The following is a 56,062-nucleotide window of genomic DNA, read 5'->3' as shown; positions in this document are numbered from 1 at the left end:
CCCCACTGGGCGTGTCCGTCGCCCAGAAGCCGACGCCGCTGAAGATTGCGCTTCCTGGGTCTGTCATCGAACTCCCCCCATTCCGTTGAGCGTCGCGTACAGCACGTCGGTCAGCGCCGCGCGGGTGCCTGGCTGGAAGCTGACCATTCGCTCACGCCCTGGGAACGCGTACGTCAGCACCCGCCCGAATCCCACCGCGTCGACCGCCGTGATCGGCGCGCTTCGCGTGCCTCGGTTGACCGCGTAGCACTGGTGCAGCCCCGTCCGTTTCGCCGCCATCAGGCGACGGGCCCACGGCAGCGGGTCGCGGGTGCCGTCGTCGGCTGTGTGGTCGGTTTGGTCGTACGACTCTTCCTGACCAGTGAACCGCGCCTGAGGGATCGCCACCCGGTCGATGCGGGCCGGTGGGACCGGCGGCAGGACGTCCACCAGGGATTCGGCTAGCCGGGACGGCTCCACCGCGTCGATCCGGACCGTGTCCTCCTTGCGGATCAGCCGGTACGCGTCCGGGCCGTCGGCCGAGACGAGGACCGTGCCCGACTCGTCCGCCTCGATGTCGCCCAGCCACGCCGTGAACTGCCGCGATCCACGCGCCAGGACGCGCAGAATGTCGCGGAAGTCGCGGGTCAACGTGCCGCCGGCGGCGAGCCGGAGGGACGCGAGGACGTCCAGCACCTTCTCGTCGAGCCGTTTGCGGGTCTCGTCGCCGAGCCAGAGGTTGTCCGGGCCGAGGACTGCCGGGGGTGGGCCGTGCCGCTCCCACTCCCAGGCCGTGAGCAGCGCGGACTTGGGCAGGTAGAGCACCGTCACAGCCCGATCACCGGCGGCACAGTCCTCTCGTCGGACCCGCCGAAGACGCTCTCCGGATCCGCCTCCACCAGGTACGACGGACGCTGGTGCTCTTCGTCCTCGGTCTTGCCGCCCTTGGCGCCCTGGCCCATGCCGCCCATGCCCGGCGAGCCCGGTTTGCCCGCCGCGCCGCCGCGGATTCCGCCGGCCGCGCCCGGACGTCCTTCGCCGGGAAGGCCCACCCCGGTGGACGCGCCGGGGCCGCGGGCGCCGGTGGAGCTGCCCGTCCCCGATGATGACCCGGACGAGCCCGAGCCCGGACCAAAGCCGCCACCGGGTCCGAAGCCGCCGCCCGGGCCGAAACCACCGCCGGGACCGAAACCGCCGCCAGGGCCGAACCCGCTTCCGGGCGAATAAGGCGAACTGCCGGGCGGCTGGTAGCCCGGCGGGAACTGCGTCGACGGCGGGACGTAACCCTGCGCCCGGACGCTGTCGTCCACACCCGGGACCTGCGTGTGCGAACCCGGCGGCGGCGTGACCTGGCCCGGCGGCGGCGTGACCTGGCCCGGCGGCGTGACGTGGCCCGGGGGCGGCGGCTGCACGACCGGCGGATGGACCGCCGGCGGTGGCTGCACCTGCGCCCCGATCGAGTGGTCGTGGTCGCTGCGTACCTGGGTGCGTTCCTTCTTCCCCGGTGGCTCGACCGGGTCCTTCACCTCGAAGTCGCCGCCGTCGTACGCGCCGAGCTGGCCGTAGTCGATCGTGCGGCCCGCGGTGTTCGTGCTGGACTGCTGCGAGTACGCCGTGTACCGCTCGACGTTCTCCTGCGCCTTCTGGTTGTACTGGTTGATCTGGTCTTCGGTGTCGGTGTCCCACGGCGTCGCGACGTCCCAGGCGCTGCGGGTCGGCGGCTGGTCCGTGACGTCCGGGTGCAGCGCGTTCTTCATCTGGTGGAACTGGTCGATCTGCGTCTGGGACAGTGTCGAGTTGCGGTCCAGGGTCGCCGACGCCGAGGTCGCCGACGCGGTCAGCGGCTGGAGCCGCGCCCGGGCCGCGTCCGAGGCGCCACCGGTCCACGCCGACTCGAGGCCGGCCGTCAGCTCGCGCGTTCCCTGCTCCAGCTGTCGTTGATAAGTCGACTGGTCGACGCCGGCCTTGTGCACTTCCTGCAGCGAGCCGGTGCCAGGCCCGGTCATCACGGTCCGCACCAGCTGGCCCGGCGACAACCCCGAAGCCTGGGGATTGTTCGCCCCGGTGCCCGTTTGTGACGCGATGTAGCCGCCCGCGATCGCGCCGAGCGGGCCGCCCGCGAGCATGCCGATGCCGGCCCCGTTCAGTACCTTGCCGAGCCCATCCGCCCCCGACTCGACGGTGTGCGCGATCTCCGACCCGACGTGCTTGGCAGCGTCGAGCATGTCGCCGAACAACCCCACCGAACTGCGCTCCCCTCGCGTTCGATCTCCCCTCTTGCGTTACGCACAATAGCGCACCGGTTACACCTGGTGGGAGGAAACAACCTGGTAGGGGATCCGCGGCGGCGTTCGTCACAATGAGCGGAACTCCCCGCGACTGTCGGTGCCGTATGCCACACTCGGTCGCCGTACGGCTACTGACGTGAACGGGGAGGTTCGCGTGACGAACCCTGAGCAACTTTTCGCGACCTTCGAGGCCAAGATGGCGGAGGCGCAGCAGAAGGCTGACCGGATGCGCGCCGAGATGGAGACCGTGTCGGTCGCCGAGCGCAGCAAGGACGGCCAGATCGCCGTCAAGGTCAACCACCTCGGCAACCTCGTCGGCCTCGAGATCGGCCACGCGGTCCGCGACAAGCCCGATTTGGCCGCTGAGATCCTCCGGACCGTGCAGGTCGCACAGAGCAGGCTCGCCGCCGCGGTCGAGTCCGGTGTGCCTTCGATTGCGGGGACCGACACGATGAACGAGCTGGTCGGTCAGCTGCACCGCGAATATCCGGAACCCGAGCCTGGTGGTTTCGTCGAAGGCGGCGGCGGTTACGGAGCTCGCGCCGACGACGGTTCCCGGTTCATCGCCGAAGAGGAACCTCCGAAGCCGGAGAGCCCGAGGCCCGCCCCGCCGACGCCTCGCGCGGCCCGCCCGCCGTCGAACGACGGCACGGACGACGACTACTTCGGCGATGGCGACTATCTGCGCTGAGCCACTGAACAGGGGAGGATGACGTGGCTGGACAGACTGGCCCGGGGTTCGACGAGAACCCCGATGCGATCGACGCACACGCCAAACAGATCGAGGCGACGTTCGGCGTGCTGAAGGAAGCATCCGAGCTGAGCAAGAACGATCCCATCGATTCCGGCGCTTTCGGTCTGATCGGTCAACTGTGCTTCCTGGACCAATGGTGCGCCAACGTGGCCGGGCAGGCTCGGGAAACGTTGGAGTCGGCCGTCAAGGGCGCTGAATACCACGTGCAGGCGGTCCAGACCTGGGCCAAGGCGCGTCGCGTCGACGAAGCGTCCGCCTCAGCGCTGGTGAACCGCGCGTCGGAGGTCCGAGGTGGCTGAGAAATCCATGCTCGACCAGGCGAAGGCCGACACGGATTCCGAGAAGTACGTGGTGGACAGCGCGCTCGAAGGCGCCGGCGGACTCCAGGATCTCGTCGGTGGGGTCGAGAAGATGGCCCACGGTGACTGGACCGAAGGCCTCTTCAGCCTCGCGAACGCGGGTTTCGGCATCAAGGACGTCATCAAGGATCCGTTCGAGACGCTGCTGAGCTGGGGTTTCGGCTGGCTGATCGAACACGTCGACTTCCTGAAGGAACCGCTGGACTGGGTCGCCGGTGACCAGGACGCCCTCGACCTCGAGGGCAAGAAGTGGGAGACGATCGGCGAGCGCGTCCAGAAGGCCGCCGAGGAACTCACCGCCGAAGTCCGGAAGAACTGCCTCGACTGGCGGGGCAAGGTCGCCGACCAGTACCGCGTCTACGTGCAGGAGCAGCTCGACGCGTATGCGGCTCTGTCGGACGCCGCGACACAGGTCGCGAGCATCATCGGGATCTGCAAGACGATCCTCGACGTGGTCCGCACGCTGATCCGCGACCTCATCACGGACACTCTCGCCAAGATCGTCAAGATCCTCATGCGTTACCCGCCGCCCGCGTACCCGGCGGCGCTGGCCGCGGAGGGAATTCCGTACGCCGTCCAGCAGGGCAGCGAGATGGTCGAGGAGACCAGCAAGCTGGCCAGGGCCTTCGCCAAGGCGAGAGAGTTCTTGCGGACGATTTGCGACGCCCTGGCTCCGATCGCGCAGAAGGTGCTGGGCCGCCTCGGTCAGCTACCCAAGGCTGCGGGCGAAGCAGCCGGCGAAATGTTCGAGGGCTTCGGAAAGGCTGCCGGGCAAGAAGCCCTTATGAAGGCTTTCGAGCAGCTGGCGACCGGACCCGGGCAGACCGCCGGAGAGTCCCAGCACGACCGCGACGAGACTTCGATCGTTCCGGAAGACCATTCGACGAACTACCCGGTCGACAAGGTCCCCCGTTCCGGACCGGTGACCGCGGACGACGGACAGCCCTTTTCCGGCCGACCTGGCGCCCAGCGGATTTCCGGGTCGCTGGAGTGAACCGATGACGTCGACACCGTTGCTGGATGGCTACGAGTCGGTTCCGGTCGTCCGGCGGGCGCGGTGGTCGAGGATCGTGGTGGCCGCTCTGGTCGTCGGTCTCTCGTTCCTCGGTGTGTGGACGGCGGTCGCGCGCGCCGTTGCTCTGCACGGTCCCGATCGGTCCTCTTCCGCCGTTGCGTGGGTGACGTCGTGCGATCGGATCGGGCCGCTCAGCCGCGGTGGGGTCGGGTTCTACTGGTTGTGCACCGCGGATGTGGTGACGAGCTCCGGCCGGACGGACTCGGTGCGGTTCGGGCTGAACCAGCTGACGCCGCAGGACATCGGCCGGCCCGTGCCGGTGGTCGCCAACCTGAAGAACCCACGGCGGTCGACGGAAAAGGCGCCGGTGCCCTGGTGGTCGGTCGCGCCCGGGATCGGGTTCTTCGTCGGCATCGGGGCCTGGTCGGGGTTGCGCCGGCGCAACCGCCTGCGGCACCGGACGACCCCGTGGTGCCCCACCGTGCGGCTCGTCTCGTCGACGTGTGTTCTCGCCCCTGCCGACACGTCCGGCACCGGCCACGGGAGCCGCAAGATCGCGCCCGGTGAGTGGTCGGCGCAGCGCTACTGGCGGCTGGCCGGTTCGGTCATGGTGGTCGGTGCGGTGTGTGCGACGGTCGGTGCTGTCGTGAGTTCCGCGGACGCGCGGGAGATCTTGCTGGCGCTGGGCGGCTTCGGTCTCGCCGCGCCGATCTGGGTCTACTCGTTCACCCCGCGCTGGTACCGCACGAACAGCGCCTCCACCGCATTGACGGTCTCGGCCGACGGGATCGGCTGGTATCGCCGTGGTCAGACGAGCTTCGAACTCGACTGGGCCGAGGTCGCCGAGGTCAGGCTGACCACGATCGAGCACGGCGGCCTCACGCTTCGGGTGATCGACCTCTTCCTCGCGAAGGACGCGGGCGAGCTACGAGGGCTGTGGCAGCTCGGTGCCGAACTGCAGAACGATCGGCTGCCGGGTGAGGAGGGTGCTTGTCGCATTCCGGAGGCGTTCAGCGACGCCGCAGCCCGTCAGGTGCGGGAAGCGATGGCCGTCTACCGGCCGGATCGGTACCGGGAGTTCACAGCTGAAGTCGGTGACATGACGGTCGCCGCATAACTACGGGGGCGCCGCCGACGCCGATCACTCGGGGGGCTACGTGATCGGCGCCGGCGACCCGATGCCCTGTCCGGCTTGCGGCCGGTCGGGCAACGTCATCCCGTTTCCGCGATGACGCACCAAGAGAGCGGAGCCGGTCTTCGAAGTGACGTCCGGGGGACATGCATCCCCCGAACGAGTGACGGACATCCGCTGCTCGCATGATTGTCGCACTCAGCCCCGGATAAGTTACAAAAACCTTCACTTTCTTCGGGGCCACCCCTGATGACCAGGTCGGACCGTGATTCGTGGCAAAGTACGGACATGAACTCCGACGTACTCGTTGTGGGATCCGCCAACGCCGACCTCGTGGTCGCGGTGGATCGGCGGCCGGGTGGGGGTGAGACCGTGCTGGGCGGGGACACCGTGCTCTCCCCCGGTGGCAAGGGCGCCAACACGGCGGTCGCGGCGGGGCGGCTCGGGGCCGACGTCGCGCTGCTCGGCGCCGTTGGTGACGACGTCTACGGCCGGTTGCTGCTCGATTCGCTCCGCGCGGCCGGTGTCGACACCGGGCTGGTCCGGACCAGCGACCGGCCGACCGGCATCGCCTACATCACCGTCACGCCCGACGGCGAGAACTCGATCCTCGTCTCGCCCGGTGCCAACTCGAGCCTCGAGCCCGCCGACGTCGACGCCGTCTTCGACGGGGTGCAGGTCATGGTCGCCTCGCTCGAGGTGCCGTTGCCGGCCGTTGAGCACGCCGTCGCGAAGGCCGCCGAAAAGGGCGTCAAGGTGCTGCTGAACCTGTCGCCGGCGGCGGAGCTCTCCGCCGAGACGCTGGCCAAGCTGGACGTCCTCCTGGTCAACGAGCACGAAGCCGCCTGGCTGGCCGGGCCCGGCGCGGACTTCCGGAAGCTGCTCGACCTCGGGCCGCGCTCGGCCGTCGTCACGCTCGGTGCGGCCGGTGCGGTGGTCGTCGAAGCCGGAAAAGTCACCGAAGTCGCGTCGCCGAAGGTCGAAGCCGTCGACAGCACCGGGGCCGGGGACGCCTTCGCCGGCGCGCTCGCGGCCTCCCTCGCCGACGGCGCCGACCTGGTCTCCGCGGCGAAGCACGCGGTGCGGGTCGCGGCGTTCAGCGTGACCCGGCACGGCGCGCAGCCGTCCTACCCGTCGGTCGCTGACCTGAGCTATGGTCTAGACCATGTCGTCTGAGCTTCTGTCCGGGGTCGCCGTCAGCCCCGGCCGCGCGAGTGGTCCCGTCGTCCGCGTCGCGGAGCCGCTGGGTGAGCCCGCCGCCACTCCCGCCCCGGCCGATCCGGCCGCCGAGGCCGCCCGGATCGCGCCCGCCGCCGAGGCCGTGGCCGGGCGCCTGGAGAAACAGGCCGAGACCGCGACCGGTGAAGCGGCGACGATCCTGATCACGACCGCCGCGATGGCCGCCGACCCGGCGCTCGCCTCGCAGGCGGAACAGCTGGTCAAGACCCAGGGCCTGCCCGCCGCGCGTGCCGTCTACCAGTCCGCCGAGGGCTTCGCCGAAGCGCTGGCCGCCGCGGGCGGGTACATGGCGGAACGCGTCCGCGACGTCCGCGACGTGCGTGACCGGCTGATCGCCGAGCTGCTCGGCATCGCGCCGCCGGGGGTGCCCGAGCTGGCGTCGCCGAGCGTGCTGGTCGCCCGCGACCTCGCGCCGGCCGACACCGCGAGCCTCGACCCGGCGAAGGTGCTCGCCCTGGTCACCGAAGAGGGCGGCCCGACGAGCCACACCGCGATCCTGGCGCGCGCGCTCGGCATCCCGGCCGTCGTCGCGGTCCGCGGGCTGCTGGCGCTGGACGCGCAAGCGCTTGCGGTCGACGGTGACACCGGTGTCGTCGAGCTCGCCGACCCGGCCGCCCCGGTCGTCACCGCGACGGTGGCGCAGCTGGCCGAGTGGAACGGCACCGGCGCGACGTCCGACGGTCACCGCGTGAAGGTCTACGGCAACGTCGGCTCCCCGGCCGACGCGCAGGCCGCGGCGGACGCCGGTGCCGAGGGCGTCGGCCTGTTCCGCACCGAGTTCTGTTACCTGGACGCCGCCGACGAGCCGTCGGTGGCCGACCAGCGTGCGGCCTACACCGCGGTGCTCTCACCGTTCCGCGGCAAGCCCGTGATCGTCCGGACGCTGGACGCGGGCGCCGACAAGCCGCTGGCGTTCCTCTCGCCGGAGGCCGAGCCGAACCCGGCGCTCGGCGTGCGCGGGCTGCGCGTGGCGTTCGACCGGCCGGAGGTCGTGGACCGCCAGCTCGAAGCCATCGCGGGGGCCGCGGCGGACTCCGGCGCCGACGTCTCGGTGATGGCCCCGATGGTCGCGACGGTCGAGGAAGCCGCCTGGTTCGCCGACCGCGTCCGCGCGGCGGGGATCGCCAGGGCCGGCGTGATGATCGAGATCCCGGCCGCGGCGCTGAGCGCCCGCGAGATCCTCGAGGTCGTCGACTTCGTCTCGGTCGGCACCAACGACCTGGCGCAGTACACGTTCGCGGCGGACCGCCAGCTGGGCGCGGTCGCGAAGCTGAACGACCCGTGGCAGCCCGCGCTGCTGCGCCTGCTCAAGCTGATCGGCGACGCGGCCAAGGCCACCGGCAAGCCGGCGGGTGTCTGCGGTGAGGCGGCGGCCGACCCGCGGCTGGCGCTGATCCTGACCGGCCTCGGCCTGACCAGCCTGTCGATGAACGCCCCGGCGGTCCGCTCGGTGGGCGCCAGCCTGGCGAGCGTGACGCTGGCGGAGTGCGAGGCACTGGCGGAAGCGGCCCTGGCGACGTCGGACCCGACGGCCGCCCGCGCCGCCGCGCGCCCCTGACTTCTCCAAAACTTTCCGGAAGGTGTCGATCTGAGCCCGGCCCGCTCGACGCAGGGGTAAGAACCCGAGTCGAGAGGACACGCCATGAGCACCACCACAGGAACCCGGGCCGGGCGGCGGGAGTGGGTCGGGCTGGCCGTGCTGGCGCTGCCCACCCTGCTCGTCTCGCTCGACGTCTTCGTCCTGCTCCTGGCGCTGCCGAAGCTCGCCGTCAGCCTGCACGCCGACGGCACCGAGCAGCTCTGGATCATGGACGTCTACGGCTTCATGGTCGCCGGGTTCATGGTCACCATGGGCACCCTCGGGGACCGGATCGGGCGGCGGAAGCTGCTGCTCATCGGGGCCACGGCCTTCGGGCTCGCCTCGGTCGTCGCCGCCTTCTCCACCAGCGCCCTGATGCTCATCGCCGCGCGGGCGGTGCTCGGGATCGCCGGGGCGACGCTCGCTCCCTCGACCCTCGCGCTCATCGGGACGATGTTCACCGACTCGCGGCAGCGGGCGTCCGCGATCGGCATCTGGGCCGGGTGCTTCTCCGTCGGCGCGATCATCGGCCCGATGGTCGGCGGGTTCCTGCTGGAGCACTTCTGGTGGGGCTCGGTCTTCCTGCTCGGCGTCCCGGCCATGGTCCTGCTCCTGGTCATCGGCCCGAAGCTGCTGCCCGAGTACCGCGACGAGACCGCCGGCCGGCTCGACCTGCCCAGCGTCGCGCTGTCGCTCGCCGCGATCATGCCCGCCGTCTACGGCGTCAAGGAGCTCGCTCGCGTCGGTGTCCACCCGCTGCCGGTCGCCGCTCTCGTCACCGGGATCGCCTTCGGGTACGTCTTCGTGAAACGGCAGCGGGCGCTCGACGAACCGCTGCTCGACCTGGGCCTCTTCGCCGGGAAGGCGTTCCGGACCGCGCTCGGCGGGATGCTCCTGTTCAGCATGCTCGGCGGCACCACGATGCTGTTCGTCGCGCAGTTCCTCCAGCTCTCGCTGCACCTGTCGCCCGTCGCCGCGGCGCTCGGCCTGATGCCCGGGATGGCCACCTCCACCCTCAGCTTCCTGGTCGCTCCCGTGCTGGCCCGGCGCCTCCCGACCGGCGCGCTGATCGCGGGCGGGGTCGTCACCGCGGCCCTCGGGATGGTCGTGCTGGCCTTCGCCGACGGCAGTCCCGTGTGGCCCGCGATCGGGTTCGCCGTGACGTCCGCGGGGGTCGGGCCGATGGTGGCGCTCGGTACCGGCCTCGTCATCGGGTCCGTGCCGCCGCGCAAGGCCGGCGCCGCCGCGTCGCTCGCCCAGACCGCCAACGAGTTCGGGTACGCGCTCGGCATGGCGACCGTCGGCACGCTGGGCAACGCCGTCGTCCGCGCCCACGACGAAGCCGACGGCCTTCACGTCGTCGCCGGGCTGAGCGCGGTCGCGTTCGCCGTCCTCGCCTACTTCGTCGCCCGTCACCTGCGGACCGCCCAGCCGGTCGCCGCGGCCTGACGAACGAAGGCCTCCCCCGTCCGATGCCTGGACGGGGGAGGCCTTCTTGACGCCGGGGGCAGAGGGACCCCGGCTAGCCGAAGAGCCCGCGCCGCGGGTGGCGGATGACCAGCGAACCGCCGTGGACGCGGCCGCTCAGCACGTACCGGGGGTTCCCCATCCGCCCGTTGCTGTGGGTCTTGTCCTCCATCGAACCGAACTTGACGTCGCTGATCGCGTTGACGTCGACCGCGGCGTGCTCGGGGATGACGATCTCGACCGAACCCCACTTGGCGTCCAGCTCGATGTGCACCACCGGCGACTGGACCTGGGCCTCGGTGAAGTCCAGCTTCGTCGAGCCGTACTTGTTGCGCACGACCATCTCGGACGGCACCACCCACGGCCCGCCGCGGTGCAGCGACGAGTACTTCGCGTTGAGCTCGAAGCGCCGGCCGGGCACGTAACCACCGCCGAAGCCGACCGGTGGCGCGTACGACGGGGCCGCCGCGCCGGCCGCGGCCGGGTGGAACAGGCCGGCGAGGTCGGCCAGCACCGCGTTCAGCTCACCCCGCGTCTTCGACGCGAGCGCCCGGTCGGTGCGTTCGGTGAACTCGTCCAGATCGATCATCCCGCGGCCGATAGCCTTCTGGAGCACCCCGACGACGTGCTCGCGCTCGTCGTCGGACACCCGAAGATCGCGCTCGCTCAACGGCTTGGTCTCGGTCATCGGTTCCGCCGCCGTGGTCTCTTCCTCGCCCATGTCCACGATGGTAGAACCGGATTTCACCAGGGAGATCGGGGGAAAACCCTGAACGGACCCGCAATTCGCGCGGCCGCGTTCGTCGCGATGCTCCTGCTGCTGGCCGGGTGCACCGGCGACGAGCCCGCGCCGCCGCCGGCCCCGGCGACGACCAGCGCGCCGCCGACCACCGCGGCCGCCCTGCCCGAAGGGCTCAAGGGAGTCCCCGCCACGGGCGGGATCGGGGTGACCGCACTCCTCCACACCACCGGCCCGACCGTCTTCGACGCCGACCGCGGACCCGCGGGTAGCCCGCCCGGTTACCCCGGCGGCGACGTCGGGATGGACGCCGTCCGCGTCGGCAAGTCCGTCGTCCTGATCGCCTACGCGCGCGGTGAGAACGTCAAGGACCCGTTCGACGTCTTCGCCTACACCGGCCCGGCGAGCCCGCCGCGGTCGCTCGGCCGTGCCTGGTCGGTGGCGCCCGGCGCCGACGGCGAGAGCGTGTGGGCGATCCGGCAGGACGCGCCGGACAGCTGCCGGCTCCAGCACGTGAAGCTCGACGGCGCCGAGCTCGGCCACGGCCAGTCCGCGAGCTGCCGCACCCAGGTCCGCGGCGAAAGCCGCCACGGCCTGCTGATCAGCATCAACGCCGACGGCGCCGAGTCGACGGACGCGCTCGTCGAGCCGGAGACCGGCCGCACGGTCCAGCAGGCCCCGCGCATCCTCGCCGTCGCCGGGGACTGGATGCTGCTCGACGGCCTCACCGACCTCACCCTGGTCGACCTGCGGGACAACAGCCGGAAGAAGCTCAGCCGGCCGACGGTCGGGCCCGCGCCGACGGTGGTGCCCTCCCGCGAGGGCGCCCTCTTCGCCGCCGACTTCGCCGTCCACTCCTACCGGGCGACCAACACGCAGCTGCGCGACGTCTGGCTGCTCCGCCCGGACGCGCTGAGCTGGGAACACGCGCCGGGGATGCCGTTCGTCACCGAGCACCTCAAGGACGGCGGCGGTATGGACTGGACGGACGCGGGTGACCTCGTGCTCGCGGACGGCGTCCTCGCGGCGTGGCACCCGGGCGAGCCGGCCTGGCGGCTGGGCAAGGCCACGCTGCCGGACGGCGACTGGGGTGGCGTGACCGTGCTGCCCTGAGCCCTACTCCTCGTCGAGGCCGTGCTCGATCGCGTAGCGGGCCAGCTCGACGCGGTTGTGCAGCTGCAGCTTCCGCAGCGTCGACTGGACGTGGTTCTCGACGGTCCGGTGCGAGAGCACGAGCCGTTCGGCGATCTGCCGCGCGGTGAGCCCCTTCGCGACCAGGCGCAGGACGTCGGTCTCGCGCTCGGTCAGCCGCGGCGGCTCGGCGCCTTCGGCGGGGGCGTCGGCCATCCGCCGGTACTCGCCGAGCACCAGCCCGGCCAGGCCGGCGGTGAACACCGGGTCGCCGGCGGCGGTGCGGCGGACGGCGTCCACCAGTTCGGCCGCGGACGCCGACTTGACCAGGTAACCGGACGCGCCGGCCTTCACCGCCTCCAGGACGTCCTTGTGCTCCCCGCTCGCCGACAGCACCAGCACCCGCGTCGACGGCAGGGCGGCGGTGATCTCACGGGTGGCGTCGACCCCGGAGGTGGTGCCGAGGTTGAGGTCCATCAGCACGACGTCCGGCGCCACGGTCCGCGCGATCCGCAGCGCGGCGTCGGCGTCCGGCGCGGTCGCCCGCACGTCGAAGCCGTGTTCGGTCAGGTCGCGGGCCACGCCGTCGCGCCAGATCGGGTGGTCGTCGACCACCATCACCGAAATCAGCGGCTCGCTCATGACGTTGCTCTGGTGCTCGGCACCTTGACCTCCCACTCCGTGCCCCGGCCGGGGCCGGTGTCGAGGGACGCGCTCCCGCCGAGGTCGCGCACCCGCCCCCGGATGGATTCCACCACGCCGAGGTGCCCGTTCGCGGCCGCTCGCTCGAGAACGCCGTCCGGAATGCCCGGTCCGTCGTCGCGGATGCTCACCACCACGTCGGCGCCGAGGTCCTCCAGCAGCACCCACGCGTGCGCGCCGGGGCCCGCGTGCTTCTCGACGTTCGCCAGCGCTTCGCGGGTGATGGCGACGAGCTCGTCGGTGACGTGCGCCGGCAGCTCGACGTCGTCCGCGGGGGTCGAGACCTGCACCGACGGCGTCGCGAGCAGCTGCAGGGCCGCGCGCAGGCTGGTCGTGCCGGTCTCGCTCGGCCGCACCGGTTCCGTCGTCACCAGGGACCGCAGCGCGATCTCCTGCTCGCCCGCGAGCTTGGCCAGCTCGGCCGCTTCGCCGCCGACCTCGTTGCCGCGCTTGCGGACGCGGGCCAGCACCTGCAGCACGCTGTCGTGGATCGACCGGGCCAGCCGTTCGCGCTCGGCCGTCGCCGCTTCCTTCCGCAACGCCTGCGCCAGGCGCGTGGCGGCCTGCCGGCTCAGCGTCGCCGCCATCCCGACCAGCAGCCCGGCGGCGGCGAGGAGGACGCCGTCCCGCGCGACGTCGAGGTCGAACTTCTCCCGCGCGAGACCGGTCGCCACCCCGACGACCAGGCCGGCGAGCACCCCGCCGACCGCGCCGAACCGGGCGCCCGCGGCCACCGGCGGCACCGCGGCCCACACGGTGGTGATGAGCGGGACGTTCAGCGCGAACTGCGCGTCGCTCAGTACCAGAGGTGAAGTCAGCAGCAGCCCGGTGCCGACCACGACGTCGACGACGACCAGCCACGGCGGCCGCGTCCGCTCGCGCAGGTACAGCACGCTGATCACGACCGACCAGACCGCCATCGCGCCCAGCAGCGTCCAGGCCAGCCACTCACGCCGGTAGTGCTCGTGCTGCACGACGACCGTGCCGCAGGCGAACGCCCAGGTGAGCACGCGGAACGCGTTCACGCCGCGCCACAGCGGCGTGATCGGGTCCGGCGTCCGCGCGGTGGTCATTCCTTCTTGTCGTCCTTGTTCACGGCCGTCGCCGCGCGGGCGTTCTTCTCTTCGTCTTCTTCGTCGTCCTCACCGATCGTCGGCACCTCCGCGTCGGGGGTCCCGGGTTCGGCGTCGTTCGGCTGCGCGGCCTGGTCCTTGAGGACGTCGACCTCGGCCGGGTCCGGGTTCCGCTCGTGCAGCAGCGACCGGACGCCGGCGTTCAGCACGGCCAGCAGCGGCACGGCCAGCAGCGCGCCGGCGATCCCGCCCGCGACCAGGCCGGCGGTGATGGCCAGGACCACGGCCAGCGGGTGCAGCTTCACGGCCCGCCCGAGCAGCAGCGGCTGCAGGATGTGGCTCTCCAGCTGCATCACGCCGATCACGATGCCGAGCACGATGACCGCGCCGATGAAGCCGTTCGTCACCAGCGCGATCAGGACCGCGACGCCGCCGGTCAGCACCGCGCCGATGATCGGGATGAACGCGCCGATGAAGACCAGCGTCGCCAGCGGGATCACCAGCGGCACACCCATGATCCACAGGCCGACGCCGATGCCGACCGCGTCGACGACGGCGACCGCCGCCGTCGCGCGGACGTAGCTGACCAGCGAGGCGAACCCGCGGCGCCCGGCGACGTCGACCCGGTTGCGGACCCGGCCGGGCACGGCGCGGACCAGGAACGTCCAGATGCCGTCGCCGCCGCTGAGGAAGAAGATCGTGATGAACAGCGTCAGCAGGAAGCCGGTGAGGATCTCGCCGACGGTGCTCGCCGTGGTCAGCGCCGTCGTGGTGATGGACGCCTGGTTGTTCTGGATGAAGCCGATCGCCTGGTTGATGAAGTCCTGGATCTGCTCCTGCCGCAGGTGCGGCGGGCCGTTCAGCAGCCAGTTCTTGATCTGGTCGAGGCTCGCGTTCAGCTGTTGCTGCAGCTGGGGCAGCCCGGAGGAGAACTGCGTGATGACGAACGTCAGCAGCCCGCCCAGCACGGCCAGCCCGGCGATGACGACGATCGCGGTCGCCAGCCCGCGCGGGAACTTCAGGGCCACCAGCTTCTGGACGGCCGGCGCGAGCAGCGCCGAAACCAGGAGGGCGATGGACAGCGGGATGACGACGACCGAGAGGTAGCCGATCACCCACACCACCGCGTACAGCGCGGCGACGATCACGATGAACCGCCACGCGAGCGCGGCGCTGATGCGCAGCCCCCGGGGGATCAGTCCCGTGATGTCCTCGTGCTCCGGCAGGAACGGGTCTTCTCCGCGCGCGTGGCTCACAGCCACACCGTAGCGGCTGGGGCGCCCCATTTGCCCGACTGCCAGCTGTGATCACTGATCGTCAGTTCGGAATACACCGTGTGTTCTTCACACGATGGGGGCATCAAGTCGCGTCGAGGGTGCGCGTCACGCCCCGTGTTTGGTTAGGTCGCTACCGCAACGTTATGTGGCAGTCGAGCCGGAACACGCACAGGAGACGACGAGTGACGAACACCGCGAAGAACGAGGGGCAGGGCGCACAGCGCTCGCGCCGTCTCGTTTCGCGTGCGCTCCTCGTCGTCGGTGGCGCCATCGCCGGCACCGCCGCCGCGTGGCTCGTCTCCGGCGCGACCGCTTCCGCCGACACAGTCGATGCGGGCGCGGCTTCCGTTACGCCGGCCACCGACGCGACGGCCGGCAGCCTCGGCGACGTCTCGCACGTCCCCGGTGACGTCGCCGAAGCCGGTTCGCCCCAGGACGTCACGTCGTGGAGCAAGCCCCGCGTCCTCGAGCACGAGGTCTCCGAGCGCGTCAGCGACTCGGTTTCGGACCTCACCGAGGACGCCGTCGTGAGCCCGGTTCACCGCACCCTTGGCGCGTTCGAGCACATCGCCCGCAAGCCCGAGGACACCCGCCAGGTCATCGAAGAGGCCATCGCCCCCGAACCGGCGAAGGACTTCGGCCACCAGGTGTGGCAGCTGCTCGACCCGGCGGGCAAGGGCGACCTGGTCCCGCTTCCGCAGCTCCCGGGGCTCGCCCCCGTCGAGCAGGAGCCGGTGACCGAGGGCGTCGGCAAGACCACGGACACGGTCGCCGTCTCGACCGTCGAACTCCCCGCCGCGTTGCGAGCCGCGCTCGCGATGCCGACGGGTGGCCAGCAGGACGACGTCACCGATGCCGCGGGCGAGTCCCGCGACTCGCACCGTGATCTGCCGTCGTCGCCGCTGGTCCCGGTGCAGCTTCCGGCCGCACCGTCCATCCCCACCGCCCCGGGTGGCAGCTCTGCCCCCGGTGGCCACCTCGACGGCTTGAACTTCGGCGTCCCCTCGTGGGTCTCCGCTGCCGTCAGCGATGCCGCCGCCAGCGCTTACCGCGGCGGCCTGCGGCACAAGCCGCGCACTCCGGGCACGCAGCCCGGTGTCACTCCTGACTGAAACACCTCCCTCCACGGGTAGCTGACGCGCCCAAGTCCGTCTTCATCTGACGGCATCCGCGTCCGCACGAATCCCCCGTGGCACGGCGGTGCGCTTTGTTGCGCCCGCAAGAAGTTCCTTCCCCCTGGTGCGGCTCGGACTCCGTTTCGACTTCGACGAGCGCACCCCCATAAGCCCGTAAGGGAACCCGAAATAAAGGAGAAACACCCCATGCAGACGTGGGCAAAGCGCGGACTCCAGACCGCGCTGGTCACGGGTGGTTTGCTGATGCTGGGCACCGGCATCGCCTCGGCTGACGAGAACGTCAACCCCGACTCCCCGGCCTCCCCGCTCGACCTGAACGTGACGGCTCCGATCTCGGAGGCCAACAACGCGGTCGGCACCCCGTTCGGCCAGCTGGACCTGCCCGCCGGGCAGACGGAGCTGAGCACCAAGCCGGCCACCAAGGCCGCGAACGAGGCCGTCAAGCAGCTCGACGAAGCGAGCCCGATCAGCCAGAGCACCCTCGGTGGCGCGACCAAGGCTGACGGCGCGGGCGCCTTCACCCCGGGTCACAACAACCTCAAGGGCAACAAGGTCGCCGGCGACGTCGTCGTCCCGATCCAGATCGTGGACAACGCGATCGGCGTGATCGGCGACGCGCACGTCGACGGCACGGACCACTCGCAGACCTGGAGCCACAACCAGGACGTCGCGACCGACGGCTCCAAGTCCGGCCTCGCCGGCAACGCCGTGGTCCTCGACTGGGCGCTCCCGGTCCAGATCGCCGGCAACTCCGGCGGCGTGGCCGGCGGCTCCGGCGCGGTGCACGGTGGCTCGGCCAGCCAGAGCACCTCCGAGACCGGCAACATCGACACCGACGGCACCGGCTCCGGCCTGTCCGGCAACGTGGTGGCCGGCCAGTTCGCCACCCCGGTCCAGGTGACCGGCAACGCCGTTTCCTACCTGCTCGGCAACGCGTACAGCCAGTACGACGCCGACTCGGACGCCACCTCGGGTGGCTCGATCAAGTCCGCCGGTGACGGTGGCTCGGGCTCGGGCAACATCGTCGGTGTGCCGATCGCCCTGCCGGTGAAGTTCAACGGCAACGCCGGTGGCGTGTGGGGTTCGGACGCCGACACCCTGTCGAACTCGTCCGCCGACGCCAAGGCCGGGGACACCCGCGACGGCTCGCTGGGCATCCCGACCTACGAAGAGACGAGCGGCAACGACTCGTTCCTCGACGGCAACGCGGCCGCCGTTTCGCTCTCCCCGATCGCCAACGTCGCGGGTGTCGCGGCGTCGTGGATCGGCAACGCGGCCACCGGTGGCGCGACGGGCCGCGACGGCGAAGAGACCCAGGGCGGCAGCTCCTCCAGCACTGTCGACTCGGGTGGCTTCGTCAAGACGGCGGGCGACGGCTCGGGTGCGGGCGGCAACGTCATCAACCCGTCGGTCGCCCTCCCGGTCGAGGCGTTCGGCATCGGCGGGACCTACATCGGCAACTCGCACGCCAACCACGACAACACCACCGACGCCAACGCGGGCAACGGCAGCTACACCAAGGGCAACGACGCCGTCCTCGGCGGCAACATCGTCAACACCCAGACCGCGGGCGCGCCCGAGGTCTACGGCATCGGCGCCAGCCACATCGGCAACGCCACCGGCACCTCGACCGAGGACAAGACGGTCACCGCCGGGGCGTACGACGGCTCGCAGGGTGACGACTCGTCCGGTTCGGGCAACGTCGTCCAGGTGCCGGTCGCCGTCCCCGCCGAGGTCTTCGGCGTGGGTGGCTCCTTCATCGGCCAGGGCTCCGGCTCGGCCGAGGAGACCAAGGTCGTCTCGGGCGGCGGCGGTGGCAGCACCAAGGACGACAACGGCTTCCTGAGCTCCAACCTGGGCACCGTCCCGGCGTCGCTCCCGGTGCAGGTCGCCAACATCGGTGGCGCCTTCATCGGCCAGGGCCACGGCAAGGGCTCGACCGACACCACCTCCAACGCGGGTGGCGACGTCAAGGCCAACGGCCCCGCGGGTGCGGGCGCCGGCAACATCGTCGAGGCCCCGGTCTCCCTGCCGGTGCTGGCCGCCGGCTCGGGTGCCGCCCTCGGCGGCATCGGCACCGGTGAGAACGACAACATCACCGACTCGTCGGCGGGTGGCGACGCCCTCACCGACGGGCAGGACGGCGCGATCGCCGGCAACATCGTGAAGGCCCCGGTCGCGGGTGCCGCGCAGCTGTTCAGCGACGGTGTCGCGGGTGCGGCGCTGGGCCACGGCCTCGGCTCGAGCGACACGGTCTCCTCCGCGGGCGGCGACGCCACGACCAACGGTGACCGCGGCGCGATCGCCGGCGACATCGTGGGCGTGGACGCGCTTCCGGTGGCGCAGATCTTCGGCGACGCGGTGAGCGCGGGCGGCGTCTCCAGCGGCAACGGCCAGAACACCACCACCGTGACCAACGCGGGCGACGACACCACCTCCGGTGTCGAAGGCGCGCTGGCCGGCGACATCCTGGACATCCCGGCGACGGCGATCGCCCAGTTCTTCGGTGACGCGGTGGCCGTGGGCGGCGTGGCCCACGCGAACGGTGACAACGTCCTCACCACGGAGAACGGCGGCGAGCCGGTCACCGAGGGTGACGGGTCGAGCCTGTCGGGGTACAACTTCTACCACGAGCTCGTGGCGCCGGTGCAGATCTTCGGGGTTCCCCTGGAGCTGCTGGGCAACGCGACCGCGGACTACACCGACATGACGAGCATCGACGGTGACACCGTCGACTCGGCGGACCCGATCTCGAACCCGGTCGAGGGTTCGGAGCTGGGCGCCGGCGAGCTGCCGTCGCTGACCGGGCTGGCCAGTGGCCTGCCGACGGCGGGGCTGCCCACCCAGGGCCTGCCCGCGCTGCCGACGGCGATCCCGACCCAGCGCGCCGACGTGCCGGTGAGCGGCCCGATGTCCGGGATGCCGCACCTGCCGACCCCGGGTCTGCCCACCGCGGGTGGCCTCCCCGGCCTGAGCAGCCTCTCCGCGCTGGGTGGTGCCCTGCCCGGGCACGGCACCGAGCGTGCGGACCTGCCGACGACCGGTGGTCTCCCGGTGCACGTCCCGGCCCTGAGCGGCGGCCTGCTGCCCACCCTGCCGGCCGTCCCGGCCCTGGGTGGCGGCGTCCCGACGCTGCCCGTCGCGCTCCCGGTGACCCCGGCCCTGCCGGCGAACCCGCAGCTGCCCGCCGCCCCGACGACGCTGCCGGCCGCGCCGGCCGCGCTGCCGGTGAACGCGAAGCTGCCGGTGCTGGACAGCGCGGCCCCGGCCGCGCAGGTTCCGGCCATGTCGGGCCTGGACTCCACCGGCTTCCTCGCGAAGCTGCTGGGCCTGGTCAAGCGCAAGTAGTTCTCGCCTGATGGGTGCCGGGGGCTTCGGGTGCGAAGCCCCCGGCACCTCGTAGTAACTGAATGACTCTCCCTCCCTGGAGACGACGAGCCCCAGGAGCCAGCGCCGGCTCCTGGGGCTCGTTCGCGTTCCGCGTCAGGAGAACTGGAGAGAACGCTTCGCCAGGCCGTGCCAGAACCCGTCGATCACCGTGCGCCCTTCGCCGGAGCTGGCGCCGAGGGAGACGAACAGCGGCGCGAAGTGCTCGATCCGCGGGTGCGCGAGCGTCGCCGCCGGGGCCTTGTGCCGGAAGTCGAGCAGCGTGTCGACGTCGCCGCTGCGCAGCACCTCGTCACCCCAGTGGTCGAACTCGGCCGACCACGCCGGCGGTGTCCCGTCGGTGGTGCGGGCCATGCCCCTCAGGTTGTGCGTGAAGAAGCCGCTGCCGATGATCAGCACGCCCTCGTCGCGCAACGGCGCGAGCTTGCGGCCGAGCTCGAACAGCTCCTGCGGGTCGAGCGACGGCATCGAAACCTGTAGCACCGGGATGTCGGCGTCGGGGAACATCTCGACGAGCGGCACGTAGGCGCCGTGGTCGAGACCGCGCTCGGGCGCGTCGTGCACGGGGGTCTCGGTCGAGCGAAGGAGCTTCTTCACCTTCGCGGCGAGCTCCGGCGCGCCGGGCGACGCGTACTTCACCTGGTAGTAGCGGTCGGGGAAGCCCCAGAAGTCGTAGACCAGCGGCACGGTCGTGGTGGCCGACAGCGTCAGCGGCGCCTCTTCCCAGTGCGCCGAGACGACCAGGATCGCGGTCGGTTTCGGCAGGTCGGCCGACCAGCCGGCGAGTTGACGGGTCCACGTGGCGTCGTCGGCGAGCGGCGGGGCACCGTGGCTGAGGTAGAGGACCGGGGTGGGGGTCATCGACAGCTCCAGTGTTTGAAAGTTCAACTACTAGAGTACCCGACGCCGACACCGTCCCGGTTATTCCTCAGACGGCTTCGAGGTTCGCGGCGCACCGCTCCAGGGTGCGGATCGTCGTGCGGTAGTCCTCGTCGCTGACGCCGTCGGTCACCGACGACCGGAACGCCGTGACGCGCGCTTCGACCCGAGCGTGGGCTTCGCGTCCTTCGGCGGTGAGTTCGCTGGTTCCGGTGACCCAGCCGCGGTCGCGCAGGTCGGCCACCTGGGACGTCACCGAGCCGAACGGCGCCAGCGCCGCGTCGACCTCCTCCGGCGTGCGGGCGCCCCGGGCGATCGTGTTGAGTACCTGCCAATGTCGGCGGGTCAGTGACTCGGCGTCGAGGGCGCGGGCCATCGAGGATTCGAGAAGGTCGTGGACGTGGCGAAGCCACCAGCCGAGGGGTTTCATGGATACTCCTGATTGTCGTGGAACAACTACATGTAAAAGTACATGTAGTCCGGAGGTGGGGCAACGATGACGGATGCGGTGGCCGAGGTCGAGCGCGCGATGATCGCGATCCGCCGCAGCCAGCAGCGGCGGGCGCTGAGCCGGCTCGCCAAGGAGCGCGGCCGCGGCGGGCACGACCCGGTGCACGAGCTGCTCGACGTCGTCGAAGAGCTCGCCGAACGCGGCGAAGCCGGCACGGTGACGGCGCTGAGCACGGCGATGGGGGTCGACCAGCCGCGCGCGAGCCGCCTGGTCGCGCGCGCGGTCGAGCAGGGACTGCTCCGGCGCGTGGCCGACCAGCACGACGGCCGCCGCGCGGTACTCGTGCCGACCGAAGCCGGCCAAGCCCACCTCGACGAGCTGCACGCCTTCCGCCGCGCCGTGTTCGCCGAGGTCATGGCCGACTGGCCGGCCGACGACCGAGCGACCTTCGGCCGCCTGCTGACCGACTTCGTCCGCGGCTACGGACAGCTCAGTTAGACGATCAGTGCCAGGGCGAGGTCAGTGCTGGATCAAACCACCGGCTTCAAGGGCGCGTACCACCACCAGGGAAGCGTTGCGTGCCGCCAGTTCCTGACGGGGTATCTTGTCAACGGCTTTTTCCGCCGCATAGTCACAAATGGCCTTGACGATGATCCATTCGACGCCGGCGCGGCCACTCGCGGAGTTCACACCGGCTCCTTCCATCTCGCCGCCGATGGCTTCCGGGAACAGATCGAGCAGTGACCGTTTGAAGTCCGGATTGTCGATCAGCTTTTCGCCTGAAAGCAGCTCGCCAGATTTGACCCTGAACGCCAGATCATCGAGGTGAGCATCGCGAAACCGGCCAAGCAGTCGCGGTGAACATTCGGCGCTTGGCCCTCGCCGGGTGATGGTCAGGATGCCGGCTGGGCCGGTGCCGACACGTTGCGGTTCATAGGAGGTGAGTTTTTCCGAAAGCAAAACTTCGCCGATGGGCTGCCGCTTTTCGTCGATGCCGAACGCGACGCCCACGCCGATCACCGCACTCGGCCGCAAATCCAGGATGGCGTCTTGGACCGTCAACATCGAGCCGCCCTGGCCGCCAGAGCCCATGCTGCATCGGACGTGGGCGACCGTCGCGCCGCCGATCGGTCCGTACAGCCAATAGGTGTTGATCGGCCCGTACTGGTTTCGGCCTTGGTGTCCGGTCCGCTCCAGTGCGGCTCGTAGTTCTTTGGTCTCGATTTCGTTAACCGTAATCAGAAGGACGTCTGCATGCGGCATCCCTAGGGCTCCCCTGCTCTTCTCAAGATTAGCGCCCAGTGCTGGGTCGCTTTCGCTGAGCTGATCCGCAAGTAGCATTAAATGTTGCTCAGTAAGCCTTGCGACGTCCTGCGGGGCCATGTGTGGATCGGGTGGCCCAGGGCGGCCGATTACGCGTGCCGCCTCCCGGATCTGCGAGACGATCCGGCGCCGGACCTGGTGTTGACCGTGAAAGGTGGCTTCGTCCTCCGACGCACTTGGAGTTCGATCGAGCTCGCGGTCGTACATGGCGGTCAGCAGCCAGCGGACCGTGTCGGCGAGTAGTTCCACCTCCAGGGACCTGCGGCTTCGAACGTAACTGAGCCAATGTTCCGCGTCGATCTCGACGGGCGCGAACAGGGAACTGATGTTGCACACGGTAGCGAACGTGAGCAGGACCTGCACGTCGTGCTGGGGAAAATCGGTGGACAACTGGTCGAAGTATACAAGTTCGCGTATTCCGGTGGCAATGTCGCCGCCGCCGTGGCGTTGGTTGTCGACGGTGAAGCCCTTACTGATCTGCCGGCGGATCGTGTATTCAACGTGCGGGTTTCCGCCGAGATCGCCCAGGAAGCCTCGGAAATAATTGTAGGTTATGGCTTGATTCTCGCGCCTAAAAAGAGCTTCGCGGGTCGGCTCGCGAAGGGCGTGGAGGGCAGGCTGGAACTTGCCGCCGAGATTCTCCATGGGAATGCTCTCAGTCCACGCGCGCAATGTCTCCAGAAGGGGCGCGGTGCTGCCACCCGACTTGGGCCAGGTCGGAACTAGCCAAGACAGTTTGTCGCCATCGGCCGTGTAGTAGTTCGCGTAACGCTCGGCATCGTGCTGATATGCGTCCGAGCGTGAAGTCCTGAACTCGGCCAGCGTGGCGTCACGGCTCACGGTCTGAAGTTCGTGGCAGCTCAGCAGAACCTCGAATTCCTCGTGTGTCCGGCTGCTCAGCCGATGATTTTCCCAGATCGCAGACAGGCCGCAGTAGAGCTCGGACTGAGTGAAGAACGTCAGGAGCCTGGTCGCCTGGATAAGATCGAGCTCGTAGGGCAGCCGGCCAGCTGCTTCGGTGAGCTCGCGATCCAGGAAATGCAGGTAGACGGCGTCAGAGTGCCGAGGTTTTCTGAATGCTTCCATTCAGTTCCCGAGTTCTTCCCATGGCGTCGACGATCGTGTCATGCGCGCCGGTCGTCAGTTTCTCCAGCAAGAGCTCGCGATCCAGTCCGGTCAGGTGCAACACCTCGGGTTCCACGTCAAGATCTGTCGGCACTGTGCTTTGGATCTTCTCGGCGACGTTGTCGATCGTGAAGTACTTTACCGGCTTGTTCGACTGAGTTGCCTGCGCGATTTCGATCAATACACCATCGGCAAGCGTATCACCGAAGATCCACACCTCGTCGCACGCCTCGATTAGCCGCCGGTTTCCTCCGCGGACATCGTCGCGACCCACTCGATCGCCCAGGAAGTAATCGAACACCCGGAAAGGATTCAACGGAACGGCACCCTGTTCGAAGACATACTGGCAGACGGCGTCCCGGCAGTAGAAGTAGTGCTTAGACTGCGCTGTGTAGACGAGCTTCTTTTCGATCATGCTTGGCTCCTTCGCGCCTCGGCGACTGCTTGTCCTGCGACGTGTCCGCTGATCAATGCCGCGGTCAAGCCGCGGAACGTACCCGCGACGTCTCCTGCGACCCAAAGCTCTCGTGCCGGTGTGGCCAGTAGCTGATCGTGGATGGGATACAAACCGACACCTTCCACCGTGGGGCCGACAAGAGTGGCGTTCGCGAGGTCGTGACCGGCGAATTGTTGCATGAGCAGTTGGAGGCCCTTGGCCAGGCGCGCCGACAGGGCTCTCCCGAGCAGTTTTGCCAGCGGCCCGTCTCGCTCCTCGCGTACGTCGTCCAAGAAGTCGTCGAGTCGCTGGCGTACCGGGTGGGTCAGTTGTCTTGCCGCGCTGAGGAGGTGACGCTGCGTCGCTACGGCTTCCGCGGGATCGAGCAGTCTGACGTTGAAACCGACGTTCGAGCGGCCGGTCGGTGGGCAGTCGGCACGTCCGCACGCGGTGGTCAGCGCGTCGAAGTCCGCTTCGACGATTTTGCCCTGGCGGCAGCAGCAGAACGTGCGCCACTCGACTGTGCCTTCTCGGTTGCGCCACACGTACTTCGGATCAAGTTGCGGATGCCCGGCCAAGAAGAACTCAGCTGCCGGCTGTTCGATCCTGACACCGGCTTCGAATCTCAGTGCCCGCATCGTCTGGGTGGGTAGCCATTCTCGCGCCAGGAGGGGACCAAGTCTGCCGGTGGCCAGGATGACTCGCCGTGTGGAGATGGCAGCTCCCGACTTCAGGAAAACTTTCCAATCACCGGTCGAATCAGACAGCCTGGACACGCTGGCCTGAGTGGTCAGCTTGGCTATCCGGCCAGCCAGGCGGTCGATCAAATACTCTCGATCGTGGAACGAGGAGTCGAGAGAAAGGTATCGCTTCTCACCGATGACATGGGCCGGCAACTGTGCCGGCAACTTTCGGGGAAGATTCGGTACGCTGATTCCAACTGACTCAAGTAATTTAGTGAACCACGCATACGCCGGGTACAGAAATTTCGAGTTGAGCTGCCACAATGCTGACGCGGAAGGCCAGAAAGAGAACTTGCCGTCCGAAAATAATCCGGCGCCACCTACGCCCTGTAGTACGCTGGCTGGATCGTTCTGATTGCGATCTTGTGCAAAAGTTCCGCACTCCAGAACAAGGGGGTCCAAGCTCCGTGCGGCGGCGGCTGCTGCTAGCCCGGCAGGACCAGCGCCGATGATCACAAGTTCCTCCACCTGGCCCATGAGAAGCCCCCCCCCGGTGGAACTGTTGCTAGCGTCGGTCGTATGACGAGGGGTCTCATTGTCACCGGCACCCGAGGTGCAGGCAAGACCACGATCGTGGATCTGCTCCTAAGGGCGCGCACGGAAATGATGGCGGTGTCCGCGGTGACCACGCGATCGCCGCGGGCGGATGACCGCCCAGGTGCCTACGAATTTCTGATCGTATCAGCCTTCGCAGCCCTTGAGCGACAAGACATGCTTGTGCTGAGTACGCGGTATGTCGATAACAATTACGGTATCACCCGAGCGGCGGTACAGAACGTATTCTCGCAAGGACAGCGGCCGGTAAGGACGATCACGCCTGACACGGCTGGCGTGGTCCTTTACTCTTCGGGCAACGGGTACGGGGACGCGGTTATTCCTCGGCGCGCCCGACGAAATCCTCGATGCACGGTTGTCAAGAGACAGTCGCGGTCCGCACGGGGGAGATCAGCCTCAACGAATCATCGATCGGCGGTACAAAAAAGTGCCACTGAAGGTGATAAAGAACTCCGGCTTGATCGAGGACGCCCTGAGGCAGGTTTGGACGTCCTCGACCATCCTCAGTCGTGGGAGAGGTCGACGAAGCGGCTGTAGTGCAGCTGGTGTGCGACGACGATCGTCGCGGTCGGGCCGGCTCGGTGCTTGGCGATGATCAGGTCCGCCTCGCCGGCGCGCGGGTCGTCGCGTTCCCAGGCGTCCGGGCGGTTGACCAGGATGACGAGGTCGGCGTCCTGCTCCAGTGAGCCGGACTCACGCAGGTCGGACAGCATCGGGCGCTTGTCCGTGCGCTGTTCGGGACCACGGTTCAGCTGGCTGATCGCGATCACCGGGACCTCGATCTCCTTCGCCAGCAGCTTCATCTGCCGCGAGAACTCCGAGACCTCCTGCTGCCGCGACTCGACGCGCTTGCCGGATGTCATCAGCTGGAGGTAGTCGAGGACGACGAGCTTGAGGTCGTGCCGCTGCTTGAGCCGCCGGGCCTTCGCGCGGATCTCCATCATCGTCATGTTCGGCGAGTCGTCGACGAACAGCGGTGCTTCGGAGACCTCACTCATCCGGCGGGCCAGCCGCGTCCAGTCGTCGTCGGACATCTTGCCACCGCGCATGTCGGCCAGGCGGATCTTCGCCTCGGCCGAGAGCATGCGCATGACGATCTCGGTCCGGCTCATCTCCAGCGAGAAGATGACGCTGGTCAGGCCGTGGCGGATGGACGCCGAGCGCGCGAAGTCCAGGCCCAGCGTCGACTTGCCGACACCGGGTCGCGCGGCGACGATGATCATCTGGCCCGGGTGCAGGCCGTTCGTCAGCTCGTCGAAGTCGGTGAAGCCGGTCGGGATGCCCTGGGACTGGCCGCCGCGGGACGCGATCGCGTCGATCTCGTCCATCGTCGGCTGCAGCAGCTCTTCCAGCGCGACGTAGTCCTCGCTGGTCCGGCGCTCGGTGACGTCGTAGATCGCGGCCTGGGCGCGGTCGACGACCTCGTCGATGTTCGCGCCGTCCGCGGCTGCCGCGCCGTAGCCGTACTGGACGATCCGGGTGCCCGCCTCGACGAGCCGGCGCAGCACCGCCTTCTCCGCGACGATCTCCGCGTAGAAGCCGGCGTTCGCCGCCGTCGGCACCGTCGCGATCAGGGTGTGCAGGTACGGCGCGCCGCCGATGCGGCCCAGCTCGCCCCGGCGTTCCAGCTCGGCGGAGATGGTGATCGGGTCGGCGGGCTCGCCGCGGCCGTAGAGGTCGAGGATGCAGTCGTAGATCGCCTGGTGCGCCGGGCGGTAGAAGTCGTCGGGGCCGAGCGCCTCGATGACGTCGGCGACCGCGTCCTTCGACAGCAGCATGCCGCCGAGCACGGACTGCTCGGCCGTGATGTCCTGCGGCGGCTGGCGGTCGAACCCGCCACCGGAGCCGGGGTCACTCGGACCCGGGTCGTTCTCCGCATACATCGGACTGCGGTCGTCGGTCAGCGCCACCGCTCCGGACACCTCCTCGTCATCATGCGAACACCCGTTCGATTATGCCGGATCTTCACTCTCGAAGCACGTGGCGCGAGTCGCGCCACCGGTCCCCCTGCGCCGTGTCCCCCGATGATCCGCGAAGACGGGCCACGAGTGTCCGACCGCCACGCCGGGCACCACCGTGAGTACAGGCTCGGCGGGGACGCTATGTCCCCCGGAAGGCCGAAAGCAATTCAGGGTGGGGACCCATCTGTGGACAACCTGGGGATGAATGGGGGTAACCAGTCACAGGTGCCGCGACAGCTGTGGACAAGTTGGGGACAAGCATGATCGCCTTTGGTGAATCCGCAGGTCAGGGCCTGTGAGTAAGGTGTGGAGAACTTCCGCAAAACCCGTCCGGCGTGTCGCATGAAACCCGTCGTTCGGCGTGTCGTGGACCAGCCCGGGCCCATTGAGCGTTGCGGCCTGTGGATGAATATCACGCACGGTAGAGCCGTCACTCGGTGGGCTGAACGCCCCGAGATGTCACGCCGCTGTGAGCCGGCCCTGTGCGCTGCGTAACCGGTCGGCGAGAACGCGCTGGTCGGCCGGGGTGAAGGCGATCCGGCTCTCGCCACGCCCCGGTACCTCCTCGGTCAGCCACCGGCCTTCCGAGGTATCGATGTAGTTCACCGGACGTTCGATGCGCTGCCACGAACCGGTACGGCTGCGGGCCGCGACGTACAGGCTGCCACTGCCCATTCGGCGTAACGCGAGGATCCGTCGGAGCTCGTCGGCCTCCTGCGAGCCGTCGGCCGGCCGGTCGCTGCGCAGCACGGCGAAGCCGTCGTCGTCGCGGCGGCCGGTCCCTTCGAGCTGGCTCTTCGGCACCGCGACCGGCGTCCCGCGGCCCGGGGCGAGCTTGGGGATCTGGCCGAGGAAGTCGTCGAGCAGCTCGCCGGGGCGGGTCGATTCGAGGACGACGACGTCGAGCTGCTCGTGCTTCGCGAGCACGAACGCCTCGCCGCCGGCGCTGCCGGCGAGCAGCCGGTAGCTCACCGGCTTGCCCTGGAAGCCGCCGTCGACCCAGCCGTAGTACTCGAGCTGCGGCCGCGCGACGGCTTCGAGCGTCGCGACGAACCCGGGGTGCATGCCGCGCGCCCCGAACAGGCCCGCCTTGGTGAGCTCGGTGTTGACGCGCTCGTCCTCGGCGCGCTGGGCCTCGTCGCTGTACCAGGTCGGTGTCTCGGCCAGCACCGTGTGCGGCTCCCCGCCGCGGCGCCGGATCAGGTTGATCAGGGTGCCGGTCGAAAGGGTGACCTGCCTGTCCAGCACCGCTCTTCCCCCTAGTGAAGATCAGCTTGGTGAACCCGGAAAGCCGGGCGCGCCCCATCCTGGCACGCGCCCGGCGGTCCCGCGTGCGTTACTCGCCGATGACCGGCGGGGCGGTCAGCTCGTCCGTTCCGAAGATGTCGTTCGGGTCCTCGCCGAGCAGGTACTTCGACGAGCGTTCCTCGTCGCCGCCACCCTGGCCCTTCCCGCCGTGGCCCATGCCGCCCATGCCACCCATCCCGGTGGCTCCGCCGCGCCCCGTCGCCGCGCCGCCCGCGCCCATCGCGCCGCCGGCACCGCCACCCATGCGGCCGCCGGCGCCGGACGCGCCCGCACCGCCCGGCATCGACGCACCGGTCGAGCCGCCGGGCCCGAAGCCCGCGCCGCCGCCAGGGCCGAAGCCCGCGGTGGGGTCGCCGATCCCGCCGACGCCACTGGAGCCGCCGGGGCCGAAGCCGCCGGCGCCACCGCCGCCCGAGAAGTTCGGGGCGCTCCCGGGGCCGAAGCTCGGCACGCCGGGGATGTCCGACGGCGAGAAGCTCGACGCCCGGGTGCCGTCGGGGTTGAAGTTCGGCGGGGTGTAGCTGCCGGTCGGGACCTTGGACGGGTCGTAGTTCCCGCCGCCGGGGACCTGCGACGGGTCGAAGCTCGGCACCTTGGACGGGTCGTAGCTCCCGCCCGGCACCTTCGACGGGTCGAAGCTGCCGCCGGGACCGCCGCTGGGACCGCCGCCCGGGCCGCCGCCGAAGGACGGCACCCCGCCCGGGCCGGGCATGTTCACGCCGCCCGGACCCCCACCGGGACCGGTGCCGGGGGCGCCGCCCCGCTCGGACCCGTCGCCGTTGCCGTTCTTGCCGTCCTTGCCCTTGCCGTCCTTGTCCTGGTCGACGTCGACGTTCTCCTGCTGCCCCTGTAGCGCGGAGTACGTCGGCATCTTCTGGCCGTTGTCGTTGCTCGCCTTGTAGTAGGCGTTGAAGGCGTCGACGTTGGCCTGGCCCTTGGTGTTGTAGTCGCGGATCGCCCGGTCCGTGTCGGTGGTCCACGGCGTCACCGCGTTGAGCAGGTTGTTCTTCGGCGGGTCCTTCGGGACCTCCTGCACCTGCGCGTGCACCGTGGTGAACGCGTTGTTCTGCTCGCCGAGGTACTTGTCGGAGTCGGTGAGCTTGGTGCCCGAGTCCTCCATCCACACCCGCAGCGGGTGCGCGCCCGCGTTCTGCGCCGCCTCGGAGCCGCCGCCGGTCCAGGCCGCGTCCATGTCCCTGGCCAGGCCGTCGATCGTGGTGAGCCGCTCCTGGTAGGCGCCCTTCAGCCGGCTCGCCGCCGCCTGGCCGTTCGAGATCGAGCCCGTGCCGGGCCCGGTGGTGATCTTGTCCCAGATGTCGTAGCAGTCGATCTTCCGATCACCCTGCTGCGACGTGTGGTCGTCCGAGTGGGTGGTCGCCATGTTGTAGGCGGCGAACCCGCCGAGCAGGACCAGTTCCAGCATCTTCAGCCCCCCATCAGGGTCTGGACCATCGATTCACCGAACTTCTGCGCCACCGGGCACGGGTCCGCGGCGCCGGCGCCGTTGTCGTACTGCACGAGGATGTTGACCGTCAGCTGGTCGGTGACCGCGACGAACAGGCCGCACTTGCCGTCCTTGCGGTCGTCGGCCGCCGCGGCGTAGACGGCGGGGTACCCGCTCACCTGCGTCTCGTCGAAGTAGGCGTCGTTCGCCTTGGTGTCGTAGACGTCCTGGAGGCCGTTCTTGTTCGCCGTCACCGTGGTCACGTCGATCTGGTTGCCCGGGTCGGCGGCCTCCTGGAACGTGCAGCTCGGGCCGTTCCCCGTGCTGCGCGGGGTGCCGTCGCCAAGGCTCAGCGCCGAGCGCCCCGCCGCGTTGAGCGTGGTGCAGGCGTCCGAGGTGATGTTCCCGGCGTTCAGCGGGCTCGGCACGCGCGGCGCGGAACCGGCGGCGGGCTGCGAGGCCGAGTCGCTGCCGCTGGGTTCGGCGGACGGCGCCGGGTTGGCGGTGCCCCCGGTCTTGCTGGAGCAGCCGGCCACGGCGAGCACGGCGAAGGCGAGTGCCGGGACGGCGAGAAGTCGTCGGTTCACGTGGCCTGGTTCCCCGTCTTCGAAAGGCCGGCCTGCGTCTCCGACTCGTTGGTGGTGATCTTCTTCTTCGCGGCCGTCAACGCCTCGATGTAGTTCTTGACGTAGTCCTGCATCTTCTTGTTCTGCTCGAGGAACGCCTTGCCGGACGGGTTCGCGAGCTTCTCCCAGTCGCCGCTGGCGAACTCCTTGCCGGGCGCCTTGACGTTCGCCATCAGGTTGGCGTCGTCGTAGTCGCGCTTGAGGTCGGCCTGGAGGTCCTGCCACTGCTTGATGACGCCGTCGATCTTGTCGGCGTCGAACGTGAAGCCGCCCCCACCGGCCGGCGCGGACATGTTGACCTCGTTACCCATCCGGATTCATCCCCTTCGCGTCCCCGCCCATTCTCCTACGACGTGGCCATTGTGTCCGGGGTTCCCCCGAAACGCGTGAAGGCGGGCCGCCCACCAGGGGCGACCCGCCTTCACGACGTGCCAGGTGCTACTTGGCCTTGACCTCGAGCCGCACCTCGACCTTGACGTCCGGGTGGAGCCGGGCGCCGACCGAGTGCTTGCCGACGGTCTTGATGTGGTCGCGCAGCTCGATGACGCGCTTGTCGAGCAGCGGGCCACCGGCCGCCTTGATCGCGTCCACGATCTCGGCCGACGTGATCGAACCGAAGAGCTTCTTCGAGCCCTCGGCCGACTTGCCGGTGAGCTGGATGGCGCCGAGGCCCTCCAGCGTCGCCTTGATCTCCTTGGCGTGGTCGAGGTCGCGGATGCGACGGCTCTCCTGCGCGCGCTGGATCGTGCGGACGTTCTTCTCCGCGCCCTTGGTGGCCGCGATCGCGTAACCCCGCGGGAGCAGGTAGTTGCGCGCGTAGCCGTCCTTGACCTCGACGACGTCGCCGGGACCGCCGAGGTTGGCCACGTCGGTGGTGAGGATGATCTTCGCCATCTCCGTGCCTCCTAGCGCGCGGTCGAGGTGTAGGGCAGCAGTGCCATCTCGCGGGAGTTCTTGACCGCGATGGCGATGTCACGCTGGTGCTGGCTGCAGTTGCCGGTGACGCGACGGGCACGGATCTTGCCGCGATCGGAGATGTACTTCCGCAGCAGGTTCGTGTCCTTGTAGTCGATCAGTTCCGGGCGGCCCTTCTTCTCGGCCTTGCAGAACACGCAGACCTTCTTCTTGGGCTTGCGAATGGGTGGCTTGGCCACTGGTTACTCCTGGAATTTCAAATCTTGTGGATGTGTACGAGATCAGAAGGGGGGCTCGTCCGAGAAGCCGCCACCGCCACCGCCGCCACCGGCGGGCGGGGCCGAACCCCACGGGTCGTCGGCGGGCATGCCGCCGCCGCCACCGCCGCGGTTGCCACCGCCGCCGCCTCCGCCGCCGAAGTCACCGCCGCCGCCGCCACCGCGGCTGACCTTGTTGACCTTGGCCGTGGCGTAGCGCAGCGAGGGGCCGATTTCGTCGACCTCGAGCTCGACGACGGTGCGCTTCTCGCCTTCCTTCGTCTCGAACGACCGCTGCTTCAGGCGGCCCTGCACGACGACGCGGGCGCCGCGGGTCAGGGACTCGGCGACGTTCTCCGCCGCCTGGCGCCAGATGTTGCAGCGCAGGAACAGCGCCTCGCCGTCCTTCCACTCGCCCGACTGCTTGTCGAGCGTGCGGGGCGTGGACGCGACGGTGAAGTTCGCGACCGCCGCACCGGACGGGGTGAAACGCAGTTCCGGGTCGGACGTCAGGTTGCCGATCACCGTGATGACGGTGTCTCCAGCCATCGGGAATACCCTTCGGCTCAGGCCTTGGCGGCGACGGGCGGCTTGGCCGCGGCGCGCTTGATCTCGCGACGCATGACCTTGGTGCGGAGAACGGTCTCCTGCAGCGAAAGCTGGCGGTCCAGCTCCTTCACCGCGTCCGAAGACGAGTTCAGGTCCAGCAGGGCGTAGATGCCCTCCGCGTGCTTCTTGATCTCGTACGAAAGCCGGCGCCGGCCCCAGACGTCGACCTTCTCGACGCTTCCGCCCGAAGTGCGGATCACGTTGAGGAAGGTGTCCAGCGTCGGAGCGACAGTGCGCTCGTCGAGCGTGGGGTCCAGGATGACCATTACCTCGTAATGGCGTGACACAACCACTCACCTCCTATGGGCTCGCGGTCACGGACTGTCCGTGACAGGAGGGTTTGTCCAGGTAAGGCTACCTGGGGGGTACGACATAGCCCGACAGCGGGGTCTCCGGGACGGTCAGCTCGCGCGGCGCAGGACCCAGGTGCGCACGAGGCCGGCCGTGACGCCGGCGAGCACGATCACCGCGAGCAGCATCGGCAGCTGGACGTCGTTCGGGCCGGCGGGCGAGGACAGCGACTGCGCGTTGCCGGCGTCGCGGACGTCGGCACCCTGGCCGGTCTGGTCGCCGGCCCCGACCTGCGGCGCGGTGGCGTCACCGGGGAGCGTGCCGTTGGCCGGGTAGCGCACGCCCGGCGCGACGGCGGTGCCCGCGGTCGCGGTGGGGATGCCGCCGTAGTCGCGCATCGGCGCGGTACCACCGCTGCCGCCCGCGGTGCCCGGGTTGAGGTTCGAGAGGTTGCCGGTCGAGCCACCGGGGCCGGTCGCGGTCCCGCCGCCCTGCTGGGTGCCGCCGGTGCCACCCGCGCCCGGCTGGGCCGGCGCGACGTAGTTCGTGGCGATCGTGGTCAGGCCACACCCGTTGGCGACCCGGCTCTTGATCGAGTTGAGCACCTTGGTCTGGGTGTCGGGCAGCAGGCCGAGACCGGACGCACCCTTCAGCGCGTTCGCGACCACGGTGCCGATGGCGTCACCGGTGATGGTGCCGCCCGCGGAGTTCGGAACGCCGCCGATGGCCAGCGCTCCCTTTCCGGCGATGTTGTCGGCCAGGGCATCGGGCCAGACGGTCGCGAAGGTCACCACGTTGACCTGGTCCTTCGCGCCCTGGCGAACCAGCTCCTTCACCGAGGAGCCCTGGATCGCAACCGTGTCGCCCATGCTGCCGTTCACCGAACCCGTGCAGGTGCCAGCGAGCGTCGTCGCGGCGGAAGCGGTGCCGGCGGACAGGAACGCGCCCCCGGTGACGAAGGCGGCGACAGCGGTGACGGTCAGTGCGCGGCGGGTCGTCTGCCAGGTGGGGATCTTCCGCACGAGCACTGTCCTCCGGAGGGTTATCGGGGCGTGGTCCTAGGCAACAGCAACATCAGGTGCACCAGGATCAACGACGGGGATACGTGAAAGATACTCGGCAGTCGGCTCAATTGGCAGCGGCCATCCGGCGGAGTACCCAGGTGCGGACCAAGCCCGCACTGACTCCGGAGAGTGCCAAAACGGCGATCAGGAGCGGGAGATTCGACCCGTTCGTGAAACCGTCCTGCGCGGAGGGTAGTGCTTCGGCGCGTCCCGCGGTCTGGATGCCGGAGTTGCCGGCCGCCGGGTCGTTCGGACCGGTGAGGCCGAACTGCGGGGCGTAACCCGGGATCTGGCTGCCGTACCGGATCGCCGGCGACGGGGTGAACAAGCCGGCCGTCGCGAACGGGATCCCGCTGTAGTCGCGCATCGGCGCGTAGCCGGTCCCGACGGTGAACGGGAAGCCGCCGAACACCGGGCTGCTCGCGAACCCGGGCAGGAGCGGGCTGTTGGCGTCCGGGATCGGGGTGCTGCCCTGCGGGGTGCCGCCCGCCGGTGCGCCACCGGGGTTGCCCTGGGCGGGCGGGTTCTGCTGCGGGTTGCCGCCCGAGCCGGGCGCGGGCGACTGCTGCTTCCCGCCGCCGTTCAGCGAGTTGACACCCTGCTGCGCGCCGTTGGTGAGACCCTGCACGCCCTGGTTGACCGCGCTCGCGGCCGGGGCGCCGATCACCGGGACCGGCGAGACGACGGTGTTCACCACGTTGACCGTGACCTGGCAGAGGGTGCCGAGGATGGCGTTGATCGTGCCGGTCAGCACCTTGGTGCCCTCGGTGACGACACCGAGGTTGAGCGGGATGCCGAGCAGCGGGGTGGTGGCCTGGACCGTGTCGCCGGGCTTGGCGGTCACCGTGCCACCGCACGTCGTGGTCTTCGTGTCGGCCGCGGAAGCGGTGCCGGGCATCCCCAGGACAGCCGAACCCGCGAGGACGAACGCCGTCGCACCGACCGCCGTTGCTCTGCGTGCCCGGTTCTCCATGCTCGCCGCCCCTTGTCTCGTGCCCTCTGCCCAGGACAACGACGTTAAGGCACTCGGGTGACGCCCGCTCGCTCAGGAATGTCCGGCATTCGAGTGGAAGGGGGCGTCACCGTGGGTGAAGCTCAGGCGGGGTTGCGGCGGATCCAGGCGCGGACGAGGGCCGCCGCGACGATCGCGAGGGCCAGCACCGCGAGCAGCATCGGCAGCTTCGCCGGCGGGGTGACGCCGGGCAGTGCCTCCGCCGTGCCGGACTTCTGCTCGTCGACCGTCGGGACCTGCTGACCGGGGATGATCTGGGCGATCACCGGCGCCTGGACCAGGCTGCCGGGCAGGAGCGCGGCGTTGGTGAAGATGCCCGAGATCGCGTCGCCGGGCAGGCCGGCGCCACCGGAACCGCCGGTGATCGGGCCGGTGCTGTCGCCGGGCGGGGTCTGGCCCGGCGGCGGCGTCTGGCCGGGCGGGGGCGGGTTCTGGGGCGGCGGAGGCGGCGGCGTCCCGGGTGGCACGGGCAGCGTCGGCACGCCGGCGCTCTGCAGGAGGCCCTGGGTCGTGTTCCCGACCGCGTTGACCGTGCCCTGCGCGACGGGGCAGACGGCCTTCGCCGCGGTGTCGCCGACCACCGGCACGTCACCGAGGCCGAGCGCGCGCACCGTGTCACCGACCGGGAGGGACAGCAGCGGGGCCGAGCCGTTGGTGTTCTTCGCGCTCGAGTCGAGGCCGACGGTCAGCCGGTCCGGGGAGTTGAGCGGGGCGCCCGCGTCCAGCAGCAGGCCGGTCTTCGCGTCGCGGGCCTGGCCGTTCTGGAGCGTGGCCGCGCAGTCGCCGCCGAGCGTCGGGCTGGTGTTCGCGCTCGCCACGCCCGGGGCCGCGAAAGCGGCCGACGCGGCGAGAGTGAACCCCAGTGCGGTGATCCGGGCGACGTGCTTCCCCATCGATGCCCTCCGGCAGTCGGACCAATCTGGATCACGGAACGCGCTCACGGTACTCCACGAGCGTCACCAACCGGTTCACCAAGTCCGAAGTTCATCCCGGAGTAGCGTGCTCGGCATGCTGATTGGCGCCCATGTCCGTGACGACGACCCGTTGACCGCGGTGGCCGACCGCAAAGCCGACGTCGTCCAGTTCTTCCTCTCCGACCCGCAGGGCTGGAAGGCCCCGAAGCCGCACCCGCACGGCGAGGCCATCCTGGCCGACCCGGTCGAGGTGTTCATCCATTCGCCGTACCTCATCAACGTCGCCTCGCTGAACAACCGGATCCGGATCCCGTCCCGCAAGAACGTCACGCAGCACGCGGACGGGGCCGCCGCCGTCGGCGCGAAGGGCCTGATCGTGCACGGCGGGCACGTCGGCGACACCGACGACGTCGAGGCCGGCCTCGACAACTGGCGCAAGCTGTTCGAGCGCGAGCAGGAGAAGGGCGGCTTCAAGGTCCCGATCCTGATCGAGAACACCGCCGGCGGCGAGAACGCGATCACCCGCGACCTCGAGGTCATCGCCCGGCTGTGGGACAAGGTCGGCGAGTTCGGCGCCGGGTTCTGCCTCGACACCTGCCACGCCTACGCGGCGGGCTGGGACCTCGCGACCGCCGTCGAGAAGGTCAAGGCCATCACCGGCCGGATCGACCTGGTGCACCTGAACAACTCCCGCGACGAGTTCGGCTCGACCCGGGACAGGCACGCGAGCGTCGTGGACGGCGAGGGCACGATCGACCCCGAGGCACTGGTCGCGGTCGCCCGCGAGGCCGGCGCCCCGGTGATCGTCGAGACCCCGGCCGACGGCCAGGCCGCCGACATCGCCTACCTGAAGGAACAGCTCAGCTAGGGACGGCGACGGCCTTCCGGCGGCGCCGGGTGGCGTTCGGGATGATCACGTCCCGGGCGCCGTCGAGGAAGCCGCCGGCCGGGTCGTCGTCGCCGGCGATCCGGACCAGGTCGGCCGCCGGGCGGTAGATCTCCCGGACCACCAGCACGCACAGCCCGACGACGGCCAGGTCGCGGACCACGACCGTGCCCAGGAACCAGCCCTCGGGCAGGCCCTTGTGGTCGACGCCGAGGTAGTAGAACATCCGCGGCACCCAGACCAGCGCGTCGATCAGCATCCAGCCGAGCAGCAGCCGCCAGCGCGGGATCGCCAGCACCGCCAGCGGTACCAGCCACAGCGAGTACTGCGGGCTCCACACCTTGTTGGTCAGCAGGAACGCGGCCACGACGAGGAACGCGAGCTGCCCGAGACGGGGTCGCCGGGGCGCGGCCAGCGCGACGTACGCGATGCCCGCGCAGCAGGCCAGGAACAGCACGGCGATCGTCCAGTTGAGGTACGTCGGCGTCTGGTTCTTCTGCAGCACGCCGTCGAACCCGGCCCAGCCGGTCGTGTACGAGAAGACGTTGTAGAGCGAGTCCGGGTCCATCGGCCGCAGGGTGTTCATCCGGAAGAACTCCCACCAGCCGCGGGTCGCGGTGAGGATGAACGGCGCGTTCACCGCCACCCACGTCACGACGGCGGCCGCCGCGGTGCGCCAGAACGGCGTCAGCTTCCCCGCCCGCAGGCAGAGCACGAACAGCACGCCGAGCAGCAGCAGCGGGTAGAGCTTCGCCGTCGCGCCCAGGCCGAGCAGGAGCCCGGCGAGCAACGGCCGCTTGCGCGACCAGGCGAGCAGGCCGGTGGCCGTGAACGCGGTCGCGATCGTGTCGAAGTTGGTGAACGCGTGCACCAGGACCAGCGGTGACGCCGCCACCAGCACCATGTCCCACGGACGGCGTTTCATCGTCCGCCCGGTCGCCCAGACGGTGACCAGCCAGGCCATCGACAGGAAGAACGCGGTGATGTTGAAGTAGATGGCCACGGGTAACGCGCCGGGTAGCCAGCCGCTCTCGGCGACGTTGAGCCAGCCGGCCGCGAGCTTCGCGTTCACCCACTGGAAGAGCCCGGTGAACACCGGGTACTCCATGTACCGGGTGTCGTTCTCCGCGGTCTGCGAGCTCTCCTTCCACGACGTGTAGTACGGGAAGGTGCTCGGCCGGTCGAGCCGCTCGGAGCTGTAGAGCGGCACGATGTCGGAGTAACACATCGCGACGAACGGGCGGCCCGCGCGCCAGTCGAGCTGGGTGGCGCCGCTCGAGTCCTGGTACTGCTGGATGCAGGAGCCCTTGCCGAACCAGCACAGCATCAGGGCCAGCGTCGCCAGCAGCAGCCCGACGCGCTGCGGGGACCAGAACCAGTGCCTGCCGACCGCGGCGTGCTCGCCGAGCGGACCGCCCACGGGTCTGGTGACCGCCGCCGCGAGTGGGTCGTTCCAGCTCGGGACGACCCGATCGGCCCTGCTCAGCGTCACGGGGCCGGGGTCCGGCTCGCGCGTGGTCTCCTCTGGCACGACCGGGATGTTATCGGTGATGGCCCGACGCCGAAGTGAAGGCGACGATCATGCCGGATTCGCGTAGTACGAGGCCAGGACCTCGGCGGCCGCGCCGCGCGTGACGATCTCCTCGCCGAAGGAGTCCTCCACGACCTCGATGCGCTGCCAGTGCGGCAGCGGCAGCAGCTCCTCGAGCCGTTCGGAAACGGCGTCACGGTACGTGCCCGGTTCGTCCCGCACGGCGCGTCCGGCCAGCACGATCCGTTCCAGATCGAGCACCTGGACGAGGTCGGCGAGGCCGATCCCGAGGAAGCCGGCGGCGGTGCGCGTGTCGGGGGCCTGCTTGGCCATGATCTCGACGCAGCCGCGCCGCCCGCAGGCGCAGCGGGGGCCGTCGTAGGCGATCGTGGTGTGCCCGAACTCACCCGCGTTGGTCCGCGGCCCCCGGTAGAGCCGGCCGTCGATCAGCAGGCCGACGCCGATGCCGGTGCCGACGAGCACGACCGCCGTCGCCGTCGGCTCGCCGTGCGGCCACAGCTGGGCGAACGCGGCGGCGTTGGTGTCCTTGTCCAGCAGCACCGGCAGGCCGGTGCGCTTCTCGAGCAGATCGCGCAGCGGGACGTCGTGCCAGCCGGGCATGCTCGTCGCGTCGCGGACCAGGCCGGCGATGTGGTCCAGCGGGCCGACCGCGCCCAGGCCGAGGCCGAGCACCGGGAAGCCGTCGGCGAGCTCGAGCGCGGTGGCGCCGATGGCCTCGACGGCCTGCTCGGGGGTGAACCCGACCGGGAGCGGGCCGCCCGCGGTCTCTTCGACCTCGCCGATGAGGTTGGTCCGCAGCACCCGGTACTCGTCGCGGTCGAGCCGCGCGCCGAGCGAGTGCCGGGCGCTGGACCGGACGGTCAGCTGGGTGCGGGGCTTGCCGACGCCCACGGACGGCTGACGTTCCTCGTCCAGCAGGCCGGCGTCGAGGAGTTCGGGCACGATCTTGGACACGGCCTGCTGGGTCAGCCCGGTGCGTTCGGCGAGCTCGACCCGGCTGAGGCCGCCGGCTCGCAGGATGTGCGCGAGCAGGAGGGCGCGGTTGTGCTCACGCACGTTGCGCAGGTTCCTCCCGGTGGCCGCCATGGACTAGATCTTCGCACGCCTGGTCAATTTCGCAACACTGTTGTTTAATGGGCGCCATGGTGGACGACTTGCGGGTGGGCATCCTCGGGTACGGCATCGGCGGACGCGTCTTCCACGCGCCGCTGGTGGCGGCGACCCCCGGGCTGACCCCGGCCGTGATCACGACGTCGGGCAACGCCGTCCAGGCGCGGACCGACTACCCCGGCGCCGAGATCGTGCCGGACGCCGACGCGTTGTTCGAGCACGCGGGCGACCTCGACCTGATCGTCGTCAGCACCCCGAACCGCACGCACGTGCCGCTCGCGCTGCGGGCCATCGAGGCCGGCGTGCCGGTGGTCGTCGACAAGCCGTTCGCGCCGACCGCGGCCGAGGCCGAGCGGGTCGTCGCCGCGGCGAAGGCGGCGGGCGTCGGGCTCACCGTGTTCCAGAACCGCCGGCTCGACTCCGACTTCCTCACCGTGCGCGAGGTGCTCGACTCCGGCCGGCTCGGCGAGGTGTTCCGCTTCGAGTCCCGCTACGACCGCTGGGTGCCGAAGCCGAAGGACAACTGGCGCGAGTTCGGCGACCCGGCCGAGGCCGGCGGCCTGCTCTACGACCTCGGCGCGCACATCGTCGACCAGGCGCTGCAGCTGTTCGGCCCGGTCACGCGGGTCTACGCGGAGGTCGACCGCCGCCGTGCCGGCGTCCAGGTCGACGACGACGTGTTCGTCGCGCTGCACCACGCGAACGGCGTCCGGTCGCACCTGTGGGCGACGGCGCTGGCGGGCACCTTGAACCCGCGGTTCCGCGTGCTCGGCGACCAGGCGACGTTCACCAAGTACGGCCTCGACGTCCAGGAACCCCAGATCAAGACGGGCATGCGGCCCGGCGACGACGGCTGGGGCGTGGAGCCGGCCGCGGACGCGGGCACGATCGGCGTCGGCAACGACCTCAAGACCGTGCCCACCCTGACCGGCCGCTACGAGCAGTTCTACGCCCAGGTGCGCGACGCGCTGCGCGGCGAGGGCGAGTTCCCGGTCGACCCGGAGTCGTCGGTCGCCGCGCTGCGCGTGATCGAGGCCGCGCACCGCTCCGGCGTCGAAGGAACCGTCGTCGAGCTCTGACCCCCAGACCGGCCGTGACCTCGGTAACCCCCAGTACTGGGGTCACGGCCACCTTCTTCCCCGCTCAGCCGCCCGGGTTCGGGTCGCCGCTCTGGCCGGAGTCGTTCCCGTTGCCGTTGCCCGTCCCGGTGTTCCCGGTGCCGTTGTTGCCCGTGGTGTTGCCGTTGTTGTTGCCGCCGTTGCGGTTGCGCTGCCGGTCCTGCAGCTCCTGAAGCCGTTGCTGGAACTGGCGGAGCTGGTCCTGTTGCTGCTGGCGGTTGCCGGGCTGGTTCTGCTGGTTCCGCGGGTCGCGCTGCTGCTGTTGTTGCTGCTGCTGCTGCGGTTGCTGAGGCGGCTGCTGGATCTGCACCTGGTCCACCGGCGAGCTGATCGCCGCCACGCGGTCGAAGCGCTCGCCCGGTTTGCCCTGCAGGTACAGCTGCATGAAGCGGTCCCAGATCGGGCCCGCCAGCGTCGAGCCGAAGATCGGGGCGCCCGTCGGGCCGTGCAGGGCCTTGTCGCCGTCGCTGCCGACCCAGACCGCCGCCGAAACCGACGGCGTGTAGCCGACCATCCACGTCTGGGCGTTCGCGTTGGCCGCCGACGCCGGTTCGTCGTTCTGCGGGGTGTGCTGCTGGGTGCCGGTCTTGCCCGCGCACTCGTGGCCCGCCGGGCAGGTCAGGCGCGAGAACTGGATCACCGGGGCCAGCGCCGCCGTCACGTTGCCGGCGATCTGCGCGCTGCGGGCCGGGTCGTTGTCGGCGAAGGCGTCCGCGGACCGGTTCTTGGCCTCGTACGCCGTTTCCCCGTTCGCGTTGGTCACCTTCTGCACGAAGTGGCGTTCACGCTGGACGCCGCCCGCCGCGAACGTCGCGTAGCCCGAGGCCATGTCCGCCGGCGTGACCTGCGTGCCGCCGCCACCGATCGAGATGTTGTTGTCGCCGGTGAACAGCTCGCTGCGACCGCCGCTGTCCTTCGTCCGGACGCCCGCTTCCTGCGCGGCTTCCGCCACCCCGGACGGCTTCGTCACGTTCAGCACCATGTCGTAGAACACCGTGTTCGTGGACCGCTGCATCGCCTCGGCGACGGTGCACTGCTCGGAGCAGCTGCTGCTGTCACCCGCGTTGCGGATGGGGAGGTCGACGCCGGGGAACGTGCGGGGTGAGGTGCCGTCGAACCGCGCGTCGAGGCCGCGGCCGAGCTTGAGGAACGCCGCGAGGTCGAACGGCTTCATCGACGACCCGGGGTTGTGCGGCTCGTCCGCCCAGTCGCGCCCGGCCTGGTCCTCGCCGTTCGGGCCCTTCACCACCGGTGCGCCGCCGTAGTAGGCGAGCACCCCGCCGGTCTTCGGGTCGACGGCGACCAGCGCGTCGAGGATCCGGTCGTCGGTCTGCTCGGCCATCCCCTCGGTCACGGCCTGCTCGGCCGACTGCTGTGCCTGCGAGTCGATCGTGGTGAACACCTGGAACCCGCCGCGGTAGTACTCCTGCTCGCTGATCCCCTGCGCCGCCAGCTCCGCCTTGACCTGCTTCTTGACGAACGGGTTCAGCGCGCCGGCCTGCTTGCTCTCCACCAGCGGGATCGGGGTCGGGAACTTCGCCTCGGCGCGCTGGGCCGGTGTCAGGTAACCGTTCTTCAGCATCCGGTCCAGCGCCGTGGTCCACCGGGCGGTGGCGACGGCGGTGTTCTCCGAGCGTCCCGGCTGCTGGATGAGGCCGGCGAGCAGCGCGGCCTGCGAGTAGTCGAGCTGCCCGACGTCCTGGCCGAAGTACGCCTGCGCGGCGGCCTGGATGCCGTACGCGCCGCGGCCGAAGTAGATGATGTTGAGGTAGGCGGTGATGATGTCCGCCTTCTCGTAGGTCTGGTTCATCTTGAACGACTTCGCGAGCTCGGTCCACTTTCGCGTGAGCGTCGGATCGTCGTCGCCGGAAGCGTTCTTGATGTACTGCTGGGAGATCGTCGAACCACCGCCGGAACCGCCGGTGACCTGGTTGTACGCCGCCCGCAGGATGCCGGTGACGTCGAAGCCCGAGTTGGTCTCGAACGACGCGTCCTCGGTTGCGATCACGGCTTTCTTGACGACGTCCGGGATCTGGTTCGCCGACAGGATCTGCCGGTTCCCGCCGGTCGGCACGTCCTTGCCCATCTCCGTGCCGTCGCTGAACAGGTACGTCACGGCCTGGCCCTGCGCCTGCGCGACGGTCTCCGGCGACGGGACGTCGACGGCCAGGTAGGTGATCACGAACGCGACCGCGGGGACGACGAAGAACAGCCCCGCCACCACGTAACCGATCCGGCGGATCCGCCGCCAGCGCCGTTTCCGCACGTCCTGCTCGGTGCTCGGCCGGGGACGGCGCAGCGGCTGGCCCGGGCGCTGCCGGATGATCGGCACCGTCGGCGGGTCGTCCGGCTCGGTGCCGTTGTGGACGTGGTGGGTGATCAGCTCCGGTTCGCTGCCCTGCAGCCCGGCGCGCGGCAGCGGCCGGGCCGACGGCCGCCGGGTACGGCGGCGCGGATCGGGAGCGCGACCGCGCGAAGTGCGGGTTCGGTCGTTGGTCACGGGCCGGCCTCCACGGTGGGCTGCGGACGCAGTCCTCTCGGAGGGCACACGTACCGCGGCCCACCGTGGTTCACCCGTGACTAGTTGCCGGGGTCGTCTCCCGAGGTCGGCGTGTCCTTCGAGGTCGACGACTTCGTGTGCTTCGGCGTGCTCTCCTGCGACGACGACTGGTGGCCGTGGTCGTTGCCGTCGTTCCCGCCGTTACCGCCGTTGTCACCCTGGTCGCCGCCCTGGTCGGGGTTCTCGTCCGTCGGCGTCGAGTCAGTCGTCGTCGCGACGTCCGACGACGGCGGCGGGGCGACCTCGCCACCGATGCGGTCGACCTTGTCGAACTTCTCGCCCGGCTTGCCCGTCAGGTACAGCGACAGGAACTTCTGCCACATCGGGCCGGCGATGGTCGAGCCGTAGATCGGCGAGTTGTTCTTGCCGTGCAGCGGCTTGTTGCCGTCGCCGCCGACCCAGGCCGCCACCGAGACGGACGGCGTGTAGCCGACCATCCACGTCTGCGAGTTCGCGTTCGCGGCCCACGACGGCTCACCCGCGGTCTTCGTGTGCTGCTGCGTCCCGGTCTTGCCGGCGCACTCGTGGCCGGCGGGGCACTTCAGGTGCGAGAAGTCGATGACCGGCTTGAGCGCTTCGGTGACGTTCCCGGCGATCTGACGGCTCTTGTCCGAGTCGCTGTCGAACGCCGGCTTGGAGTCCGTCGAAGCCTCGTACGCGACTTCGTTCTGCCCGTTGACGACCTTCGTCACGAAGTGCCGGGCCCGCTGCTCGCCGTTGGCCGCGAAGGTCGCGTACGCCGAGGCCATGTCCACCGGCGTGATCTGGGTTTCCCCACCGCCGAGGGAGATGTTGTTGTCCTTGGTGGAGATGATCGACTGGCCGCCGTCGTCCTTGGTCGTGACGCCGGCCTCCTGCGCGGCCTGCTTGACCGGGCCCTGCTTGGTCTTGTTGAGGACCATGTCGTAGAAGACCGTGTTCGCCGAGCGCATCATCGCCTCGGAGACGGTGCACTGCTGCGAGCAGCTGCTGCCCGGGCCGGCGTTGCGCACGACCCGGCCGTCGAACGTGCGGTTGTTGGAGCCGTCGAACGTCGCGTCGAGGCCCTGGCCCATCTTGAGGAACGCGGTGAGGTCGAACGGCTTCATCGACGAACCCGGGTTCTGCGGGGTGTTCGCCCAGTCGCGCCCGGCCTGGTCCTGGCCGTTGACCTGGACGATCGGCTTGCCGCCGTAGTAGGCGAGCACCCCGCCGGTCTTCGGGTCGACCGCGACGAGCGCGTTGAGCAGCTGGTCGTCGACCTGGCCCTTCATCGCGTCGGTGGCCGCCTGTTCCGCGGCCTGCTGCGCCTTCGGGTCGATCGTCGTGTGCACCTGGAAGCCGCCGGAGTAGTAGCGGTCCTCCGGGATGTCGTGCGCGGCGAGCTCGTCCTTCACCTGCTGCACGACGAACGCGGGCGGCGCGCCGGCCTGCTGCTTGCTGTCCTCGAGCGGGATCGGCGTCGGGAACTGCGCCGACTGGCGCTCGGCCGCGCTGATGTAGTTGTTCTTCAGCATCCGGTCGAGCGCGGTGGTCCAGCGGTCGTGCGCGACCTTGTCGTTCTCCGACCGGCCCGGCTGCTGGATCAGCCCGGCGAGCAGCGCCGCCTCCGAGTAGGTCAGGTCCTTGGCGTCCTTGTGGAAGAAGGCCTGAGACGCCGCGCCCACCCCGTACGCCCCGCGCCCGAAGTAGATGATGTTCAGGTACGCGGTGATGATGTCCTTCTTCTCGTACGTCTGGTTCATCTTGAAGGACTTGGCCAGCTCGGTCCACTTGCGCGTCAACGTCGGGGCGTCGTTGTCGGTGGCCTTCTTGATGTACTGCTGCGAAATCGTCGAACCACCGCCGGTGCCGCCGGTGGCGTTGTTGAACACCGCGCGCAGCAGGCCGCCGACGTCGAAGCCGGAGTTCGTCTCGAACGAGTCGTCCTCGGTCGCGATCGCCGCGTGCTTCATGATGTCGGGGATCTGCTCCGGGCTGAGCAGCACCCGGTTCCCGCCGCGCGGCACGTCCTTGCCCATCGGCGAGTCGTCGGCGTAGAAGTACGTCACCGCCTGGCTCTGGTTCTGCGCGACCTCCGTCGGCGACGGGACGTCGACCAGGAAGTACGTGATGACGAACGCGATCGCCGGGAGCACGAGGAACACCCCGACGAAGCCGTAGCCGACGCGCCGGATGATCTTCCAGCGCCGCTTCTTCCGCTGTTCCGGGGTGAGGACCGGTTTGCCGTCGCCGTCGGGCTCCGGGTCGTCGTAGCCGTCCGCTTCCTCGTACGCGTGGTGCGTCATCAGCTCGGGCCCGCCGCTCATCGGCGGCGGCTCCGGCCGGTTGCCGCGCGGCTGCTGCCACGGCTGCTGCGGCTGACGCGACGGCGGCTGCTGCATCGGCCGGCCCCCCGGCGGGGTCGGCGGGCGGCGCGGGCCCTGGCCGCGGGGCCCCTGTGGTCCGGACGGCCCCTGACGGCGCGGATCAGGACCCTGGCCGGGCCAGGAGCGGGATCGATCGTCGGGCACGGGGCAGTCCTCCAGTCAGTGACACCCGGGGCTTCGCCCCGAGCCGGGGGCTCCGCCACCCGGAACCCCCGAAATGCAGTCAGCACGGGACGGCGATAGCCGCCATCCCCTGTTGGAAGGGACGCGCGTGAACCCCACGGGTTGCCGAAACGATCATCCGGAAACGGTTCAGGGCCCCCCGCGTGCTGCGGAGGGCCCTGAACGGAGCTGCTATCCCGGGCCGGCGCCCGGTGGCGAGGCCACGGCACCACCGCCGCCGAACGTGTTGCCGATGCCGGGATCACCGGGCCCGCCCGGACCGGGCCGGGTCAGCGTGGGCCGGCTCGGCTTCGTCGACGTGTTCGTCTCCGTGTCCGTCGGCTCGGTGCTCGTCGTCGTTTCCGGGGTGGTCGGCGTCGTCGTCGTGGTCGGCGTCTCCGACGGCTTCGGCGGCGTCGACGTCACCGTCGAGGCGTCCTTGCCGATCGGCGCCACCTTGTCGAACTTCTCCGCCGGTTTGCCCTTGAGGTAGAGGTTCATGAAGCTCTGCCACGTCGGACCGGCGATGGTGGCACCGAAGATGGGCTTGTTCTTCGGGTCGTGCAGCGGCTTGTTGCCGTCGCCGCCGACCCAGACCGCGGCCGACACGGACGGCGTGTAGCCCACCATCCACGTCTGCGCGTTGCGGTCGGCGTACGCCTTCGGGTCGTCGGCCTTCGCGGTGTACTGCTGCGTCCCGGTCTTGCCGGCGCACTCGTGCCCGGTCGGGCACTTGAGCTTCGAGTGGTCGATGACCGGGACCAGCGCCTCGGTGACGTTGCCCGCGATCTGCTGGCTCTTCGACGCGTCGTCGTCGAACGCCGGGTTGGTCTTGATGTTGTTCTCGTCGAACTCCACCTCGTCCTGGCCGTTCGTCAGCTTCGAAACGAAGTGCTGCTCGTGGTACGTCCCGCCGTTGGCGAACGAGGCGTACGCCGCCGCCATGTCCTCCGGCGTCACGGCCGTGCCACCACCACCGAGCGAGATGTTGTTGTCGTCGGTGTAGAGGACGCTCTTGCCGTCCGGCGAGACCTTGACCCCGGCTTCCTTCGCCGCTTCCGCGACCCGCGACGGCTTCGTCACGTTCAGGACCATGTCGTAGAACACGGTGTTCGCCGAGATCTCCATCGCCTTCGCGACGGTGCAGTCCTTGCCGCAGCTCGCGCTGTCACCCGCGTTCCGGACCGTGCGGCCGCCGAGCACCCGGTTGTTCGAGCCGTCGAACGTCTCGCCGAGGCCCTTGCCCATCTTGAGGAACGCCGTGAGGTCGAACGCCTTCACCGACGAACCCGGGTTGCGCGCCTGGTTGGCGCGGTCCTGCCCGATCTGGTCCTTGCCGTTGGCGTCCTTCACCAGTTCCGGGCCGCCGTAGTACGCGATCACCCCGCCGGTCTTCGGGTTGACCGCGACCAGCGCGTTCAGCAGGTTCTCGTCGGTCTGGCCCTTCATGCCCTCCTGGGAGGCCTGCTCCGCCGCGGCCTGCGCCGCCGGGTCGATCGTGGTGTAGATCTTCGCGCCCGTGGAGAACAGCTTGTTCTCGTCGTAGCCCTTGACCGCCAGCTCGTCCTTGATCCGCTGCTGGAGCTGGTAGGTCATCTTCCCCGAGTCCTGCTCCTTGTTGGAGTTCTTCGGAATCGGCGTCGGGTACTGGGCGGCCGCGCGGTCGGCCTGCGGCAGCCACTTGTTGGCCACCATCTGGTCCATCACGTACGTCCAGCGCTTCTGGGCGTACGCCTCGTTCTCCGACCGGCCCGGACCCTGGATCAGGCCGGCCAGCAGGGACGCCTCGGAAGCGTTGAGGTCCTTGGCGTCCTTGTTGAAGTAGGCCTTCGCGGCCGCCTGGATGCCGTTGGCCCCGCGTCCGAAGTAGACGATGTTCAGGTAGGAAGTGATGATCTCTTCCTTGGACTGCTGGTTGTTCATCTTGAACGACTTCGCCAGCTCGGTCCACTTGCGGGTCAGGGTCTGCTGGTCGTTCTGCGTCGCCTGCTTGATGTACTGCTGGGAGATCGTCGAACCACCACCCTGGCCGCCGGTCACCTGGTTGAAGACCGCGCGCAGGATGCCGGTGACGTCGAAGCCCGAGTTGGTCTCGAACGTCGCGTCCTCCGCGGAGTACACGGCGTGCTTGACGACCTCGGGGACCTCGCCCGGCTTGAGCAGCTGGCGGTCGCCGCCCGGCGGCAGCTCGCGGCCCATGAGCTGGCCGCCCGCGTCGTAGTAGGTGATCGGCTGGCTCTGCAGCGCCTTGATGCTCTCCGGCGTCGGCACGTCCACCAGGAAGTAGGTGATGACGAACGCGATCGCGGGCACCACGAAGAACAGGCCGACGAAGACGTAGGCGCACCGGCGGATGATCTTCCAGCGGCGCTTCTTCTTCTGCGCCGGCGTCAGGACCTTCTTGCCCTTTTCGTCGAGCTCTTCCTGGGGCTCGACGTCGTCGGCGTACTCGTTGAACGCGGCGTCGTCGTCGTAGCCGTCGTCGTACGGGTCGCGGCCGAAGTCGTCGGTGCCGTTGTGCGCGTGGTGGGTGATCAGGTCCGGTTCACGCCCGGGAGGCGGGACCGGGCGGCGTCCGGGGGGTGGCTGCCGGAACCCCTGCGGGGGCGAGCCGGGCGGACCCTGCTGTGGACGCTGCCCGGGAGGCGGCGGCACCGGCCGCCGCGCGGCCATGCCCTGCTGGCGGGCGCGCTGCGGACGCCGGGCCGGCTCGTCGGCGGGCCACTGCGGGCCGCCTTCGTCGCCGGACGGCCACTCCGGGGCGCCACCACGTCCGCTGGGGACGCCGCGAGGAGGCGTGCCGCGTTGGGGACGGCGGGGGGCCTCTTCGCCGGGCCACGCCGGCCCGGGGTCCTCCCCGGGCCACGGGCCCGACTGGGCACGGCGAGGTGCATCTGGCTCCTGGCCGGGCCAGGAGCGGTTGCGATCGTCGTTCACGAATGGGCCTCCCAGACCGGCGCCCGGTAGTGCGCCGTTCTGCGCTCTTCAGCGGTTGTGTTCCAGCTCACCGGCCCGCGGTCCTTCGCGGACCGTCGGCAGGCTCCCCCGTACCGAGGACGTACGACCGGACCAGGTGGTTCCAGTGGCACGCCCGGCACACCTCGACGTCGTACACGGTGAACTCGGCGAACCGGCCGGCCATCCTGGCCAGCTCTTCGGGGGTCCTCGCCGAGCCCGCGACATGCTTGAGTTCGTCACCGTAGACCCAGGACACCAGGGTCAGCGGTTCCTGGCGGCAGATCGGACAGGGCTGGTCACCGGCCCGGCCGTGGAACTTCGCCGCCCGCAGCAGGTACGGGCTCGCGTCGCAGGCCTCATGGCTGCCGACGCGCCCGGAGCGGACCTCGGCCAGCAGCGCACGGCGCTGCAAGGCGAAGTCCACGACCTGCCGCTGGTTAATCACCAGGACAGAGTACGGGCTCTTCCTGTGTGGTCCACGCCCCCTAGCGTGACCTGTCTCGCGGCTACCGGGGACACGCCGGACGTTCGATAACTCTCCGGTGAATTTCGCCCACGATGCGCTGAACTCGCCTGTTGGCTTCGCCACTTCGATGTATCGGGGCGATATAGTGGCTGAGTAGGTTGGACCGAGGCGATCATTCGGAGCAACGCCGGTCGCCGAGGTTTGTTCCCGGAAGGGGGTGCGCTGTGCTGGAGTTCGCGATCCTGGGTCTTCTGCACGAAGCGCCCATGCACGGGTATGTGCTGCGCAAGCGGCTGCACGAGACGCTCGGCACGCTCCGGACGTTCTCGTACGGCTCGCTGTACCCGACCCTGCGGCGGCTGCTGCGGGCCGGGTACCTGGTCGAAGAGCTCGACGAAGCCGACGACCGCGCGTGGTCCCGGCGGGGCCGCCGGGTCTACAAGCTCACCGCGGAGGGCAAGGAGCGCTTCGGTGAGCTGCTCGGCGACGCCGGGCCGCAGACCTGGGACGACGAGGGGTTCGGTGTTCACCTGGCCTTCTTCTCGCGGACCCCGGCCGACGTGCGGATGCGGATCCTCGAAGGCAGGCGGCGGCGCGTCGAAGAGCGCCGCGAGGGTTTGCGGGCCGCGCTGGCCAGGACCGAGGAGAGGATCGATCGCTACACCCGTGAGCTGCACCGGCTGGGTCTGGAGACCAGCGAGCGGGAGGTGCGCTGGCTCAACGAGCTCATCGCGCACGAGCAACACGAACAAGCCGAGCGGCAGGGTCCCGAGACCTGAGCCGTGCGGCCGCGCCGCAGCGTCGCGGCAGACCTACTGAAGAGACACGGATTGAAGGAGAAACCCCCCATGGGCGAGAACCGCCGCGTACGGGTGGCCATCGTGGGCGTCGGCAACTGCGCGGCGTCGCTGGTCCAGGGTGTCCAGTACTACCGCGACGCGGATCCGGCCACCCGCGTCCCCGGCCTGATGCACGTCGACTTCGGCGGCTACCACGTCCGCGACATCGAGTTCGTGGCCGCGTTCGACGTGGACGCCAAGAAGGTCAGCCGTGACCTGTCGGAGGCGATCTTCGCGTCCGAGAACAACACCATCAAGATCGCCGACGTGCCGCCGCTCGGCGTCACCGTCCAGCGCGGTCACACCCACGACGGCCTCGGCCGCTTCTACCGCGAGACGATCGAGGAGTCCGACGAGACCCCGGTCGACATCGTCGCCGCGCTGCGTGAGGCGAAGGCCGACGTCCTGGTCTCCTACCTGCCGGTGGGTTCCGAGGTGGCCGACAAGTTCTACGCGCAGGCCGCGATCGACGCCAAGGTCGCGTTCGTCAACGCGCTGCCGGTGTTCATCGCCTCCGACCCGGAGTGGGCGCAGAAGTTCACCGACGCCGGCGTCCCGATCGTCGGTGACGACATCAAGTCCCAGGTCGGCGCCACCATCACGCACCGCGTGCTGGCCAAGCTGTTCGAGGACCGCGGCGTCCAGCTCGACCGGACGATGCAGCTCAACGTGGGCGGGAACATGGACTTCCTGAACATGAAGGAGCTGGAGCGGCTCGAGTCGAAGAAGATCTCGAAGACCCAGTCCGTCACCTCGCAGGTCGACCGCGACCTCGGCAAGGGCAACGTCCACATCGGCCCGTCGGACTACGTGCAGTGGCTCGACGACCGCAAGTGGGCCTACGTCCGGCTCGAGGGCCGCGCCTTCGGTGACGTGCCGCTGAACCTGGAGTACAAGCTCGAGGTGTGGGACTCGCCGAACTCGGCGGGCATCATCATCGACGCCGTGCGCGCGGCGAAGATCGCCCTCGACCGCGGCGTCGGCGGCCCGATCCTGTCGGCCTCCTCCTACTTCATGAAGTCGCCGCCGGAGCAGTACGACGACTCGACCGCGCGCGACGCCGTCGAGAAGTTCATCCACGGCGACGTGGAGCGGTAACCCCCCTCTCGTCAGAAGGCCACCACCCGGGCGTCGTGCCTGGTGGTGGCCTTCTTCGCGTGGTGCACTAAACCGGTGGGGTGGGGCGGGCGTGATCGGGGTGTGAGTGCGAGCGTAGGGGAGAGCGTGCCAGGGGATCTGGGCGCGCCGACCTTCCATGCCCTCTTCCGGGAGTACTTCGGCCAGATGACGAGATTGGCGCACCTGCTCGGCGCGGACGACGCCGAGAACGTGGCGCAGGAGGCCTTCGTCAAGCTCCACCAGCGCTGGGACACCCTCACCGACCACACGCGGGTGGCGGGTTACCTGCGCGCGACCGTGGTGAACATGTCCCGGTCGCGGACCCGGCACCTGCGGGTGGTCCGCCGGACGCCGCAGGAGCGCCCGGCGGACGAGCTGTCGGCCGAGGTCACGGCGGTGGCCAACTGGGAACACCAGCGGATCCGCGCGGTACTGGGCAAACTGTCCAGGAGACAGCGTGAGGTGCTGGTGCTGCGCTACTGGCTGGACCTGAGCACGGCGGGCATCGCGGAGACCCTCGGCATCTCGCCGGGCACGGTCAAGGCGACCACCCACCACGCGATGGAGAACCTGCGCAAGCACCTGGGGGACGACCTGGGAGGTGAGCGATGACCGACCTCGAACGCAAACTGGCCGAGACACTGCGGGAGCAGGGCGGGGAGGTCACGCCCAACCTCGACGCGGCCTGGGCCGAGCAGATGCGCCGCCAGCGAAGGCGACCCCGCCGGCGGCTGACGGTGATCGTCGCGCCGCTGGCCGCCGTGCTGGTGGTGTTGACGAGCGTGTCGCTGGCGACGCGGATGAACACCGCCCCGGCTCCGCTCCCGCCGGCGAACCCGGGGCAGGAGCTGGTGGTCGCGAAGCCGGAGGTGATCCCGCCGGCGACGTTGAGCGGCGGCGGCGAGCCGGTGACCCTCACCGACTTCGTCGGGCAGACGGAGAACTGGACGTCCTACGCGGTCGCCGCCAACGACCCCACGGGCCGGAAGCTGTTCTGCGTCGAGTCGTTGCCCAAGGGCGTGACCGGGGGGACGAGCGGCTCGCAGTACGGCATCGAATCGCCGTCGTGCGTCCCGATCTCGCGGCGCACCGTGCGCGCCGGATACGTCGGCAAGACCGGCGGCCCGCTCCCGGCGGGCAAAGCCGTCTACCTCGTCGACCCCACGGTGCCGGGGCTGCGGCTGTTCGACGCGGCCGGTGACCTGAGCCAGGCCAGGGTGGTCGGCACCCTGGGGCCGGACCAGGTCTACCTGGCCGACGTGAAGCCGGATTCGCCGCCGAAGAGCTTCGACGTCACGGTTTCCCAGGAAGCGCATCCGGCAAGCCGGTGATCGTCTCCACCACCGCAGTCGCCTGCTTCAGCACCTCCGGGTCCGGCGGGAAGTGCGGGTTCGGCACCGCGTAGACCGCCATCCCCGCGGCCAGCGCCGACCGCAGCCCGTTCGTCGTGTCCTCCACCGCCGCGCAGTCCGACGGCGCCACGCCCAGCAGCTCCGCCGCCCGCAGGTACACGTCCGGCGCCGGCTTCCCGGCCCCGACCTGCTCCGACGACACCGCCGCGCCCACCGGCAGGCCCGTGACGTCGAGGAAGCCCTTGATCAGGATCACCGGCGACGAGCTCGCGATCGCCACCGGCCAGCGCTTCGCCACCTGGCGCACGACGTCGACCGCGCCGTCGATCAGCGGCGGCTGCTCGGCGTACCGCGCGGCCATCCGCTTGACCACGATCGTCGCGATCTCGGGCGGCGTGAGCCGCGCGCCCAGCTCTTCGACCAGGTAGCGGGCCCACTCCGGGGTGCTCATCCCCTGCTGCGCCCGCGTCGCCTCCTCGCGCCAGGTGCCGCCGTGCTCGGCGACGACCGCCCGGCGGACCTCGTCCCAGATCCGCTCGGAGTCCACGAGTACGCCGTCGAGGTCGAAGATCACCGCGTCCATGTCCCCGAGCGTAGCCTGTGAGACGAGTTACTTAGCCACCCTTACTAATTTTTGTTAGCATGGCTAAGTGACTTCCCCGATCGCCGATCTCGCGCACCGGCTGCGGCCGCTGGTCTTCCGGCTGTACCACCAGGTGCGCCGCCAGACCCCGCAGCTGACGCTGACCCTCACCCAGGGCTCGGTGCTGAGCGAGCTGGTCAACGGCGGTCCGCGCCGGATGAGCGCGCTGGCCGAGTTCGAGCAGGTGAAGCTGCCGTCGATGACCGACGTCGTCGGCCGCCTCGAACGCCTCGGTCTCGCCACCCGCGCGCCGGACCCCGCCGACCGGCGGGCGGTGCTCGTGGACGTCACCGACGAGGGTCGTCGCTTCTACGCCGAGATGGTCACCGCCCGCGAAGAGTTCCTTCGCGAACGCCTGATCGCCATGGACGACGCCGACCGCGCAGCGATCGAGGCCGCCCTCCCGGCCCTCGCGAAGCTACTCATCGACACGAAGAAAGAAGCACTGATCAGTGATGAGCGCTGAACACCACTCGAGCCTGCTGGACGCCGTCAAGGGCCAGCCCAAGCAGGTGTGGATCACCGCGTTCGCCGCGGTCATCGCCTTCATGGGGATCGGCCTGGTCGACCCGATCCTGCTGTCCATCGCCAAGGGTCTCGACGCGACGCCGTCCCAGGTCACCCTGCTCTTCTCGTCCTACCTCGGCGTCCAGGTCATCGCGATGCTGGTCACCGGCGCGGCGAGCGCGAAGTTCGGCCCCAAGCGCACGGTCCTCGTCGGGCTGACGCTTATCGTCGCGGCCACCGCGCTGTGTTCGGCCGCCGGGTCGATCGAGCAGCTCGTCGGGCTGCGCGCGGTCTGGGGCCTCGGCAACGCGTTCTTCATCGCGACGGCGTTGTCCGTGATCGTCGGCGCCGCGACCGGCGGGCAGTCCGGCGCGATCCTGCTCTACGAAGCCGCGCTGGGTGTCGGCCTGTCGGTCGGCCCGCTGCTCGGCGCCCTGCTCGGCAGCATCTCGTGGCGCGGCCCGTTCCTGGGCACCGCGGTCCTGATGGCCGGCGCGCTCGTGCTGTGCGCGGTGTTCCTGAAGAGCGACAAGCACGAGAAGCGTGATCCGATCAAGCTGCTCGACCCGCTTCGCGCGTTGAAGCACACCGGTCTGCTGCGCACCTCCGTCGCTTCGGCGCTGTACACCGCCGCGTTCTTCGCGGTGCTGGCCTGGTCGCCGTTCGTCCTCGGCTGGAGCGCCATCGCCGTCGGCCTGATCTTCTGCGGCTGGGGCCTGTGCGTCGCCGTCGCCGGGGTCGCCCTCGCACCTCGCCTGGCCGCCAAGCTCGGTGAGCGGCACGCCGCCGCGGCCGCCGTCTTCGGGTACGCCGTGCTCATGCTGGTGCTGGCCGTGCCGAGCAAGCCGGTGCTGGTCGCCGGGATCATCGTCTCGGGGCTCGTGTCGGGGCTGCTGAACACGCTGTTCACCGGCACCGCGATGTCCATCAGCGACGCGCCGCGCCCGGTCGCCAGCGCGGGGTACAACTTCTGCCGCTGGCTCGGTGGCGCCGTCGCGGCGACGCTGGTCGGGCACGTGGCCGAGTGGTTCGGTTCGCCGCAGGCGCCGTTCGTCGCCTCCGCCGTGCTGTGCGTGATCGCCGGTGGCCTGCTCTCGCTGCGCGAGAAGAAGGCCGACCCGCACACCGTCCCGCGGGAAGCGGCGCTGGTCGGCGGCGAGGAGTTCTGACGGGCGGCCAGTACACCTGACGTTCACCTGAATGTCTGGATTGACTGGTTTCTGGGGCTTACGGTCGGTTCGTTCCCGAACTCCCACCATGGAGGCCTCGTGCCCGACCGCCTGCTCCCGCTCTTCCCCGCCCACCCGGGCGGGCGCTCCCCGATCACCTGCGAATACCGCTGTGGCAACGCCTGTGCCCACCCCGAGCCCAACGAGTCCGGGAACGAGTACTTCGGCGACGTCGTCAAGGACATCTCCCGCCGCCGGGTCTTCAAGGCCGGCGCCGTGATGGCCGCCGCCGCGGGCGGGTTCGCCGCGCTGTCCGGCACCGCGGCCGCGGCGCCCGCCGGTCACGGCCACGACCCCAAGCCGCGGCCGGTCCCCGGCACCGCCTTCGACGCCGTCCCGCCGAACAAGCTCGACCAGGTCAGCGTCCCCGACGGGTACGCCCAGCGCGTCGTCGTCCGCTGGGGCGACCCGGTGGTGCAGGGTGCGCCCAGGTTCCACTTCACCAAGCAGACGGCGGCCGCGCAGGCGAAGCAGTTCGGGTACAACAACGACTTCGTCGGCCTGATCCCGCAGGACCCGCTGGGCTTCAGCAACCTGCTCGTCGTGAACCACGAGTACACGACCGAGGTGCACCTGTTCCCGGCCGACCAGTACGACCCGGCGAACCCGACCGAGGAGCAGGTGAAGATCGCCTGGGCGGCGCACGGCCTCTCGGTGCTGCAGGCGCGCCGCGACCCGGTCCACGGCGGCCTCGAGGTCGTCCCGAGCCGGTTCGGCCGCCGGATCACGCTCGACACCGTCTTCGAGGTCCGCGGCCCGGCCGCCGGCTCGAAGTACCTGAAGACGTCGGCCGACCCGACCGGGCGCAAGGTCCGCGGCACGCAGAACAACTGCTCCGGCGGCGTGACGCCGTGGGGCACCGTGCTGTCCGGCGAAGAGAACTTCCACCAGTACTTCGCCAACGCCGACAAGGTCACCGACCCGGTCGCGGCGGCGCGGCTCAAGCGCTACGCCGTCGGCACCGGCGCCAGCACCCGCAAGTGGGAGCGGTTCGACAAGCGCTGGGACGTCGCCCAGGAGCCGCAGGAGCCGAACCGGTTCGGCTGGGTCGTCGAAATCGACCCCAACGACCCGAACTCGACGCCCGTCAAGCACACCGCGCTCGGCCGGTTCAAGCACGAGGCCGCGAACGTCAAGATCACCGCCGACGGCCGCGTCGCCGTCTACTCCGGGGACGACGAACGCTTCGAGTACATCTACAAGTTCGTCTCGAAGGGCAAGTACAAGCCGGGTAAGAGCGCGCACGCGCGCCGCCACAACTCGGCGCTGCTCGACGAAGGCACGCTGTACGTCGGCCGCTTCACCGGCGACAGCCCGGCCGCGGAGATCGACGGCACCGGCAAGCTCCCGTCGGACAACGAGTTCGACGGCACCGGCGAGTGGATCCCGCTGGCCGCCGGCAACAAGTCCTTTGTGGACGGATTCACCGCGGAGGAGGTCTACGTCTTCACGCGGCAGGCGGCCGACAAGGTCGCCGCCACGAAGATGGACCGCCCGGAGGACATCGAACCGAACCCGGTCAACGGCCGGATCTACGCGGCCCTGACCAACAACAGCGACCGCGGCGCGGCGGGCAAGGCCGGCGTCGACGAGGCGAACCCGCGCGTGGCCAACAAGAACGGCCACATCCTGGAGTGGGAGGAGCACCGCGGCGACGCGGCGTCGACGAAGTTCTCCTGGCGGCTGCTGCTCGTCTGCGGCGACCCGGCCACGGCCGACACCTACTTCGGCGGTTTCGACAAGACCAAGGTCAGCCCGATCTCCTGCCCGGACAACGTGGCCTTCGACCGGCACGGAAACCTCTGGATCTCCACCGACGGCAACGCGCTCGGCGCGAACGACGGACTCTTCTCGGTGCCGGTGACCGGCCCGGAACGCGGGCACGTCAAGCAGTTCCTGTCCGTGCCGGTCGGCGCCGAGACGTGCGGCCCGGTCGTCACCGACCACCTGGTGCTCGTCGCGGTGCAGCACCCGGGTGAGAACGCGGCCAGCTCCGCGACCCCGACGTCGCACTGGCCCGACGGCGGCACCGCGCAGCCGCGG

At 69.9% G+C, this 56,062-nt stretch carries 53 protein-coding genes and 1 pseudogene (2 of these 54 cut by a window edge); 22 read left to right on the top strand and 32 right to left on the bottom strand.

The window, feature by feature from the left end:
* The 3 genes in view from VA596_RS09675 to VA596_RS09665 are tightly spaced (each overlapping or abutting the next) and all read right to left on the bottom strand, a layout consistent with a single transcriptional unit that may run on beyond the window.
* Nucleotides 1-67, bottom strand: partial view of a hypothetical protein gene (locus tag VA596_RS09675; RefSeq protein WP_323325195.1) — the beginning only. The gene continues 341 nt to the left of window position 1, outside the view; 67 of the gene's 408 nt are visible here — the first part of the coding sequence; the start codon lies at nucleotides 65-67; its stop codon lies off the left edge, out of view.
* On the bottom strand, nucleotides 64-810 hold the full coding sequence (locus VA596_RS09670; RefSeq protein WP_323325193.1) for an ESX secretion-associated protein EspG: 747 nt from the start codon (nucleotides 808-810) through the stop codon (nucleotides 64-66). The genes VA596_RS09675 and VA596_RS09670 overlap by 4 nt, the downstream gene beginning before the upstream one ends.
* A complete protein-coding gene (locus tag VA596_RS09665) occupies nucleotides 807-2,222 on the bottom strand; it encodes a hypothetical protein (protein WP_323325191.1) in 1,416 nt (471 codons plus the stop codon). Before VA596_RS09665 ends, VA596_RS09670 begins: the two co-directional genes overlap by 4 nt.
* A 199-nt stretch (nucleotides 2,223-2,421) precedes the next feature.
* Between VA596_RS09665 and VA596_RS09660 the strand changes: the two genes are divergently transcribed.
* The 4 genes and pseudogenes from VA596_RS09660 to VA596_RS50645 all read left to right on the top strand — a co-directional run.
* Complete coding sequence (locus tag VA596_RS09660; RefSeq protein ID WP_323325757.1) at nucleotides 2,422-2,958, top strand: YbaB/EbfC family nucleoid-associated protein; 537 nt, start codon at nucleotides 2,422-2,424, stop codon at nucleotides 2,956-2,958.
* Nucleotides 2,959-2,981: 23 nt separating this feature from the next.
* Nucleotides 2,982-3,320, top strand: coding sequence for a hypothetical protein (locus VA596_RS09655; RefSeq protein WP_323325189.1), 339 nt, complete (start codon nucleotides 2,982-2,984; stop codon nucleotides 3,318-3,320).
* On the top strand, nucleotides 3,313-4,374 hold the full coding sequence (locus tag VA596_RS09650; protein WP_323325187.1) for a hypothetical protein: 1,062 nt from the start codon (nucleotides 3,313-3,315) through the stop codon (nucleotides 4,372-4,374). Before VA596_RS09655 ends, VA596_RS09650 begins: the two co-directional genes overlap by 8 nt.
* 4 nt (nucleotides 4,375-4,378) lie before the next feature.
* Nucleotides 4,379-4,687 (top strand): annotated as a pseudogene (locus tag VA596_RS50645) (DUF6346 domain-containing protein); the annotation flags it as partial.
* Here VA596_RS50645 and VA596_RS09645 read toward each other — a convergent pair.
* Nucleotides 4,609-4,809: a hypothetical protein gene (locus VA596_RS09645; protein ID WP_323325185.1), complete on the bottom strand. Its 201-nt coding sequence runs from the start codon at nucleotides 4,807-4,809 to the stop codon at nucleotides 4,609-4,611. The pseudogene VA596_RS50645 and the gene VA596_RS09645 sit on opposite strands and share 79 nt — an antisense overlap.
* Before the next feature lie 67 nt (nucleotides 4,810-4,876).
* On the opposite strand from VA596_RS09645, the gene VA596_RS09640 reads away from it, so the two are divergent.
* The 4 genes from VA596_RS09640 to VA596_RS09625 all read left to right on the top strand — a co-directional run bounded on the left by VA596_RS09640 (nucleotide 4,877) and on the right by VA596_RS09625 (nucleotide 9,794).
* Nucleotides 4,877-5,512 (top strand): hypothetical protein, encoded by a 636-nt coding sequence (locus tag VA596_RS09640; protein ID WP_323325183.1) that lies wholly within the window; start codon nucleotides 4,877-4,879, stop codon nucleotides 5,510-5,512.
* 303 nt (nucleotides 5,513-5,815) lie between these two features.
* On the top strand, nucleotides 5,816-6,703 hold the full coding sequence (locus VA596_RS09635; protein ID WP_323325181.1) for a ribokinase: 888 nt from the start codon (nucleotides 5,816-5,818) through the stop codon (nucleotides 6,701-6,703).
* Nucleotides 6,693-8,324, top strand: a complete 1,632-nt coding sequence (gene ptsP / locus VA596_RS09630) for a phosphoenolpyruvate--protein phosphotransferase (RefSeq protein WP_323325179.1) — start codon at nucleotides 6,693-6,695, stop codon at nucleotides 8,322-8,324. Before VA596_RS09635 ends, ptsP begins: the two co-directional genes overlap by 11 nt.
* 84 nt (nucleotides 8,325-8,408) lie before the next feature.
* Complete coding sequence (locus VA596_RS09625; protein ID WP_323325177.1) at nucleotides 8,409-9,794, top strand: MFS transporter; 1,386 nt, start codon at nucleotides 8,409-8,411, stop codon at nucleotides 9,792-9,794.
* Between the two features lie 73 nt (nucleotides 9,795-9,867).
* Here the strand turns inward: VA596_RS09625 and VA596_RS09620 are convergent, their stop codons facing one another.
* On the bottom strand, nucleotides 9,868-10,533 hold the full coding sequence (locus tag VA596_RS09620; RefSeq protein ID WP_323325176.1) for a DUF1707 SHOCT-like domain-containing protein: 666 nt from the start codon (nucleotides 10,531-10,533) through the stop codon (nucleotides 9,868-9,870).
* A gap of 87 nt (nucleotides 10,534-10,620) precedes the next feature.
* Between VA596_RS09620 and VA596_RS09615 the strand changes: the two genes are divergently transcribed.
* On the top strand, nucleotides 10,621-11,664 hold the full coding sequence (locus tag VA596_RS09615; RefSeq protein WP_323325174.1) for a hypothetical protein: 1,044 nt from the start codon (nucleotides 10,621-10,623) through the stop codon (nucleotides 11,662-11,664).
* 3 nt (nucleotides 11,665-11,667) lie between these two features.
* Here VA596_RS09615 and VA596_RS09610 read toward each other — a convergent pair whose 3' ends face one another.
* The 3 genes from VA596_RS09610 to VA596_RS09600 are packed head-to-tail and all read right to left on the bottom strand — an operon-like array spanning nucleotide 11,668 to nucleotide 14,743.
* On the bottom strand, nucleotides 11,668-12,324 hold the full coding sequence (locus tag VA596_RS09610) for a response regulator transcription factor (protein ID WP_323325172.1): 657 nt from the start codon (nucleotides 12,322-12,324) through the stop codon (nucleotides 11,668-11,670).
* On the bottom strand, nucleotides 12,321-13,457 hold the full coding sequence (gene macS / locus VA596_RS09605) for a MacS family sensor histidine kinase (protein ID WP_323325170.1): 1,137 nt from the start codon (nucleotides 13,455-13,457) through the stop codon (nucleotides 12,321-12,323). Before macS ends, VA596_RS09610 begins: the two co-directional genes overlap by 4 nt.
* Nucleotides 13,454-14,743 carry an AI-2E family transporter gene (locus VA596_RS09600; protein ID WP_410171855.1) on the bottom strand — a complete coding sequence of 430 codons (1,290 nt, stop codon included), beginning with the start codon at nucleotides 14,741-14,743 and terminating at the stop codon, nucleotides 13,454-13,456. Before VA596_RS09600 ends, macS begins: the two co-directional genes overlap by 4 nt.
* A gap of 173 nt (nucleotides 14,744-14,916) precedes the next feature.
* On the opposite strand from VA596_RS09600, the gene VA596_RS09595 reads away from it, so the two are divergent.
* Together VA596_RS09595 and VA596_RS09590 are read left to right on the top strand one after the other, a co-directional pair.
* Entirely contained in the window at nucleotides 14,917-15,846 is a 930-nt protein-coding gene (locus VA596_RS09595) for a hypothetical protein (RefSeq protein WP_323325166.1), read from the top strand.
* A 210-nt stretch (nucleotides 15,847-16,056) separates the two neighbouring features.
* Nucleotides 16,057-19,218 (top strand): beta strand repeat-containing protein, encoded by a 3,162-nt coding sequence (locus tag VA596_RS09590; RefSeq protein ID WP_323325164.1) that lies wholly within the window; start codon nucleotides 16,057-16,059, stop codon nucleotides 19,216-19,218.
* Nucleotides 19,219-19,353: 135 nt separating this feature from the next.
* Here VA596_RS09590 and VA596_RS09585 read toward each other — a convergent pair whose 3' ends face one another.
* Both VA596_RS09585 and VA596_RS09580 read right to left on the bottom strand, forming a co-directional pair.
* Nucleotides 19,354-20,118, bottom strand: coding sequence for a dioxygenase family protein (locus VA596_RS09585; RefSeq protein ID WP_323325162.1), 765 nt, complete (start codon nucleotides 20,116-20,118; stop codon nucleotides 19,354-19,356).
* 67 nt (nucleotides 20,119-20,185) lie between these two features.
* Entirely contained in the window at nucleotides 20,186-20,566 is a 381-nt protein-coding gene (locus VA596_RS09580) for a MarR family winged helix-turn-helix transcriptional regulator (RefSeq protein WP_323325160.1), read from the bottom strand.
* 66 nt (nucleotides 20,567-20,632) lie between these two features.
* On the opposite strand from VA596_RS09580, the gene VA596_RS09575 reads away from it, so the two are divergent.
* Nucleotides 20,633-21,085, top strand: a complete 453-nt coding sequence (locus tag VA596_RS09575; RefSeq protein ID WP_323325158.1) for a MarR family winged helix-turn-helix transcriptional regulator — start codon at nucleotides 20,633-20,635, stop codon at nucleotides 21,083-21,085.
* 21 nt (nucleotides 21,086-21,106) lie between these two features.
* Here the strand turns inward: VA596_RS09575 and VA596_RS09570 are convergent, their stop codons facing one another.
* The 3 genes from VA596_RS09570 to VA596_RS09560 are packed head-to-tail and all read right to left on the bottom strand — an operon-like array spanning nucleotide 21,107 to nucleotide 24,691.
* Entirely contained in the window at nucleotides 21,107-22,996 is a 1,890-nt protein-coding gene (locus tag VA596_RS09570; protein WP_323325156.1) for a 5'-methylthioadenosine/S-adenosylhomocysteine nucleosidase family protein, read from the bottom strand.
* Nucleotides 22,965-23,450: a DUF7768 domain-containing protein gene (locus VA596_RS09565; RefSeq protein ID WP_323325155.1), complete on the bottom strand. Its 486-nt coding sequence runs from the start codon at nucleotides 23,448-23,450 to the stop codon at nucleotides 22,965-22,967. Before VA596_RS09565 ends, VA596_RS09570 begins: the two co-directional genes overlap by 32 nt.
* The gene (locus VA596_RS09560) at nucleotides 23,447-24,691 is read right to left on the bottom strand and encodes a hypothetical protein (protein ID WP_323325153.1); all 1,245 of its coding nucleotides are present in this window, start codon (nucleotides 24,689-24,691) and stop codon (nucleotides 23,447-23,449) included. The genes VA596_RS09565 and VA596_RS09560 overlap by 4 nt, the downstream gene beginning before the upstream one ends.
* 42 nt (nucleotides 24,692-24,733) lie before the next feature.
* Between VA596_RS09560 and VA596_RS50640 the strand changes: the two genes are divergently transcribed.
* Entirely contained in the window at nucleotides 24,734-25,306 is a 573-nt protein-coding gene (locus VA596_RS50640; RefSeq protein WP_410171854.1) for a nucleoside/nucleotide kinase family protein, read from the top strand.
* On the opposite strand, the gene dnaB is transcribed toward VA596_RS50640, so the two are convergent.
* The 12 genes from dnaB to VA596_RS09500 form a co-directional block, all read right to left on the bottom strand.
* Nucleotides 25,273-26,679 (bottom strand): replicative DNA helicase, encoded by a 1,407-nt coding sequence (gene dnaB, locus VA596_RS09555; RefSeq protein WP_323325756.1) that lies wholly within the window; start codon nucleotides 26,677-26,679, stop codon nucleotides 25,273-25,275. The two genes, VA596_RS50640 and dnaB, sit on opposite strands and share 34 nt — an antisense overlap.
* A 510-nt stretch (nucleotides 26,680-27,189) precedes the next feature.
* Nucleotides 27,190-27,978 (bottom strand): ESX secretion-associated protein EspG, encoded by a 789-nt coding sequence (locus VA596_RS09550; RefSeq protein WP_323325151.1) that lies wholly within the window; start codon nucleotides 27,976-27,978, stop codon nucleotides 27,190-27,192.
* Between the two features lie 88 nt (nucleotides 27,979-28,066).
* Nucleotides 28,067-29,461 (bottom strand): hypothetical protein, encoded by a 1,395-nt coding sequence (locus VA596_RS09545; protein ID WP_323325149.1) that lies wholly within the window; start codon nucleotides 29,459-29,461, stop codon nucleotides 28,067-28,069.
* Nucleotides 29,462-29,463: 2 nt separating this feature from the next.
* Entirely contained in the window at nucleotides 29,464-30,069 is a 606-nt protein-coding gene (locus VA596_RS09540) for a DUF3558 domain-containing protein (RefSeq protein WP_323325147.1), read from the bottom strand.
* Complete coding sequence (locus tag VA596_RS09535; protein WP_323325145.1) at nucleotides 30,066-30,419, bottom strand: hypothetical protein; 354 nt, start codon at nucleotides 30,417-30,419, stop codon at nucleotides 30,066-30,068. The genes VA596_RS09540 and VA596_RS09535 overlap by 4 nt, the downstream gene beginning before the upstream one ends.
* A gap of 127 nt (nucleotides 30,420-30,546) precedes the next feature.
* Nucleotides 30,547-31,002 carry a 50S ribosomal protein L9 gene (rplI, locus tag VA596_RS09530; RefSeq protein WP_323325143.1) on the bottom strand — a complete coding sequence of 152 codons (456 nt, stop codon included), beginning with the start codon at nucleotides 31,000-31,002 and terminating at the stop codon, nucleotides 30,547-30,549.
* Between the two features lie 11 nt (nucleotides 31,003-31,013).
* Nucleotides 31,014-31,262, bottom strand: coding sequence for a 30S ribosomal protein S18 (rpsR, locus tag VA596_RS09525; RefSeq protein WP_003098744.1), 249 nt, complete (start codon nucleotides 31,260-31,262; stop codon nucleotides 31,014-31,016).
* A 42-nt stretch (nucleotides 31,263-31,304) separates the two neighbouring features.
* Entirely contained in the window at nucleotides 31,305-31,829 is a 525-nt protein-coding gene (locus VA596_RS09520; RefSeq protein ID WP_323325136.1) for a single-stranded DNA-binding protein, read from the bottom strand.
* A 17-nt stretch (nucleotides 31,830-31,846) separates the two neighbouring features.
* Nucleotides 31,847-32,176, bottom strand: coding sequence for a 30S ribosomal protein S6 (gene rpsF, locus VA596_RS09515; protein WP_323325134.1), 330 nt, complete (start codon nucleotides 32,174-32,176; stop codon nucleotides 31,847-31,849).
* 114 nt (nucleotides 32,177-32,290) lie between these two features.
* Nucleotides 32,291-33,208 (bottom strand): hypothetical protein, encoded by a 918-nt coding sequence (locus VA596_RS09510; protein ID WP_323325133.1) that lies wholly within the window; start codon nucleotides 33,206-33,208, stop codon nucleotides 32,291-32,293.
* 100 nt (nucleotides 33,209-33,308) lie between these two features.
* A complete protein-coding gene (locus tag VA596_RS09505; RefSeq protein ID WP_323325130.1) occupies nucleotides 33,309-34,217 on the bottom strand; it encodes a hypothetical protein in 909 nt (302 codons plus the stop codon).
* A 122-nt stretch (nucleotides 34,218-34,339) separates the two neighbouring features.
* Complete coding sequence (locus VA596_RS09500; RefSeq protein ID WP_323325129.1) at nucleotides 34,340-35,149, bottom strand: hypothetical protein; 810 nt, start codon at nucleotides 35,147-35,149, stop codon at nucleotides 34,340-34,342.
* A gap of 115 nt (nucleotides 35,150-35,264) precedes the next feature.
* Between VA596_RS09500 and VA596_RS09495 the strand changes: the two genes are divergently transcribed.
* On the top strand, nucleotides 35,265-36,038 hold the full coding sequence (locus VA596_RS09495) for a deoxyribonuclease IV (protein ID WP_323325127.1): 774 nt from the start codon (nucleotides 35,265-35,267) through the stop codon (nucleotides 36,036-36,038).
* On the opposite strand, the gene VA596_RS09490 is transcribed toward VA596_RS09495, so the two are convergent.
* Nucleotides 36,031-37,587 (bottom strand): glycosyltransferase family 87 protein, encoded by a 1,557-nt coding sequence (locus tag VA596_RS09490; protein ID WP_323325125.1) that lies wholly within the window; start codon nucleotides 37,585-37,587, stop codon nucleotides 36,031-36,033. The genes VA596_RS09495 and VA596_RS09490 overlap by 8 nt on opposite strands.
* A 48-nt stretch (nucleotides 37,588-37,635) precedes the next feature.
* The gene (locus VA596_RS09485) at nucleotides 37,636-38,694 is read right to left on the bottom strand and encodes an ROK family transcriptional regulator (protein WP_323325123.1); all 1,059 of its coding nucleotides are present in this window, start codon (nucleotides 38,692-38,694) and stop codon (nucleotides 37,636-37,638) included.
* Between the two features lie 56 nt (nucleotides 38,695-38,750).
* Between VA596_RS09485 and VA596_RS09480 the strand changes: the two genes are divergently transcribed.
* On the top strand, nucleotides 38,751-39,797 hold the full coding sequence (locus tag VA596_RS09480) for a Gfo/Idh/MocA family oxidoreductase (protein ID WP_323325122.1): 1,047 nt from the start codon (nucleotides 38,751-38,753) through the stop codon (nucleotides 39,795-39,797).
* Between the two features lie 64 nt (nucleotides 39,798-39,861).
* On the opposite strand, the gene VA596_RS09475 is transcribed toward VA596_RS09480, so the two are convergent.
* The 4 genes from VA596_RS09475 to VA596_RS09460 form a co-directional block, all read right to left on the bottom strand.
* Nucleotides 39,862-42,336 carry a transglycosylase domain-containing protein gene (locus VA596_RS09475; protein WP_323325120.1) on the bottom strand — a complete coding sequence of 825 codons (2,475 nt, stop codon included), beginning with the start codon at nucleotides 42,334-42,336 and terminating at the stop codon, nucleotides 39,862-39,864.
* 80 nt (nucleotides 42,337-42,416) lie between these two features.
* On the bottom strand, nucleotides 42,417-44,684 hold the full coding sequence (locus tag VA596_RS09470) for a transglycosylase domain-containing protein (RefSeq protein WP_323325753.1): 2,268 nt from the start codon (nucleotides 44,682-44,684) through the stop codon (nucleotides 42,417-42,419).
* 414 nt (nucleotides 44,685-45,098) lie between these two features.
* Nucleotides 45,099-47,843 (bottom strand): transglycosylase domain-containing protein, encoded by a 2,745-nt coding sequence (locus VA596_RS09465; protein ID WP_323325118.1) that lies wholly within the window; start codon nucleotides 47,841-47,843, stop codon nucleotides 45,099-45,101.
* Nucleotides 47,844-47,910: 67 nt separating this feature from the next.
* Complete coding sequence (locus VA596_RS09460; protein WP_323325117.1) at nucleotides 47,911-48,309, bottom strand: DUF5318 domain-containing protein; 399 nt, start codon at nucleotides 48,307-48,309, stop codon at nucleotides 47,911-47,913.
* Between the two features lie 245 nt (nucleotides 48,310-48,554).
* Between VA596_RS09460 and VA596_RS09455 the strand changes: the two genes are divergently transcribed.
* From VA596_RS09455 to VA596_RS09440, 4 genes are all read left to right on the top strand, one after another.
* Nucleotides 48,555-49,109: a PadR family transcriptional regulator gene (locus tag VA596_RS09455; protein WP_323325114.1), complete on the top strand. Its 555-nt coding sequence runs from the start codon at nucleotides 48,555-48,557 to the stop codon at nucleotides 49,107-49,109.
* 69 nt (nucleotides 49,110-49,178) lie between these two features.
* On the top strand, nucleotides 49,179-50,267 hold the full coding sequence (locus VA596_RS09450) for an inositol-3-phosphate synthase (protein WP_323325112.1): 1,089 nt from the start codon (nucleotides 49,179-49,181) through the stop codon (nucleotides 50,265-50,267).
* Nucleotides 50,268-50,393: 126 nt separating this feature from the next.
* Nucleotides 50,394-50,900 (top strand): RNA polymerase sigma factor, encoded by a 507-nt coding sequence (locus VA596_RS09445; protein WP_323325110.1) that lies wholly within the window; start codon nucleotides 50,394-50,396, stop codon nucleotides 50,898-50,900.
* Complete coding sequence (locus tag VA596_RS09440) at nucleotides 50,897-51,619, top strand: hypothetical protein (RefSeq protein ID WP_323325108.1); 723 nt, start codon at nucleotides 50,897-50,899, stop codon at nucleotides 51,617-51,619. The genes VA596_RS09445 and VA596_RS09440 overlap by 4 nt, the downstream gene beginning before the upstream one ends.
* Here the strand turns inward: VA596_RS09440 and VA596_RS09435 are convergent.
* The gene (locus VA596_RS09435) at nucleotides 51,582-52,223 is read right to left on the bottom strand and encodes an HAD family hydrolase (RefSeq protein ID WP_323325106.1); all 642 of its coding nucleotides are present in this window, start codon (nucleotides 52,221-52,223) and stop codon (nucleotides 51,582-51,584) included. The genes VA596_RS09440 and VA596_RS09435 overlap by 38 nt on opposite strands.
* Before the next feature lie 67 nt (nucleotides 52,224-52,290).
* Between VA596_RS09435 and VA596_RS09430 the strand changes: the two genes are divergently transcribed.
* The 3 genes from VA596_RS09430 to VA596_RS09420 all read left to right on the top strand — a co-directional run.
* Entirely contained in the window at nucleotides 52,291-52,749 is a 459-nt protein-coding gene (locus tag VA596_RS09430) for a MarR family winged helix-turn-helix transcriptional regulator (RefSeq protein ID WP_323325104.1), read from the top strand.
* Nucleotides 52,739-53,959: an MFS transporter gene (locus tag VA596_RS09425; protein WP_323325102.1), complete on the top strand. Its 1,221-nt coding sequence runs from the start codon at nucleotides 52,739-52,741 to the stop codon at nucleotides 53,957-53,959. The genes VA596_RS09430 and VA596_RS09425 overlap by 11 nt, the downstream gene beginning before the upstream one ends.
* Nucleotides 53,960-54,058: 99 nt before the next feature.
* Nucleotides 54,059-56,062: the 5' portion of a PhoX family protein gene (locus VA596_RS09420; RefSeq protein ID WP_323325100.1), read on the top strand. Its footprint extends 66 nt past the window's final position; only the first 2,004 of its 2,070 coding nucleotides appear in the window; it begins with the start codon at nucleotides 54,059-54,061; the stop codon falls past the right edge of the window.

The organism is Amycolatopsis heterodermiae (assembly GCF_034929455.1).
GTDB classification, from domain to species: domain Bacteria; phylum Actinomycetota; class Actinomycetes; order Mycobacteriales; family Pseudonocardiaceae; genus Amycolatopsis; species Amycolatopsis heterodermiae.
The sequence above is the reverse complement of the archived record's forward strand: the minus strand, read 5'-3'. Positions and strand labels throughout refer to the sequence as shown.

Bases quoted from the DNA above. Each gene is read 5' to 3' on its own strand.
- VA596_RS09645 (WP_323325185.1), bottom strand. From the start codon at position 4,809: ATGCCGACGAAGAACCCGATCCCGGGCGCGACCGACCACCAGGGCACC.
- VA596_RS09635 (WP_323325181.1), top strand. From the start codon at position 5,816: ATGAACTCCGACGTACTCGTTGTGGGATCCGCCAACGCCGACCTCGTG.
- ptsP (WP_323325179.1), top strand. From the start codon at position 6,693: ATGTCGTCTGAGCTTCTGTCCGGGGTCGCCGTCAGCCCCGGCCGCGCG.
- VA596_RS09625 (WP_323325177.1), top strand. From the start codon at position 8,409: ATGAGCACCACCACAGGAACCCGGGCCGGGCGGCGGGAGTGGGTCGGG.
- VA596_RS09620 (WP_323325176.1), bottom strand. From the start codon at position 10,533: ATGGGCGAGGAAGAGACCACGGCGGCGGAACCGATGACCGAGACCAAG.
- VA596_RS09615 (WP_323325174.1), top strand. From the start codon at position 10,621: ATGCTCCTGCTGCTGGCCGGGTGCACCGGCGACGAGCCCGCGCCGCCG.
- VA596_RS09610 (WP_323325172.1), bottom strand. From the start codon at position 12,324: ATGAGCGAGCCGCTGATTTCGGTGATGGTGGTCGACGACCACCCGATC.
- macS (WP_323325170.1), bottom strand. From the start codon at position 13,457: ATGACCACCGCGCGGACGCCGGACCCGATCACGCCGCTGTGGCGCGGC.
- VA596_RS09600 (WP_410171855.1), bottom strand. From the start codon at position 14,743: ATGGGGCGCCCCAGCCGCTACGGTGTGGCTGTGAGCCACGCGCGCGGA.
- VA596_RS09590 (WP_323325164.1), top strand. From the start codon at position 16,057: ATGCAGACGTGGGCAAAGCGCGGACTCCAGACCGCGCTGGTCACGGGT.
- VA596_RS09585 (WP_323325162.1), bottom strand. From the start codon at position 20,118: ATGACCCCCACCCCGGTCCTCTACCTCAGCCACGGTGCCCCGCCGCTC.
- VA596_RS09580 (WP_323325160.1), bottom strand. From the start codon at position 20,566: ATGAAACCCCTCGGCTGGTGGCTTCGCCACGTCCACGACCTTCTCGAA.
- VA596_RS09575 (WP_323325158.1), top strand. From the start codon at position 20,633: ATGACGGATGCGGTGGCCGAGGTCGAGCGCGCGATGATCGCGATCCGC.
- VA596_RS09570 (WP_323325156.1), bottom strand. From the start codon at position 22,996: ATGGAAGCATTCAGAAAACCTCGGCACTCTGACGCCGTCTACCTGCAT.
- VA596_RS09565 (WP_323325155.1), bottom strand. From the start codon at position 23,450: ATGATCGAAAAGAAGCTCGTCTACACAGCGCAGTCTAAGCACTACTTC.
- VA596_RS09560 (WP_323325153.1), bottom strand. From the start codon at position 24,691: ATGGGCCAGGTGGAGGAACTTGTGATCATCGGCGCTGGTCCTGCCGGG.
- VA596_RS50640 (WP_410171854.1), top strand. From the start codon at position 24,734: ATGACGAGGGGTCTCATTGTCACCGGCACCCGAGGTGCAGGCAAGACC.
- VA596_RS09545 (WP_323325149.1), bottom strand. From the start codon at position 29,461: ATGCTGGAACTGGTCCTGCTCGGCGGGTTCGCCGCCTACAACATGGCG.
- VA596_RS09535 (WP_323325145.1), bottom strand. From the start codon at position 30,419: ATGGGTAACGAGGTCAACATGTCCGCGCCGGCCGGTGGGGGCGGCTTC.
- rplI (WP_323325143.1), bottom strand. From the start codon at position 31,002: ATGGCGAAGATCATCCTCACCACCGACGTGGCCAACCTCGGCGGTCCC.
- VA596_RS09520 (WP_323325136.1), bottom strand. From the start codon at position 31,829: ATGGCTGGAGACACCGTCATCACGGTGATCGGCAACCTGACGTCCGAC.
- VA596_RS09505 (WP_323325130.1), bottom strand. From the start codon at position 34,217: ATGGAGAACCGGGCACGCAGAGCAACGGCGGTCGGTGCGACGGCGTTC.
- VA596_RS09500 (WP_323325129.1), bottom strand. From the start codon at position 35,149: ATGGGGAAGCACGTCGCCCGGATCACCGCACTGGGGTTCACTCTCGCC.
- VA596_RS09495 (WP_323325127.1), top strand. From the start codon at position 35,265: ATGCTGATTGGCGCCCATGTCCGTGACGACGACCCGTTGACCGCGGTG.
- VA596_RS09485 (WP_323325123.1), bottom strand. From the start codon at position 38,694: ATGGCGGCCACCGGGAGGAACCTGCGCAACGTGCGTGAGCACAACCGC.
- VA596_RS09480 (WP_323325122.1), top strand. From the start codon at position 38,751: ATGGTGGACGACTTGCGGGTGGGCATCCTCGGGTACGGCATCGGCGGA.
- VA596_RS09470 (WP_323325753.1), bottom strand. From the start codon at position 44,684: ATGAGCGGCGGGCCCGAGCTGATGACGCACCACGCGTACGAGGAAGCG.
- VA596_RS09450 (WP_323325112.1), top strand. From the start codon at position 49,179: ATGGGCGAGAACCGCCGCGTACGGGTGGCCATCGTGGGCGTCGGCAAC.
- VA596_RS09440 (WP_323325108.1), top strand. From the start codon at position 50,897: ATGACCGACCTCGAACGCAAACTGGCCGAGACACTGCGGGAGCAGGGC.
- VA596_RS09435 (WP_323325106.1), bottom strand. From the start codon at position 52,223: ATGGACGCGGTGATCTTCGACCTCGACGGCGTACTCGTGGACTCCGAG.
- VA596_RS09425 (WP_323325102.1), top strand. From the start codon at position 52,739: ATGAGCGCTGAACACCACTCGAGCCTGCTGGACGCCGTCAAGGGCCAG.